The following is a 56,595-nucleotide window of genomic DNA, read 5'->3' on the forward strand; positions in this document are numbered from 1 at the left end:
AACTCTGCCGAGCGGCCGCAGCTATCTGACGCAAAAGCTCTCGGAAACCTGCCGTCTCGGTCGGTTCGGCGCAGCGGACGATACGGAAGTGTTCGTCGTGCCTCCGCAGCATTATTTCTTCCTCGGTGACAACCGCGACGACTCCGCCGATAGCCGCTTCTTCGACGGAAACGGCATCGGCTATGTTCCTTCGGAAAACCTCGTGGGCCGCGCCCGCGTGCTGTTCTTCTCCATCGGCGAGCCCGCTAGCTGGCTCGCCCCATGGCGCTGGCCCCTGGAGATCCGCTGGTCGCGGATCGGAACCGTGATTCATTAAGTTGCCCGTCAAGAAACCGCGCATCGAGGAGCTTGAAGCTTCCCTCGGCTATCAATTCAAGGAACGGAGCCTCCTGGCGGAGGCCCTTACCCATTCGAGCGCTCGCAGCGAGAAGGGCGGCAGAGACAACGAACGGATGGAATTTCTGGGCGACCGGGTGCTCGGCCTGTCCGTTGCCGCGTTGCTCTACGAGCGCTTTCCCAACGCGCGCGAGGTCGAGCTTGCGCGACATTTCAATTCGCTCGTCTGCAAGACGACCTGCGCCGAGGTCGCGGTAAGGCTTGAGCTTGGTCCGCATCTCGTGATGGCGCCAAGCGAGGCGCGGTCCGGTGGACGAAAAAAAGATGTGATCCTCGCCGACGCCGTGGAGGCGCTGCTGGGAGCAATTTCCGTCGATGGCGGTTTTGCTGCGGCGGAAGCCGTCGTGCATCGACACTGGGAGCCTTTCATCGTCTCGGGCGAGCCGCCCGCCCCCGATGCCAAGACGGCGCTTCAGGAATTCGCGCAGAGCCAGAAGCGCGGCTTGCCGGACTATCATGAGGTGGAGCGGTCCGGGGCCGATCACGCACCGAGCTTTACGGTCGAGGTCAGGGTGCGGGGATTGAAGCCGGAGCGCGGCACCGGCTCGTCGCTCAAGAAGGCACAGCAGGCGGCGGCGGAAGCGCTCCTGAAGCGCGAAGGCGTCGGCCAACCGGAACGGGAAAATGCCTGAGAACAAGAAGAACAGTGGCGACGCTCTCGAAGACGCGGAGCATGTCGAGCACGAAGCCGCCGAAACCACTGCCGGTGCAGAGCAAGCTCATCCGCAAGTACCCGTGTATGAGCGCAGGCGTCTGTCCGAAGAGGATGGCGGCCCTGTCTCCGCGTCGTCGGCGGAACGCGGAACGCAACACTCACCCGGCACGGGCAGCCGCTGCGGCTTCGCGGCCGTGATCGGCGCGCCCAACGCAGGGAAGTCCACCCTCGTCAATGCGCTTGTCGGTGCGAAAGTGTCCATCGTCACGCACAAGGCGCAGACGACGCGCACGCGCGTTCGCGGCATCGCGCTCGATGGCGAGGCTCAGATCGTGCTCGTCGACACGCCGGGCATCTTCGCACCGAAGCGTCGGCTCGACCGCGCCATGGTGGAAACCGCCTGGACCGAGGCGCGCGAGGCGGATGTTGCCGTGCTCGTGGTGGACGCGGCGCGCGGTTTCGACGACACGGTCGATCCTATCGTGAACGAAGCGGCAAATCTCAAGATCCCGCTCATTCTGGCGCTGAACAAGGTGGACAAGATCCACAAGGAGAAGCTTCTCGCGCTGGCGGGCGAGGCATCCGAGCGGCTCAAGCTCGAAAGTCTTTTCATGATTTCGGCGCTTTCGGGCGACGGCGTGGAGGACCTGCGAAGCTTTCTCGCCGCCCGCATGCCCTATGGTCCGTGGCTCTTCCCGGAAGACCAGATCGCGGATGCGCCGCTGCGTCAGTGGGCGGCCGAAATCACGCGTGAGAAGATGTTCATCCGGCTGCATGAGGAAATTCCGTATTCCTCCACCGTCGAGACCACGAGCTGGAAAACCGTTCGCAAGGGCGCCGTGCGCATCGAGCAGACGATTTTCGTGGAGCGGGAAAGTCAGCGCAAGATCGTGCTTGGCGCCAAGGGGCAGGCGATCAAGCACATCTCCATGGAGGCGCGCAAGGAGATCGAAGAGGGCATCGAGACGCCTGTGCATCTCTTTCTGTTCGTGAAGGTGCGCGAGAACTGGGCCGACGATCCCGAGCGCTATCGCGAGATGGGTCTCGATTTCCCGAAGAAATGACGCGGGGCGCGCGCCCGCGGGCTTTCGTTCGGGGAGCCGTTCCTGCGTTGCCTGTGCGTGGCCTGAAGGACGGTATCGGCGGAGCGCATGGCCAGAGATGGGTAGGCCGTGAGATGGTCTGACGACGGCATTTTCCTCGCGGGGCGCCCGCACGGTGAGACAAGCGTCATCGCCGACATATTCACGCGTGCCAACGGTCGCGCCAAGGGGCTTGTGAAGGGAGGGCGTTCGCGCCGCCTCCGCCCGCTCCTTCAAACCGGAAATACGCTCGGCGTCGAATGGCGCGCCCGTCTCGACGATCAACTCGGCGTCTACACGGTCGAACTCGCGCGCGCCACTGCCGCGAACGCGCTCGACGATCCTTCCGCGCTTGCGGGCATGACGGCGCTGGCGGCGCTGCTCCAAGTTCTGGCGGAGCGCGATCCACACCCCGCGCTTTATGACGCCGCGCAGGACTGCCTTGCGCAAGCATCCGACGCAAATTTTCCGGCCGCCTTCATCCGCTTCGAAATGAACTTTCTGAACGAACTGGGCTTTGGCCTCAACCTCGCGACATGCGCCGCGACCGGGCGCAAGGAAGACCTCGCCTACGTCTCGCCGAAATCCGGGCAGGCTGTATGCCGCGAAGCGGGCGAACCTTATGCCGATCGCCTGCTTCCATTGCCTGCCTTCCTCGCGAATGGAGCGAGCGCGAACGCTCCATCCGGCACGGAGATCGAAGCGGGACTGCAACTCACCGGTCATTTTCTCGCGGCGCACGTCTTCGCTGAAAGCGGCAGGCCAATGCCGAGGGCGCGGGAAGAGTTCGTCCGCGCGCTCAGGCGCAGGCCCTGACCGGATGCCTCGCATGTCCGGCCTGTGCGGGCAGGCATGACTCCCCTGCTGCCGCGCCCCTACTTTGGAAGCAGAACCTTAACCGATCCCCCGTGTTATAGTGGCTCTTGGCAGTGCAAAACCCTTTTGAATTGAATAAAGGCGCGCGATTCGCCATTTAGTGTTTTGCACGCGGTGCAACGCCGGCCTATTCGTGGGCATCGGATGTTGGCCGTACCGGGCGCCGCTCAAGAACCGGCGTATCCTCGCCACAGACTAAAAAAAGGCAGCCCGGTCAGCCGCATAGAAAGGTTTCTTGTGGACGTTCTCGGAACCATCCAGGAATTTATCCTCGCGCATAAGGATCTGGCCGGGCCGGTCCTCGCCGTCATCGCGTTCGGCGAATCCCTGATCCTCATCGGTCTTTTCTTTCCAGCGACCGCGATCATGCTATTTACGGGCGGCCTCATCCAGAAAGGCATGCTCGACCCGACCACGGTCATCTTGTGGTCCATCGCGGGCGCGTGCCTCGGCGATGCCGTAACCTATTGGCTCGGCCGCTGGATCGGCCCGAGCGTCGTGCATCGATGGCCGCTCAACCGCGAGAAGGAAGGCGTGGCCCGAGCGCGACTTTTCTTCCGCAAGTACGGGTTTCTTTCGATCTTCATCGGCCGTTTTCTCGGCCCGGTCCGATCCACGATTCCTCTGGTCGCGGGCATCATGCGGATGCGTCACCTCACCTTCCAGATCGCCAATGTTACGTCGGCCATCGCGTGGGTGCCGTTCATGTTGTTGCCGGGTTATTTCTTCGCCCGGGAAGTCGGAGACTTCACCGAGGTGAGTACAGGGGGCTGGGTCGTCATAGCCGTCATCGTGCTCGCCTTGACGGCGCTGTTCACGATCATCGCCGTCAAGGTGCAGGGGACAAGCGCCAAGGAGCGCCGCAGGCGCCGTCCGCGGCCGGAGGAAAACAGCGTCCCGGCCGAGTAAAGGGTCGTAGCGAAATCGGACGGCTTATGCTTCGGGTGCAAGCCTGATCGAATGGCAGCGCCAGCGGTCAAGCGTCCTCAATTCGACGAGCAGGCTTCAATCGAGGTGGGAATCGTCCGTGCGCTCGCCATGCCGGGGGCGATTTCCCGGATCTTCTGATAGTCGCGCATCGCCTCGGCGGTTTTGCATAGGCGCTCGTATGCCTTGGCACGATTGTAAAGTCCGACCGGGTTGCCGGGGCTGAGCCGGATGGCCGTCGAATAAGCTTCGACCGCCTTTTCGGGGCTTCTCGTCTTGTCGAAATAAACGCCGAGATTGTAGAAGGTGAGAGGATTTCCACCATCGAGCGCCGCCGCCCGGGTGAGATCCTCATAAGCGCGGTCGAACCGGGCGAGCGCGAGAAATGCCGCGCCCCGGTACGTAAGCGCCCTGGCATCGGCAGGGTCCGCGTCCACGGCCTGCGAACAGAGCGTGACGGCGTCCGTCAGGGCGGCTTTTCTCAGAGCGTTCTCGCACGCAACCGAGGCTCCGCCTGCATGGGCAACCGTTCCGGCGAACGCGAAGGCTGCGGCGAGCGTCAAGGGAAGAAGTCGCATGAGATGTGCTCTTTTCTACAACGTCGTAGCGTCAAAATCCGAAGCGGCGAGACGGTGATCCAAGGTTGTCGTTCACTCCTTCGCGTCAAACCTGACACAGGAAGATCCGAAACGCCGGGCTCCCGCGCGGAGAGCGAGGGGCTGGGCTCGGCAGAAATGCGAACAGGCTTCCAGTCAGCGCGTCGGGCGTGGCCCGACGTTTGCCTGCTCAATAACGGGATCGACTTGCCGCAGGCTTACCGCGCGCTTTTTACAGGCTGACCGCGTCTGCAAGCCGCCGTTTGGAGGCGCAAAACTATGTGTCGACGAGCGACTTCGCATTTGCTCCCTTGCCGAAAGGATGAGAAAAGCCGCCACGGTTTTCCGATCAACTTCGAAAGGGATGATCCATGGACGCGCATGACTTCCGCCGCTTCGGCCACCAGTTGATCGATTGGGTTGCGGATTACCGGGAAGGGCTCGCCAGCCGTCCCGTCATGAGCGAGGCACAGCCGGGACAGATCCGCGCGGCCTTTCCCGCGCATCCGCCGCAAAAGGGCGGTCGGCTCGACGAAGCCGTGACCGCGCTCGACCGCGACGTGCTCCCCGGCATCACGCATTGGAACCATCCGAGCTTTTTCGCCTACTTCCCGAGCAACACGAGTTACGCGTCGATCCTTGCGGATCTCGTGATCGCCGGGCTGGGCGCGCAAGGCATGAGCTGGCAGACGAGCCCCGCCGCGACCGAGGTGGAAGAAGTCGTCATGGACTGGCTTCGGCAGATGGTGGGGCTGACAGAATCCTTCACCGGCGTGATCCACGATACAGCCAGCACCGCAACGCTGACTGCCCTTCTCAGCGCCCGCGAGCGCTCGTCGGGCTTCAGCCAGAACAGCCGGGGCCTTCAGTCCGCGGAGGCGCCGCTCGTGGTTTATGCCTCCGACCAAAGCCACAGCAGCATCGAAAAGGCGGCGCTGCTCGCCGGTTTCGGGCGCGATCATCTGAGGCTCATCGAGACCGACGACGACCACGCTGTGCGGCTCGATCTTCTGGAAGCGGCCATCGCCGAGGATTTGCGCCGAGGCCTGCGTCCCTGCGCCGTCGTCGCCTGCATCGGAACCACGGGCACCACCGCCGTCGATCCGCTGGCGAAAATCGTCGAAATCGCCCAACGTTTCAGCCTGTGGCTTCACGTCGACGCGGCCATGGCGGGCACCGCGATGGTGCTGCCTGAGTGCCGCGACCACTGGGCAGGCATCGAGCGCGCCGATTCCCTCGTCTTCAATCCGCACAAGTGGATGGGCGTCGGCTTCGACTTCAGCGCTTATTACGTGCGCGATCCGGAACACCTGATCCGCGTCATGAGCACCAATCCGAGCTACCTCCAGACGAAGCAGGACGGCGCGGTGAAGAATTATCGCGACTGGCACATCCAGCTTGGCCGTCGCTTCCGCGCGCTGAAGCTCTGGTTCCATCTGATGGATGTGGGTGTTGAAGGCGTTCAGGAGCTGCTACGCCGCGACCTTGCCAATGCGCAATGGTTCAAGGACCGCGTCGACGCCGCCGCCGAATGGGAGCGCCTCGCGCCTGTGCCTTTTCAGACCGTGTGCATCCGTCACGTGCCCGCCGCGCTCAAGGATAATGAGGACGCGCTGAAGGCGCATAATCTGGAACTGGCCCGCAGGGTGAACGAAGGCGGCAAGGCTTACATCACGCCCGCTTTGCTGAAGCGGAGGCAAATCCTTCGCGTCAGCATCGGCGCAACCGCGACCGGGCGCGCCGAGGTGGAAGCGCTGTGGGGGCTCTTGAACGAGGCAGCCGCTGCCTCCGGCTAGATTCCCGTCGATCCGAAACAGACAAGCTGATCGACACCATAAATCGCCAGCGGCGTTCCGCGTCCATTTACGCCACGGCGTTTGGGTTCGGCAGCTCTTCCCGCATCCCGGATCAATTCAGGCCGAGTTTGACCGTCGCCTTGATCTGCGGCTTCATCTCTCGGACGATGGCGACGTTTTGCGCTGGCGGCTCCTTGGCGAGTTCCTCGCCGGCCTTGTCGAGATTTTCCTTGAGCTTCGCCTTTTGCTTCTCGTTCAGGAGCCCAAGCTTCTCAAGCTCCTTCATGGCGTTGTCCTTGTGCTTGTCGAGCGCATCGCGCGCCACGCCTCGCGACGGTCCGACCGTCAGATGCAGATAAGCCTGAGCTATGGCGCGGCCCGTATCGGCCCAATCGGACACGTCGGAGAAGCCATGCTTGCCGGCGATGGTTTTCGCCTCGGTCTTGAGTTTTGTCTTTTTGACCGCCTTGACGACCGCGCCGATGGGATTTTTCGAGGCGTCCTGATCCGCGCTCGCTTGAAGCCCCTCGGTGATCGCGATGGCGCGCATCTCGGTGAACGAATCGAGGAAGCGCGTCACGCTCTCGCGCGTGAGTTCCCCATCCTTCGCGGCCGCTGATCCGATGGTCGGACTGACAGCCGCAGCGAGCACCACTAGAATGAAACCGAACAATTTTCGCAGGTCGAACTTCCAAAAATCGTTCACGCGCAGATCCATATTCTTTTCCCCCCGGCGTAACGGCCGTGCCCGTGATCCCGCGAAATCTTGGTGAAATAACGGAGATGCCATCTTGGACTCCCACGATAACGCGAAGCTGATCCCACCGAAGATGACGGCGGACGAGGTTAACGCCTTTCTCGCGCAGGTCTTTCCACAGGTCTCCATCGGGCGTTCCTACCGGGTCGAGGAAACCCGCCACGGTTTCGCACGCATGCGCATGGTCTACGGCGACCACCTGTTGCGGCCCGGCGGCACGATTTCGGGGCCCGCGATGTTCACGCTCGCGGACGTGGCGATGTATGCGGCGGTTCTCGCCTCCATCGGTCCGGTGGCGCTTGCGGTGACGACGAGCCTGACGATCAACTTTCTCAGAAAGCCCGAGCCGCGCGACATGATCGGCGAGGCGCGCATGCTGAAACTCGGCACGCGGCTTGCGGTGGGCGAGATCGCGCTGCATTCGGATGGCGAAAGCCAGCTTGCGGCCCACGCAACGGCGACCTATTCGGTGCCTCCGCATTGAGGTATCATGACACCGTCTTATGTGGTATTATAATACCATTATCATAATCCATTGTTTTTGCGTCGCTATTTTTCGATGCATCCCGGGCGCGTGCCGTTGACAGGGCCCGTCTGGTCAACTATCTGTTGTCGCCAATCGGGCCATGCGGCCCCTTTTTTATTGGAGCCCGGCCCGGCCGGACATTCTCATGGCAACCTATTCCGCTAAACCATCTGAAATCGAGAAGAAGTGGATTCTGATCGATGCCGAGGGCCTCGTGGTCGGCCGCCTGGCGACGATCATCGCGAACCGCCTGCGCGGCAAGCACAAGCCCACCTTCACCCCGCATATGGATGACGGCGACAACATCATCGTCATCAACGCCGCGAAGGTCGTCTTCACCGGCAATAAGCTGCACGACAAGGTCTACTACCGCCACACCAACCATCCCGGCGGCATCAAGGAACGGCGCCCGTTTGAAGTGCTCGGCGGCAAATTTCCCGGTCGCGTGCTCGAAAAGGCCGTTGAGCGCATGGTTCCGCGCGGTCCGCTCGGTCGCAAGCAGATGACGAACCTGCGCATCTATCCGGGGGCGGAGCATCCGCATGCGGCGCAAAATCCTGAGACGCTCGATGTTCGGGCTCTGAATTCCAAGAACGTGGCGAGGGTTCGCTAATGTCTGAGACAGCAAAGACTTTTTCGGGTCTCGACAAGGGCGCCGCTGCGGCCGCTCCCGTCGCCGACGACCGTTCGCGTCCGGTTCACGTGCAGAAGCTTGACGCTCACGGCCGCGCCTATGCGACCGGCAAGCGCAAGAACGCAGTCGCTCGCGTCTGGGTGAAGCCCGGCGTCGGCAAGATCGTGGTCAACGACAAGGACCATGAGGCTTATTTCGCGCGCCCCGTGCTCCAGATGATCCTGAAGCAGCCGCTCGTGACCGCCAACCGCCTCAGCCAGTACGACATTTACGCGACCGTTGCCGGCGGCGGCCTTTCGGGACAGGCGGGCGCGGTGCGCCATGGTCTGTCCAAGGCGCTCACCTATTACGAGCCGGAGCTTCGCACGGTCCTCAAGAAGGAAGGCTTCCTCACCCGCGACAGCCGCGTGGTGGAACGCAAGAAGTACGGCAAGGCGAAGGCCCGCCGCAGCTTCCAGTTCTCGAAGCGCTAATGGCGAGGGCGCTTCGGGCGCTCTCGATTTCCAGTCGATCAACCCGCCTTCCGGTGTTAAACCGAAAGGCGGGTTTTTTTATTGCGATGTCGCCATCACCTCATCGGGCAATGGAGGTGGGCGCAGTCCGCAAAGAGGCTTGATATGCCAAATACCACGGGCAAAAAAATCAAAATCGGCGTGATCGGCGCGAGCGGCTACACGGGAGCGGATCTCATCCGTCTGGCCGCTTGCCATCCGGGCATCGAAATCGCGGCGCTCGCCGCGAATACGCACGCGGGCAAGCCGCTCTCCGACGTTTTCCCGCATCTCGGCTTCGTGGATGCGCCGCCGCTCGTCAAGGCGGAGGAAGTCGACTGGTCGAGCCTCGATGCGGTGTTCTGCGGCCTTCCGCACGGCACCGCGCAGGACATCATCGCCACGCTCCCCGAGCGCGTGAAGGTGATCGACATGTCTGCCGATTTCCGGCTGAAGGACACATCCACCTACGCCAAATGGTACGGTCGCGAGCATGCCGCGCCGCATCTTCTCGAAGGCGCAGCCTATGGCCTGACGGAGCACAATCGCGAGGCGATCCGGGCCGCGCGCCTCGTCGCCTGTCCGGGCTGCTATCCGACCGCAACGCTGCTCGCGCTGCTTCCGCTCGTCGCCGCGAAGCTTGTCGAGGCCGACGACATCATCGTCGACGCGAAGTCTGGCGTGTCCGGCGCGGGCCGCTCGCTGAAACAGAACATCCTGTTCTCGGAGGCGGGCGAGGGGCTGTCACCCTACGCGATCGCCGGCCATCGGCATGCGCCCGAAATCGAGCAGGAAATATCGAAGGCGGCGGGCGCGACCGTGTTCGTGAACTTCACGCCGCATCTCGTCCCGATGAGCCGCGGCGAACTCGTAACGGCCTATGTGAAGCTCAAGGGCGCGCACACGGCCGCCGATCTCGCCGCCGCCTTGGCCGAGCGCTACGCGGGCGAACCGTTCGTCAGGCTTGCGCCCAAGGGCACACTGCCTTCCACACAGTTCGTGCGTGGCTCAAATTTCTGTCTGATAGGCGTTTATGCCGACCGCATACCGGGCCGCGCCATCGTCGTTTCCACCATCGACAACCTCGTGAAGGGGTCTGCCGGGCAGGCGGTGCAGAATTTCAACCTCATGTTCGGCTTCGAGGAAACGGCGGGCATCGCCCAGCAACCCCTGTTCCCCTGATCGAGCCGAAACTTGCATGGGAAACACATCGGGGTAAAAAATCCGATGTCTACCGAAATGACATAAACTCGTGCCGGGCGGTGTGGTAAGAGCCCCTATCTCACGACCAATCGACATTCGTTCGGCATCAGAGGACAACCATGGTCCGAAACGTTCTCATCGCCGTCTTGGCCCTCGCGCTTGCGGGCCTTGCCTACCAATATCAGCTGGTTACCGCCTCTGTGGACCAGCAAGCGAAGCTTGTGATCGAAACGCGGGACAAGGCCGAGAAGGAATTGCAGGCCTTGCGCGACAAGCTCGCGGCGGAAGAACGCGCGCGTCAGGGATTCGAGAAGGACGCGAAGGCCGTGTCCGCGAAGCTCGCCGAGGAACAGACGGCGCGCGATGCCGCCGAGCATGCCGCGCAAGCCAAGCAGGCTGAACTTCAGAGCGCGCTCGATGCCGCGCAGCACGCAGCCAAAGCCGCGCAAGCGAGGCACGCCGAACTTCAGAGCGCGCTCGACGCCGCGCAGCAGGATGCGCGGCAGGCTCACGAGTCGCTCGACCGCGTTCAGCGCGAGAAGGAAAACGCAGAGCTGACCGCCAAACAGGCGCTGGAAACCCTCGCCCGCGAGAAGAAGCCGCCAAGGGGATGAAGTGTCTCGCCTTGAACCTTGCGCAGTCATAAGCGGCTCGCGGTGACCTGAAACAGCGCATCCGTTTCAGCGACAATGCGGCCTTTCCCCCTTCCCGATCCGGCTTCGCTGCAATGCAATGCGGCGGGTTCGACCCTTCGCAATCTCGTCCCGCCCTTTCTCGCGCGCTGGCCTGTCGCTGGGTCGCCATTGTGGTGCTTCTCACTAAAACCGGATGCCGAAGGGCAATCTCGCCCGGCGGCGGAGTGGTTTGCGGCGTGTCTCAACTGCCTTGCGAGCGCGCGGCTTTTCGACCGACCCCTCCGCATTGGGTTTCGGTATCGCCGCCTCGCGCACGGCGGGTGCAACCGCTGGAACGGGAGCGGGCGCTACCGTCACTGGCTTCTCGCTCGGCGGCGCCTTGCCGCTAACGGGAACCGGTGGGAGCGGCGGACCGTATACGACCGGCGTTTCCTTCGGCGGTAACGCGCCAACCACTGGAACGGGCGTCGCCGCCTGCTTCGCAGCCAGCGCCGCCGCTCTCCGCTGCGCCTCACGCGCGCGTGCCTCCGCACCCGTGAAATCGCACAGAGGGCTTCGCCGCTCCGTCATGTCGAGATGGAAGTGGTTGCCGTGCGCCTCGTTCGCCTCCGGCCCAAGCGTGGTGCCGAAGATGCGGCATGCGCCCGCGTGAATGTCGCGCAGGAAGGCCGCTCGCTCGTCGCCCGCAGCCCAATGCTCGTCGAGCGCGATTTTCTCGCCCCGCGCGGTAACGAATGAGCCGATGTCGAGCGCATTCGCATAGGCGTGCTGACTGATGCGCTGCGAAAAGCCGCCATTGCGCGAGCGGCAGTCGTAGCCCGACATCGCCCCGACGCGCACTACGACAGCGTTGAGATGTTCCTTCGCCTTCGGCTGCACGACCTCCGTGAACCAGCGCCGCATCGCTTCACCCAGTTTGCAGGTGATCGTCGGCGCGGGCGCGAACATGGCAGCGGGGCCGACCTTGTCTTCGAGCGCCTTAAGCCGGATCGGCGCGGGCGCGCCGCAAGCCCCTTCGCGCAGCGGGTTGAGGCGCTCATAGACGACGCCCAGCGCGGGGAGGCGCCAGTCGCAATCGCGCCGTGCCGCTTCGATTTCAGCTTGCGTCCAGACGGGCGGCGGGGGCGGCGGGCCATAAATTTCGGTCGCCGATGAGGGGGGGGAAACGGCAAGCGACGGCGACGGAGGAGCCTTCTGCATGTCGGCAGCCTTGGACGGATCGTCAGGCGTTGACGCCAGCGACGGCGGTGGCGAAGGACCGCGCTGCACTTCCGGCGCAGCGCCCTTCGGAGCAAGCGTCACCGTGGCTTCGGGCAGTTGCGGCGGTTCCGGGGGAGCCTGAACCTCCGAGGCTACGCCGGAAGCCGTCTCAGGCGCCACCGGAAAGGCGGGAAGCGGCAGCCGCTCGCGAACCTCACGCGGGTCGGATTTGCTCCCGGCGGCGGGCGTGTCCTTTCTCGCATCCTGTGGCTGCCGACGGTCCGACGGTTCCGCTCGGTTTTTCACCGGGGTGCGCGTGCGCCTGTGCCGATAGCTGCGATGTCTGCGGCGCACCTCCATGGCCAGCGAGGGCGGCGCCTTCACGGTTTCAAAAGCAACGACCGGTGCAGCCGACAAGGGCGGCGGCAACAGGAACCAGCTCGTCAACCCTGCAACGCCCGCCAGGAAAACGGCCCATCGATGGCACCGCACCGAAACATGCATGCGAGATTATCCAAATCGGTTGACGATGACTGGATAGCGACGAAACGATTGATGTAATCGGCTGCTTATATTCAGCTATTCGACACGCTTCCCCTTAGATCTGCTTCCAATGTCCCGGGATGCGCTTATGCAAGCGCTCCTTCGGTTTCGGCGCTTTCCCCCTCGCGCGGCAGCGGCCGGATGCGGTCTTCCAGATGTTTGAGCGGCGCGGGGCACGGCCCGCCATAAGCCCAGTCGAGCAGTTCCACGGTGTGCACGATGGGGAACGGTCCCGAGAGCTGGCTTATGCAGCCGACATTGCCGCTCGCCACGACATCGGGCTTCACGCTGGCGATAGCCTGAAGCTTGCGTTCCCTCAGTTGCTTCGCGAGGTCCGGCTGCAACATGTTGTACGTGCCCGCGGAGCCGCAGCAGATGTGCCCCTCCGGAATTTCGACGACGGTGAAGCCCGCGTTGCGCAGAAGCTGGCGTGGTTCCTCGATCACGCGCTGGCCGTGCTGCATCGAGCAGGAGGATTGATAGGCCACGCGGATGTCGCTCCAACCGACGGGCGCATCGATCTTCCGCGAGGCTGCAAATTCGGAAACATCCTTCGCCAGGCTCGACACATAACGCGCCTTTTCAGCGTAGGCCGGGTCATCGGCGAACAGATGCGCGTAGTCCTTCACGGTCGAACCACAGCCCGATGCGTTGATGACGATGGCATCGATCGGACCGCTCTCGCGGGCGTCTTGCCAAATGTCGATGTTGGCCTTGGCCATCGCCTTCGCCTCGGCTTCCTTGCCCATGTGCAACGTAAGGGAGCCACAACAGCCCTCATTTTCCGAAAGCACGACGTCGTAACCGATGTGGTTCAGAAAACGCACGGTCGAGTCGTTGATGTTCGGCTTCAGCACCCGTTGCACGCAGCCGCGCAACAGCAAGACGCGGCCACGGCGCGGCTTCTCCGTCTTCACCGTCGCGGCTTGCGTATACACGCCACTTTTGACCCGGCCGCGTGGCGCCAGATTGAGCATCGCCCCGATGGTCTTGAATCGCGAGCGGATCAGGAGCCGCCGGAAGGGAAGAGCGAGGAAAACGCCGCCGAGCGCCATGCGGAAACGCTTGGGGTAAGGCAGTATGGCACGCAGCAGTTTGCGGATCGCCTCATCCGCCGGAGCGCGTCTGGACGAGGTTTCTATGATCTGGCGCGCATAGTCGGACAGATGCCGATAGTCGACGCCGCTCGGACACGTCGTCATGCAAGAATAGCACGAAAGACATCGATCGAGATGCGGGCGCACCTGCTTCGGCGTGGCCTTGCCTTCGAGCATCGTCTTGATGAGATAGATGCGTCCGCGCGGGCTGTCGCGTTCATCGCCGAGCATCAGGTAGGTCGGGCAAGTCGCAATACAGAACCCGCAATGCACGCATTTGCGAAGGATCGCGTCGGCCTCCTTCATGCGAGGGTCGCGAAGCTGAGCGAGCGTGAAGTTCGTTTCCATGCGCTCAGACTCCCGCGTACATCCGCCCGGGGTTCAGAATGCCCTCGGGGTCGAACGATTTCTTCACAGCGCGCACGAGATTCATCTTTGCGACGGGCTGCGGGTGGAAAACCTCGATACCGGAGCGCACCGAGCGGGGCGCGCGCATGAGCATCGAATCCGCGTCGTATTCGGCGAGCACGCGGCGCACATCGGTTACGCTCGCGTCGGCGGAGGGCGGCAGTTCCAGCCACAGGAGGCCGCCCGACCATTCATAGGCGGCGCGGACGTCGAGGAAAGCGGAGAGCGCGCGCACAATGGGCGCGGCCCTGGAAGGGGCGACCGAAATCCGCCAGAGCGGCCGGTCGAACCTTGCGGAAAGAAAGGCCAGCGAGCGGATGTCGGCCCAGAAGAAGCGCGAACGCTCGTGGTCCAGTTCGTAGGACTCGCCAAACGGCGACAGCAGGCGCCTCAATTTGTCGATGCGGTGCGTCAGGCTCTGCGGGCTTCCCTCAAGCCTGAGCGCGGTGAGAGCCGTCTTCGCGGGCGCGATCTCTGGATCGGCAAGCCGCGCGACCAGCGCACCGTGAAGATGGACCGTGCCGGAAACCTCGTAGGGCGTTCCCATGGCGGCGCTCATCACGCCCACGGCCGCCTCGTCGGCCAGCCCGACGAAAAACACCGTCCGCGTCTCCGGCGCCCTTGGGAGCACCTTGAAGGTCAGTTCCGTGATAACCGCAAGCGTGCCCCACGAGCCGCACAGGCCGCGTGTGAGGTCCACCCCGGTTACGTTTTTCATGACGCGTCCGCCCGAGTTGATCGTCTCGCCCTCTCCGTTTATGGCGCGGAGCCCCAGCAGGTAGTCACGCGCAGCGCCTCTGAGAACGCGGCGAGGCCCCGAAATGTTCATCGCCGCCACCGCCCCGAGGCTCGCGGCCATGGAGTCCGTGCCGTAGATGCGGGAAAGATCGGCCGGCTCGAAGGCAAGTTCCTGGTTTTTCCGCGCGAGCGTCGCTTCGAGTTCGTGGAGCGGCGTGCCGGCGCGGGCGCGCACGACCAGTTCCGACGGTTCGTAGAAGGTTATGCCTCCGAGCTTGGCGGTAGAGACTATGGCGGCGCAATTGGCCGGGCGCCCGGCCTCGCGCTTCGAGCGGAAGCCGCACACTTCGATCGGCGTGCCCGAGGCGCGCGCGGCCTTCACGAAATCGGCGAGTTCCGCCTCGGTTGTCGGCATGGTGACGTCAGACATGTGCGCGGGCCTCGGCGGCGAAGCGCTCCTGAAGATCGAGAGGGAAGACCTTGCCGTAATTCAGGAGCCATTGGGGATCGAAGGCCGCCTTGACACGCATCTGCTGGAGAAGGTCGGCTTCGGAATACTGATAACGCATCAACTCCCGCTTTTCGATGCCCACGCCGTGTTCGCCGGTAAGGCACCCGCCCGCATCCACGCAGAGCTTCAGAATGTCGGAACCGCACTGCTCGGCAATCACTTTTTCGTGTTCGTCATTGGCGTTGTACATGATCATCGGATGGAGATTGCCGTCGCCGGCATGGAAAATGTTCGCGACTCTGAGGCCGTGCCGGTTGCCGACAGCCTCCACCTCCTTGAGCACTTCGGCGAGCTTGCCGAGGGGGATGACGCCGTCCATACACAGGTAGTCCGCGACGCGCCCGACGGCTCCGAAAGCGGCCTTGCGCCCCTTCCAGATGGCTGCGGATTGCGCATCGCTCTGGCTGACGCGCAGCGTCTTCGGATTGAACCGGCTCGCGATCTCGCCGATACGGCCGATCTGATCCTCGATCTCAAGCGGCGCACCTTCGACTTCCACGATCAGCATGGCCTCCACGTCGAGCGGGTAGCCTGCTTTCGCGAACTCCTCGCAGATGCGAATGGCCGGCTTGTCCATGAATTCGAGCGCCACCGGAATCAGACCATCGGCGATGATGGCGGCGACGCAACCGCCTGCGGCTTCCGCGGAATCGAAGCCTATCAGTACGGGGCGCGCGCCTTCCGGCTGCGAAAGGATGCGGACGGTTGCCTCGGTCACGATACCGAACTGGCCTTCGGAGCCGGTTGCGAGGCCCAGAAAATCATAGCCCTGCCCGTCGAGGAAGTCGCCGCCGAGTTCGACCACCTCGCCGTCCATCAGGACCATCTTCAGCTTGAGGATATTGTTGGTCGTGACGCCATATTTCAGGCAGTGAGCGCCACCGGAATTCATGGCGATATTGCCGCCGATCGTGCATGCAAGCTGGCTCGACGGATCTGGCGCATAAAAGAAACGCGCATGCGCCACCGCGTTAGAGATCGCCAGGTTCGTGATGCCCGCCTCAACCGTTGCCGTGCGGTCGGGGATGTTCACGTCGAGCACCCGGTTCATCCGGGACAAACCGATCACAATTGCGTCACCCGTTGGTATCGCACCGCCGGAAAGCGACGTGCCCGCCCCGCGCGCTACCAATTTGACGCAGTTCTTGGCGCAAAACTTTGCGATAGAAACCACTTCGCTCGTCGATGTCGGCAAGACGACCGCGAGCGGTGCTGTTCTGTAGGCTGTCAGCGCATCCGTTTCAAAGGCGCGAAGTCCGGCTTCGTCGCTTATCAGTGTCCCGCTGCCCACGGCGGCTGACAGTCCCGACAGGATCGACTGCCGTCGGCTCAAGGTGCGAAGATCTTCCTTTGGCATGCTGACTGACATGGAATAAAACCCTTTGCGGACAAACCCGCCGGTTGATGAGGGCAGAACCTGACTTCTGTCCCCAACAATGCCGGATTATCTACGCAATTGAACATTATCTTTTGTTACATGGCACTGAAGGGCTTGACAGGAGCCCAAGCTGGCCAATTATAGCGATGCTATGTGTGTAACAAATAGACAAGATTGTATACAAAGTGACAGAGGAGGGGTTTTGTGACTTCGATTGCAGACCTCGAGATTTTTGCTCGAGTCGTCACCGCCGGAAGCATGTCAGCCGCTGGCCGCGAACTCGATCTCTCTCCCGCTGTAGTGAGTAAGCGTATCAGCCATCTTGAAACGCGCCTTGGAACGAGACTTTTCCATCGTACCACGCGGCAGCTTCAATTGACCGAAACGGGACGCGGTTTTTACGAGCGCGTCGTTCAAATCCTCGCGACGGTTCAGGAAGCAGAAGAGTTCATCTCCTCCGGCCACCAGCGTGCGGGCGGCTCGCTCAAGATCACCGCGCCAACCGGATTCAGCAGGCTGCACATCGCACCCTATCTCGGTCAGTTCCTGAAGCAATATCCCGACCTCAGCATCGAGATTATCGCGACGGACCATATGCTCGATATCGTGCGCGAAGGCATCGACGTTGCCATCCGCATTTCCGAACTGGACGATTCGAGCCTGGTCGCGAAAAAGCTGGCGCCCTGTCGGAGGCTGTTCGTGGCCACGCCCGAATATCTCAGGGAGTACGGCACCCCGAAAACGCTCGCCGATCTCGCGAAGCACAAGATCCTCGTCGAAAACAACGTGACGTGGCGTATTCAAGGCCCGGAAGGAGACGTTTCGCTCAAGCTTTCCGGCGAGATCAAGACGAATTCGAGCGAGATCGTGCATCAGGCGCTCGTGACGAATTGTGGCATCGCGCTTCGGGCGACTTGGCAAATCCGCGACGAGCTGCTTTCGAAAAAGCTTGTCCACGTGCTGCCGCAGTATCGCGAAGCGCCCGGTGTTGCCGTTTATGCCGTCTACCCCGACAAACAGTACATCCCGACACGCCTTCGCGTTTTCGTGGATTTCCTCGCCTCCATCTACGGGCCGGCGCCGTATTGGGACGAAGGGCTCGAACTGGGGGGGCGTCCCGCAAGGAAAACGAGCGCCGTGAACGTGCAAGCGGCCGCTGAAGCTTGATTGCGCGGATGAAAGGCGCAACGCTTCAGAGCGCTCCGAGGCAGGCTGATCGACAACACTAATCCAAAGCTATGCCGCGTCCGATTGACGGCATGACGCTGTAGATCGCATCTGCGATCCGACCTGCTGATTTGGTTTTCGTCACGCGAACCCTGTGCCGACTTCGCTCGAAAACGCAACAGAAGCGATCACGGGGGAATTGGTATGGAACCAAGCGGACCGAGCGTTGACCGAAGCCACCGCACCCTTCGCGTGGGGCTGCTTGTGACTTGCCTTGTCGACATTTTCCGCCCATCCGCTGCTTTCGCCACCGTAAAACTTCTCGAAGAGGCGGGATGCGAGGTCGTCGTTCCCATGACCCAGACCTGTTGCGGCCAGCCTGCCTATAATTCGGGTGATCGCGAGACGGCGAAGGAGATCGCGAAACAGGTCATCGCCTCCTTTGAGATCTTCCCTCATGTCGTGGTGCCTTCAGGCTCTTGCGCGTCCATGATCGCGAAACACTATCCGGGCCTGTTCGACGCTGAAATCGAGCCTTCATGGCGCGCGCGCGCGGAGGGGCTGGCAGCCCGCACCAGCGAACTCACGGTCTTTCTTGCGGACATTCTCGGCGTGGACTATTCCGGCCGCTCCTACCCGCGTCGCGTGACTTACCACGATTCCTGCTCGTCGGTTCGGGAGCTTGGCGTTGCTTCGCAGCCGCGCGCGCTTCTGAAAAGCCTCGACGGCCTCACGCTGGCGGAAATGAGCGACCGCGACGTGTGCTGCGGGTTTGGCGGAGCCTTCGCGCTCAAATATCCCGAAATTTCCAATGCCATCGTCTCGCAAAAGGCGGAGCGAGTGACAGAAACGGGCGCCGAAGTGCTCACGGGGGCGGATCTCGGCTGCCTCGTGAACATCGCGGGGAAACTCGCGCGCGAGGGCCGCACCGTGGAAGTGCGCCACATCGCGGAGGTGCTGGCGGGCGACGCGTCCGAGCCGGGGCTCTGCTAGGATGCGTAGAAGCGGCGTGCGCCTTCGGTTTTCTCAGGCAGGCCAACTCTTGAGAAATTCCGATACGTCGAGCGCGGCGGGCGGGTTCGGTCGCGCTTTCACCGTGCCGATGTAGATGTATGCAACGATCTCTTCATTAGCCTTCACGCCCAGCGCTTCCCTGATGAGCGGATCTGAGGCGGCGTCTCCTGTCTTCCACACCGCGCCGAAGCCGAGCGCCTCGCTCGCGAGGATGATGTTCTGTGCCGCTGCCGCCGCCGAATATTTCTGGTCGCTGGCCGGCACGTTCGCGTCTTCGACGATTTTTGCCAGCACAACGAGAATCAGCGGCGCGCGTAGCGGCTTCTTCTTCTCGCGGGCAATCACCTCCGGCGAAGCGCTGGGGAGTTTTTTCCGATACGCGGCCGCGAAAATGTCGCCGAGTTTCCCCAGCGCCTCGCCGCGAATGGAAATGAACCGCCAGGGCCGCAGCCGCTTGTGATCGGGAGCGCGGAGCGCTGCCGCGATGATCTTGTTTTCTGTTTCCTGATCGGGCGCGGGTTCTTCGAGAATGGCCGGACTCACCCTGGTTACCAGCGCCTCATATGCGTCCATCGCTATTCTCTCCATCTTCCAAACCGCGGCTTTCGTTCGAGCGTGATCAATCCCGAAACAGGGAGTCACCCTTTCAGGACCACTAGCATCCGGGCCTTTCGCAAAAAAAGCGCCAAGCGTCTGACGCTGCCAACGCGCCTCATCATCATTTCGTGAGCGCACGGGCGCTGACAAGCGGCGCCGCATTCACATATCAGCACTTAAGCCGCTCGAACCGGGCCGCCCGCGCGCGAAAGCCGGATACCTCATGACACTGCATCTGACAGAAGCCGCCACGCCAACCGCGCCCGCGATGGTCGATTCCTTCGCGCGGCACATCACCTACCTTCGCGTATCGGTCACCGACCGCTGCGATTTGCGCTGCGTCTATTGCATGCCGGATCGCATGCAATTCGCGCCGAAAGCCGATCTGCTCACGCTGGAGGAGCTGGACCGTCTGTGCTCGGCCTTCGTCGCGAAAGGCGTGCGCAAGATCCGCCTCACCGGTGGCGAGCCCTTGATGCGGCGCGGCTTCGTGGGGCTCGTGCGCGCCCTCTCGCGCCATCTCGCTACGGGGGCTCTCGACGAGGTGACGCTGACGAGCAATGGCACGCGGATGGCAGAATTCGCCACGCCGTTGAGGGATGCGGGCGTGCGCCGCGTCAACATTTCGCTCGATACGCGCGACGCGGACAAGTTCCGCGTCGTGACGCGACGGGGCGACCTGGCTGCCGTGCTCGCAGGCATCCGCGCCGCGCGTCTGGCCGGGCTGCACGTCAAGATCAACATGGTTGCGCTCAAAGGCATTAACGACAGCGAAATCGCGGAGATGCTAGTCTGGTGCCATGCGGAAGGAATGGACCTGACCTTGATCGAGACCATGCCTCTCGGCGCCATCGAAGGCGGGCGGTACGAAAGCTATCTGCCGCTTTCGGATGCGCGCGCGCGGCTTTCCGCGAGGTTCACCCTCGACCCGCTACCAGACCGAACCGGCGGTCCCGCGCGTTATGTGCGCGTTCGCGAAACGGGCGGCAGGCTTGGTTTCATCACGCCGCTATCGCACTCCTTCTGCGAAAGCTGCAACCGCGTCCGCGTGACCGCCACCGGCAAGCTCTATCTCTGTCTCGGCCAAGAGAAGTCCGCAGACCTCCGCGAACCGCTTCGTTCGGAAGCCTCGGACGAAAGGCTGTCTGAGGCCATCGACGCCGCGCTCGCGCTCAAGCCGCGCGGCCACGACTTCATCATCGACAAGGCCGATGAGACGCGGATCGCGCGATCCATGAGCGTGACCGGGGGGTGACGCGCGATGCGGGTATTCGTGTGCCTTTTGTGTGTTTTGTGGAGCGCGACCGTTCCGGCGGCGGGGAAAGATCTTATCGCAGCGCGCCCCGAGAGCGAGAAGGCGAACGTCGTCGCCGATAAGGGGCAGGCCGAAACGCAGCAACCGAAGGCTTTGGCCGCCCCCGCGCCGACCGAAACCGAAAACATCTTCCTCGACAGGCTCATGCGGGCGGAATCCGGCGGGCGGCAGTTCGCGAAGAACCCGCTTTCTTCGGCGCTCGGTCCGTATCAGTTCATCGAGTCCACGTTCCTCGACGTGGTGAAACGCAATTTGCCGGACCTCGCGGCGGGCAAAACCGATTTCGAGATTCTCGCGCTTCGCACCGATTACGCCATTTCGCGGACGGTGGCGTTGCTTTTCACGCGCGAGAACGCCGCCGCGCTTGCAGAAAAGAACCAGCCGCCGACCCCCGCCAATCTTCGCCTCGCCTTTTTCGCCGGAGCCGCCACCGCGATAAGGGTACTCGAAGCCGAGCCCGAAGAGCGCGTCTCCGGCATCTTCGGCGATGCCGCCATGCGGGCCAATCCTTTCCTTTCCGGCATGACGGCCCGCCAGCTCATCGAGCGATCGGCGCGCGAAGCCGAGAGCGGCGGCGCCGTAACCGTCGCTCTGTCGTCAGCAAAGTCGCCGACTGCCCCGCAAAAGCCGCGCGTCGACGTGCGATGCAATCTGCAACTCGCCAGCTGCCGCAAATGGCTTGCGCTGGCCGAGGCACGGCTGAACGCTCGGGCACGGCCTCAAAGGACGGCAGCCAGACAATTTCAGAAGCAGCCCTGACAGCGGGAGGCGCATGGAACCGTTCCTTGCGCGCGTTTGGGTGTGCGGGATGGCGCCTTTAACCTCTGGTACAAGGTGCCTGACGGTCGACTCGCCAGCCTTGGGCTGATAATGCTTGCGATCGTCCCATGGCGACCCGCTAACAAATGACTGCATTGAAATGACAAGTTCCCTGAGCGTGAAAGCGTCTGGCATCCTTCCATCGCAAGCCATTGCGAAGCTCGTCGCCGAGGGCGCGATTGCGGCCTCCGCGCCCATCGGTGAGGGACAGATCCAGCCGGCGAGCCTCGATCTTCGGCTTGGCCGCCGCGCGTTTCGCGTCCGCGCCAGCTTCATTCCGGGGCCGGGCACGAAGACGGAAGATCAGATCGAGCGCTTCAAGCTGCACACCATCGACCTTGGCCCCGGCGCGGTGCTTGAAGTGGGCTGCGTCTATGTGGCGGAGATCGACGAGACGCTCGTTCTGCCGCCGTCCATCTCGGGTATCGCCAACCCGAAAAGCTCGACCGGCCGCCTCGACGTGTTCACACGCGTCATCGCGGACCACGGCCCCGGCTTCGATCAGACCGGCGCGGGCTACAAGGGGCGCCTTTGGCTCGAAATCTGCCCGCAGACCTTCCCAATCCTCGTGCGCACGGGATCGCGCCTCTCGCAGATACGGTTCCGCGATGCAAGCGGCGGCGGCGTGGCGGCTCCGGCCGAGGCGGGAGGCCAGCCGCGCGAGGTGTCGCTATCCGTCGAGCTTGGCGGCGAACCGGGCGCGCTCATCGGCTATCGCGCCAAGCGCCACACCGGCGTCATCGATGTCGACCGCGCGGGCGCTTACGACATCGACGAGTTCTGGGAGCCGATCGCTGTCACCCATCATCGCCGCCTGATCCTCGATCCCGACGAGTTTTACATCCTCGCCTCGAAGGAGGCCGTGCGCGTGCCCGCCACCCACGCCGCCGAGATGGAACCGTTCAATGCGCTGATGGGTGAATTCCGCGTCCACTATGCGGGCTTTTTCGATCCGGGCTTCGGCATGGCGGAGGCTGGCGGCAATGGCAGCCGCGCGGTGCTGGAGGTTCGCAGCCACAAGGTTCCGTTCATCCTCGAAGACGGACAGATGATCGGGCGGCTAAGCTACGAGCCGCTTTCCGAACCGCCCGCGCGCCTATATGGGCATGACATCGGCTCACATTATCAGGCGCAGGCGCTGAAGCTGTCGAAGCATTTTCGCGCAGGCTGAAGTGCTGCGGGGGCTGCCGGGTCATCGTATCAATAGGCGATGCTGACACGAACGCTGCCGTAGACCGCGTCCTTGTTTTCCGCGATGCCGCCGCCCGGGTTCCACATATATTGCAGATCCGGCTGGACCGCGAAGCCTGGAGCGATCTGAAACTTGTAGAAGACTTCCGCCACGGCCTCGAAACTGCGCACACGATAGGACGGGTCTGCATAATCCGCGATATAACGATCCGCGTCGCGGGCGTCGCCCGAGATATGGGCATATGTCTGCGCCGCGCCGAAGGTGTCTTCCGACCGGCCTGGAACAAAACCTCGGAAGAAGACGCCGCCGTCGATGTAGAAATTCACGATGTTGCGGTCGGACGGCGCACCCGCGACGCGCGCAAAGACGAAAACACCGTTCTCCGGATCGCTGGCCAGCCGATAAATCTGCTGATCGGCCAGCGCGTAGAAGCCGTAATTTCCCCAAAACCCCCTCGGCGACACATTGATATCGGCATCGATGAGCGTTCCCGAGTAGACATCCCGGAAATTGTCGAAGTGCTGCCACGCGCCGAATTTCAACACGCCGGGAAGGCTGAAAAGGGCGGCTGACGCTTCCCCCTTCTCCTTATCCTTCTCTTTCCCCTTCTTGTCGCCGTCTTTTCCGCCGTCCTTCGTTCGCTGATTGTACTTGTACTGTATTTCCTCGACGACAAAGGGAGGGTCTTGCAGGCGGAAGTCGGTCCCGTTGCGGTTACAGCGCTGCCCGTCCACGCAGCCGGCGGGATTGCCATTATAGATTGCGCCGAGAAAGGTCAGCTTGTCCGTCATATCGAATTTCACGCGCGCGCCGGGCGTGGCTAAAGGATACGAGTTGCCGCCATTCGGCAGGTCGGTCGCCCAGATGGCGGGCCAGCCGAATGAGGAGTTGATGAACTTGCCGGCGGTTTCGGAGGTCATGAACTCGCTGTCGACTGCGAGTTGCCCCGCGCGCACCGCAACGCGCTCCCCGAACTTCTGTTCGACCCAAAGCTCAAAAAGGCGGGTGGATGGCAGCGCCTCGATGGAGCTGATGTAATCGAGAGGATAGCCAAGATATTTTTCCAGCCCGGCACCATGGATCTGATAGCCGTTGACGTGGAAGGTGAGCCCTTTCGCACCCCACAGCTTTTCAAGATCCGCGTCGACAAGGATTTCGAGGCGGCCGAGATAGGTCGTGTTGTCTTCCCTGCCGCCGGAGCTGCTCCAGCCCTCACCGATGTAATTGATGCCGTAAGTGACGCCCTTTTTCGCAAGGGCCGCGCGAAAGTCCTTGTCCGGTCCTCCGTTGAGGCTGGTTGCAACCGATTGTTCCGGCAGCCCGTCTTTCTCGTCCGCAAGCGCGAAATCGAAGCCACCTGGAAATAGCAGCACCGCAGCGGCGAAAAGGGCACCGATCGGCACCTTGAGGCGCACATCCTCGCAGAGGCCTGAAGCCGTGTCGCGCAATTCATCCCCGCTTCATGGAGTTTCGGCTCTCTCTTCCAACACCACTTTCGACTATTCCTGATTGTGGATACCTACGTTTGCGGCCCATGCGTGTATCTGCTAGCTGAGTCGAGCGGACGCGGTCAACCGCAGAGCGGCAATAAAACCACAGATTACTTGAAACAATTTTTATCGCTGCTGGCGGAGCTACTTTTGAAATGTTCTAGGAACCGTGCCAAATTCAGAAGGCGCGCCACGATGTACTTGATAGTGTGCCAGAGATACGAAAAGTGGGCACCGCTTGGCTTTTGACTGGGCCTTCGAGGCACATCAGCCAGCCTTTCAGGCGATGGCTCCATCAGAGACGGAGCCATCGTTTATGCCGAGATTTAGGAAGCGGACCGAAGCGCCTTGGCGGCGGCGACCATGTTTTCGAGCGCCGGGCGCACTTCCTCCCAGCGGCGCGTTTTCAGGCCGCAGTCCGGGTTGACCCAGAGCTGGCGGTCGGACAGCCGCTCGCGTGCGAGCTTGAGGAGCGCCGTCATTTCAAGCACGCTTGGCACGCGCGGCGAATGGATATCGTAAACGCCGGGCCCGATCTCGTTCGGATATTTGAAGCTTCTGAATGCATCCAGCAGTTCCATTTTCGAGCGCGAGGTCTCGATGGAGATCACGTCCGCATCCATGGCCGCGATGGCGTCGATGATGTCGTTGAACTCGGAGTAGCACATATGCGTGTGGATCTGCGTTTCGTTGGCGACGCCCGAAGACGCGAGACGGAACGCATTGATCGCCCAGTCGAGATAGGTCTTCCAGTCCGCGCGGCGCAGCGGCAACCCCTCGCGAAGCGCTGCCTCGTCGATCTGGATCATCGGCGCGCCTGCCTTTTCGAGGTCGGCCACCTCGTCGCGGATCGCGAGTGCGATCTGCCGGCAGGCGACGCTTCTCGCCACATCGTCGCGCACGAAGGACCAGTTGAGGATCGTGACCGGCCCGGTGAGCATCCCCTTCATCGGGCGGTCGGTCTGCGACTGCGCGAAGTGCCACCAGCCGACCGTCATCGGCTCGGGGCGCGATACATCGCCATAGAGGATCGGCGGGCGCACGCAGCGCGAGCCGTAGGACTGCACCCAGCCGTTCTTCGTGAACGCGAAGCCGGAGAGCTTCTCGCCGAAATACTGCACCATGTCGTTGCGCTCGAACTCGCCATGCACGAGCACGTCGAGGCCCACCTCTTCCTGCCAGCGGATCGTGCGCGCGGTTTCCTCGCGAAGGAACGAGTCGTATTCGGCTTCAGTCAGAGCGCCCTTGGCGTGGGCGGCTCGTGCCTTGCGGACATCTGCCGTCTGCGGGAAGGAGCCGATGGTTGTCGTCGGGAACAGCGGGAGGCCGAAGCGGCGGCGTTGAACGGCGGCACGCTCGGCATAGGGCGCGCGACGGAGCGCCATCTGCGGCGTCACGGCTGCGAGCCGCTGCCTTACGGCTGCGTCATGCACCTTGGGCGATGCGCGCCGCGCGGCAAGCGCTGCGGACGCGGTTTCGAGCGCGGGCGCGACTGCCGCACGGCCTTCCGAGAGCGCGCGGCCGAGCGCGGAAAGCTCTCCCATCTTCTGCACGCCGAAGGCAAGCCAGCTTTTCACGTCGGCGTCGAGATCGCGTTCAAGCTCCAGATCGACCGGTGCATGCAGGAGCGAGCAGGACGGCGCAAGCTGTATGTGATCGGTGCCGCGCTTCGCGACCACGGGTTCCAGCCGGTCGAGGATCGCGGCCAGGTCCGCGCGCCAGACGTTGCGGCCGTCGATCACGCCGAGCGACAACACGAGGCCGCGCGGCGCTTTCGCCAGCACATCGTCGAGTTGCTGCGGAGCGCGTGACAGATCGAGATGCAGCCCCGCCACGGGGAGCGAAAGCGCGGTATCGAGATTATCGCCGAGCGCGCCGAAATAGGTGGCCAGCATGATCTTGAGGCTCGGCAGCGCATCGGCAAAGCGGCGATAGGTCGTCTTCAGCGCGTCGCGCTCGGCGGCGTCGAGATCGAGCACGAGGCACGGCTCATCGATCTGCACCCATTCCGCGCCGTTGGCGGCGAGGCGGCGGAGCACGTCGAGATAGACGGGGAGCAGGGCGTCGAGCAGCGTGAGCGGGTCGAGCGCGGGATCCTTGCTTTTGCCAAGCTTGAGAAACGTCACCGGCCCAAGCAGAACGGGCCGCGTTTCATAGCCGAGATGCTGCGCCTCGCGATATTCGTCAACGGCCTTCAGCGAGGCCAGCGTGAAGCGTTGCCCCGCTGTGAACTCCGGCACCATGTAATGGTAATTCGTGTCGAACCACTTCGTCATCTCCTGCGCGGGCGCGCCGTGGTTCGCGTGCGGGCAACCGCAGGCGCCTTCGCCGTCCGCTCCCTGCGATCCCCGCGCCATGGCGAAATAGGTGCCGAGGGTGACGCCGCCGGTTTTCCATCCGTAGATTTCAGGAATGGCCCCGACCATCACGCTCGTGTCGAGCACCTGATCGTAGAAGGAGAAGTCGTTCGACGGAATGACCGTCACGCCCGCTGCCTTCTGTCGCGCCCAATTGTCGGCGCGAAGCCGGGCCGCTGTCTCGCGAAGTTCCTTCTCCCCGATCCTGTGCGCCCAGTAGGCTTCGAGCGCGGTTTTAAGCTCACGGCGCGGTCCGATGCGCGGCGTGCCGAGCGTTGCGATTTTTATGCTGGAAGACACGTTCTAACCCCATTGCGTTGGGGCAAGGCTGTGATGGGACGCGCGCGAACGCCGCCAGTCGGCGGGCCGCAACCGCTCCACCGGGACACCCCGCCCGAGGACTTCGATTTCGTCGCGGCAGGTCTCCTGGCTTGCGGGTCGTCGCTTCGGCCCGTCTTCCCGAAGCGATTGCCTCAGTGACATGGGTGGGCCGAAACTCGCCGCTTACAGTTGCGGGGGCAGCGCCGGACTTGCACCGGCTTCCCTCTTGGCCACGGGCTATGCGCTCGCAGACCGCGACGGAAAATGAGTGTGATCGAGATCGGCACCGTCGTCAATCTCGATATAACGACATCTTTATATGCCGATGTCGATCTATGTTTGCGGCAGCACCGTCCGCACGATGGAGGCGTCGAGCGCCTCGTAGCGGGCGAGGCCGATGGTGTCGTAAAGCTCGGCGCGAGTCTGCATTTCGGGGAGCATCGCCTCCGTGCTGCCGTCGCGCGCGAGCGTGGCGTAAAGCTTCGCCTGCGCCTTGTTCGCGACCCGAAGCGACGAGACGGGCCAGATGACCATCGCGTAACCCCACGCCTCGAACTGTGCTGCCGTGAAGTGCGGCGTGCGGCCGAACTCGGTCATGTTCGCGAGCAGCGGCACGCCGGGCAGACGCCGCGCGAATTCCTGGAACATGGCCGCGCTCGTCAGCGCCTCGGGGAAGATCGCGTCCGCGCCCGCCTCGACGTAAAGCCGGGCACGCGCCACGGCCGCGTCGATCCCCTCGCTCGCGGCGGCATCGGTGCGCGCCACGATGACGAGATGGCGGCGCGCCTTTGCGGCGGCGGCCACCTTCGCGGCCATGTCGCGGGCGTCCGCCAGCTTCTTGTCGTTCAGGTGCCCACATTTCTTCGGCAGAAGCTGATCCTCGATATGCACAGCGCCCGCGCCCGCATCCTCGAAGGTGCGAACCATATGCATGACGTTCAGCGCCTCGCCATAGCCCGTGTCGCCATCGACGAGCAGCGGCAGGCCGCTCGCCCGCGCGATCTGGCGGATGAAGAACGCGACCTCATCCACCGTGATGATGCCGAGATCGGGCAGCCCCATGGACGCGGTCATCGCCGCGCCCGAGAGATAGAGCGCATCGAAGCCCGCAGCCTTCGCTTGCAGCGCCGCCATGCCGTTATGCGCGCCGGGGAGTTTCAGGATGCCCCGACGCTCCAGAAGCTCGCGGAAGCGGAAGCCCGCCGTCTGGTCGGGCAGGTCGAAACCGTTGAGATAAGGCATGTCCGCTCCCTACGCCGCACGCGCGGGAGACGGCGCAGGCGTGCGCCCGCGATCTTCCAGCGGCACGAACGCTACGTTTTCCGGGCCGACATAATTCGCGGACGGGCGGATAATCTTGTTGTCCTGCCGCTGCTCGATGATATGCGCCGCCCAGCCGCTCGTGCGCGAGATGACGAACAGCGGCGTGAACATCGCGGTCGGAACGCCCATCTGGTGATAGGACACGGCGCTGAACCAGTCGAGGTTCGGGAACATCTTCTTCGTCTCCGCCATCACGCTTTCGATGCGCGCGGCGATCTCGAACATCTTCGTCGCGCCGACCTCGTGCGACAGGCGGCGGGCGACTTCCTTGATGACCTTGTTGCGGGGGTCGGCGACCGTATAGACGGGATGGCCGAAGCCGATAACGACCTCTTTAGCCTCGACGCGGCGGCGGATATCGGCTTCCGCCTCATCGGCTGAATTGTAACGCTTCTGGATCTCGAAGGCCGCCTCGTTCGCGCCGCCATGCTTCGGCCCGCGCAGCGCACCGATCGCGCCCGTCACCGCGGAATACAGATCCGATCCCGTGCTCGCGATGGAGCGTGCGGTGAAGGTGGACGCGTTGAACTCATGCTCGGCGTAGAGAATCAGCGAGGTGTGCATCGCGCGGACGTGGCTTTCGCGCGGGCGTTCGCCATGCAGCAGGTGCAGGAAGTGCCCGCCGATGGAATCGTCGTCGGTGTGCACCTCGATGCGGCGGCCATTATGCGCGAAGTGATGCCAGTAGAGCAGCATGGAACCCAGCGAAGCCAGGAGCCGGTCGGCCACATCGCGCGCAGCTGGATGGTTGTGGTCGACCGGCTCCGGCAGCACGCAGCCGAGCGCGGACACGCCCGATCTGAGTACGTCCATGGGATGGGAGGCGGCCGGCAGCGCTTCGAGCGCGACGCGGACCGCCGAAGGAAGGCCGCGCAGCGCCTTCAGCTTCGTCTTGTAAGCGTGAAGCTCCGTCGGCGTCGGCAGCGCCCCGTGAATGAGGAGATGCGCGATCTCCTCGAATTCGCAGGTTTCGGCCACGTCGAGAATGTCGTAGCCGCGATAATGGAGGTCGTTGCCGGTGCGGCCCACCGTGCACAGCGCGGTGTTGCCCGCGATGATGCCGGAAAGCGCGACCGACTTCTTCGGCTTCGGCCCGGCGGCCTTCGTTGCGTCCTGTAGCATGGTTGTCCTCCCTAAGCGCCGACGACGGCTGAGCGGCCCGTCTCGCGCGATGTGCCGTTCCATTCGAAAAGGCCGGTCGCCCGCTCGGCGCCAAGCGCGACGGGATCGACGGTGAAATTCAGCCCCAGAAGCTCTTCGCCGCGCAGCCGTTCGAGCCGGTCCACCGTTTCGAGAAAGCGCTGTTGCTCGGCGGGGGAGACGATTCCTTCCGAAAGCGTGAGGAACTTCTCGATGTATTGCGGGCGGGCGAAGGGGCGCGCGCCGAGCGGGTTGGCGTCGGCGATGGCAAGCTCGTCCTCGATCACGTGGCCGTCACGCAGGGTGACGACGACGCGGCCGCCGAACGCCTTTTCCTTCGGGTCGCGGCTATGATAGCGGCGCGTCCACTCCGCATCTTCGACGGTCGAAATCTTGTGCCACAGCGCAACGGTTTCGGGCCGCTTCGCGCGCTCCGGCGCATAGGAATGCACGTGGTGCCAGCCGCCGTCTTCCAGCGCGACCGCGAAGATGTACATGATGGAATGGTCGAGCGTTTCGCGGCTCGCGTTCGGGTCCATCTTCTGCGGGTCGTTCGCACCCGTGCCGATCACGTAATGGGTGTGATGGCTCGTGTGGATAACGATGTTTTCGATGGCCGCGAGATTGCCGATCTTTTCGCGCATCCGCCGCGCGAGGTCGATCAGCGCCTGGCTCTGATATTCCGCCGAGTATTCCTTGGTGTAGGTGTCGAGAATGGCGCGCTTCGGCTCGCCTTTCTCAGGCAACGGCACGGTGTATTCCGCCTTCGGGCCGGAAAGCAGCCATGCGATGAAACCGTCCTCGCCTTCCCATGCGGGCGACGGTGCGCCTTCGCCGCGCATGGCTCGATCCACCGCCTCGACCGCCATCTTGCCGGCGAAAGCGGGCGCGTAAGCCTTCCAGCTCGAAATCTCGCCCTTGCGCGACTGCCGCGTCGTCGTCGTCACATGCAGCGCCTGCTGCACGGCCTGCCAGATCGTCTCCACCGGAAGCCCCAGCGCCGCGCCGATGCCTGCCGCAGCCGACGGTCCGAGATGGGCGATATGGTCGATCTTGTGCTCATGCAGGCAAATGCCTTTTACGAGATTGACCTGAATTTCGTAGCCCGCCGCGAGGCCGCGCACGAGCGCTTCGCCGGAAAGCCCGCAATGCTGGGCGACGGCAAGGATCGGCGGGATGTTGTCGCCCGGATGCGAATAGTCGGCGGCGAGGAACGTATCGTGGAAGTCGAGTTCACGCACGGCGACGCCATTGGCCCACGCCGCCCATTCGGGCGAGAAGCGGCGATGCGAGGCGATGCCGAACACGCTCGCGCCGGGCTTGAAGGGATGCGAGAGCGCCTGATTGCGGGCGTTGGCCACCGGGCGGCGTGCGAGCGAAGCGGCGGCAACGGCGGCATTGTCGATGATGCGGTTGCCGATCATCTCGACCACGGCAGGTTCGACCGCGACCGGGTCGGCGGCGACTTCGGCGATCTTCCAGGCGAGTTGTTCGGCGCGGGGCAAAGGCTCGGCGGATTTGTATGTGCGAACGGTATGCGACTTCACGGGGCAGGTTCCTCTCTTGGCAGCGGCGGCTAGAAAATTGTCTTTGAAATCAGGGGCGAAACGCTGTGGGGCGGCCTGCTTCGTCGACGGCCACCATCTCGAACGAGCCGCGCACGGCGAGGCGGCGCTCGCCCGAAAGCAGCTTTTCGGCCATCATCGAGACTTCGACGGTCATCGAAGCGCGGCCTACGCGCACGACGCGGGCGGAAAGTTCGACGAGTTCTCCCACCTTGACGGGCACGTGGAATTCCACCTTGTCGGATGTCGCCATCACCACGGCGCGGCGCGCGCGCCGCGTGGCCGCGACAAAGGCGGCCTTGCCCATGAGGTTCAGAGCATTGCCGCCGAACAGCGTGCCGTAATGGTTCGCCTGTTCGGGGAAGACCATCTCCACGAAGATGGTCGCCGCCTCTGTGGCGGCGTCGTCAATCAGGGTTTGCATTCGGGCGCCCGCTTTCATTTCGGGCTTCACAATATCCGCAAGAGAAAGAACGCGGTAAGGACTGAAAATGTGGATGTTTGCGAAGGGCGAGCCGCAAATCTGCGAAAGTTGCGAACGTCGTCTCCTGTGACATGCCGCAGCCCGGCAAGCTCTTTTTCCTTTCGTCCCCGCTGTTCACATCTTTCCGTGCGCACACCGAATCACTCGTTGCGAGGCGGCGCGACTCAGCACCCTAAATATGGGGGTCACGGTCCCCCGATAGCGCAAGATTCGGGAGCCAAGAGGGAAGCCGGTGCAAGTCCGGCGCTGCCCCCGCAACTGTAAGCGGCGAGCCGCCGTCGATCGCGTCACTGGTGCGAAAGCGCCGGGAAGGCCAGACGGAAGCATTGACCCGCGAGCCAGGAGACCTGCCGCGACATCGGAATATCGTCCTCGGGCGGGGTGCCCGCAGGCCGTGCCGCGACCGGTGAAGCCGGTTTCGTTCGCGCGTCTGTCGGCCCCGCCCCCATGATCCAACGGGGGTTCACTTGTCTTCCAGTCCTGACTCCACGGCGGTAATTTCCGCCGCCCGCCTGCCGCTCAGCATCGTGAAGCGCTCGGGCGCGCTCGCGCCGTTCGACGCGGCGAAGATCCGCTCCGCTGTCGAGCGTGCGGGCCGCGCCACCGGCGATTTCGACGCCACCGAGGCGCATCTTCTCGCCATTCAGGCGGTGAAGGTGATCGCTCATCGCTTCGCGGACCGGTCGCCGCACATCGAGGAAATTCAGGACATCGTCGAACAGGTGCTGATCTCCGCGAACCACTTCGCGACGGCCCGCGCCTACATCGTCTATCGCGAACAGCGCGCACGGCTTCGCGCCGACCGCCACGCCGCCATCGACGTCGAAAGCTCGATCAACGAATATCTGGAGCGCGCGGACTGGCGCGTGAACGCAAACGCCAATCAGGGCTATTCGCTTGGCGGCCTGATCCTGAACGTCTCCGGCAAGGTGGTGGCCAATTACTGGCTCAGCCACGTCTACCCGCCGGAAGTGGGCCGCGCGCATCGCGACGGCGACATCCACATCCACGATCTCGACATGCTGGCGGGCTATTGCGCGGGCTGGTCGTTGCGGACGCTGTTGCAGGAAGGGCTGAACGGCGTGCCGGGCAAGGTCGAGGCCGCGCCGCCGAAGCACCTGTCGAGCGCGGTCGGACAGATCGTGAACTTCCTTGGCACGCTTCAGAACGAATGGGCGGGCGCGCAGGCGTTCTCATCGTTCGATACCTACATGGCGCCTTTCATCCGCAAGGACAGATTGCCTTACGGCGAGGTGCGCCAGTGCATTCAGGAACTGATCTATAACCTCAACGTGCCGTCACGCTGGGGCACGCAGACGCCTTTCACGAACCTGACCTTCGACTGGACCTGCCCGGAAGACCTCCGCGAGCAGGTTCCGATGATCGGCGGCAAGGAGGTGGACTTCACCTATGGCGATCTCCAGTCCGAAATGGACATGATCAACCGCGCTTACATGGAGGTCATGACGGCGGGCGACGCGAAAGGCCGGGTGTTCACCTTCCCGATCCCGACCTACAACATCACACCGGATTTCCCGTGGGAGAGCGAAAACGCGACGCGCCTCTTCGAGATGACCGCGAAATACGGCCTGCCCTATTTCCAGAATTTCGTGAACTCGGAACTGAAGCCCAACATGGTGCGGTCCATGTGCTGCCGCCTCCAGCTCGACCTGACGGAGCTTCTGAAGCGCGGCAACGGGTTGTTCGGCTCGGCGGAGCAGACGGGCTCGGTCGGCGTGGTCACCGTGAACTGCGCGCGGCTCGGCTTCCTGCACAAGGGCGACGAGGCGGCCTTGTTCGCGCGGCTCGATGAGTTGCTCGACATCGGCCGCAACAGCCTCGAAATCAAGCGCAAGATCATCCAGCGCCACATGGATGCGGGGCTGTTCCCGTATACGAAGCGCTATCTCGGCACGCTCCGCAATCATTTCTCGACGCTCGGCGTGAACGGCCTCAACGAGATGATCCGCAATTTCACCGACGACGCCGAAGATATCTCGACGCCGTGGGGCCACGCCTTCGCGCTGCGTTTCCTCGATCACGTTCGGGCGAAGATGGTGGCGTTTCAGGAAGAAACCGGCCACCTCTATAACCTCGAAGCGACGCCCGCGGAGGGCACGACCTACCGCTTTGCGCGCGAGGACAAGAAGCGTTTCGCAGGTATCCTTCAGGCGGGCACGGACGAGACGCCCTATTACACCAACTCCAGCCAGTTGCCGGTCGGGTTCACCGACGATCCGTTCGAGGCGTTGGCCCGGCAGGAGCCGCTTCAGCAGAAATACACGGGCGGCACGGTGCTGCATCTCTACATGGGCGAGCGCATCTCTTCGGTGGAAGCCTGCAAGAAGCTCGTGCGCCGCGCGCTCGAAAACTTCCGCATCCCCTACATCACCGTGACCCCGACATTCTCGATCTGTCCAACGCACGGCTACATCGCAGGCGAGCACAAGTTCTGCCCCATCTGCGACGAGGAGCGGCTTGCGGCGAAGCGCGCACGCCTCGCTGCGCGCAAGGCGGCGGCCTGATTTCCATCAAACGAGGGAGAAGAGACATGAACGCACATTGGACCCCCACCGCCGACGACGTGACCCTGACCGACGAGGAGCGCCAGCCCTGCGAAGTCTGGACGCGCGTGATGGGCTATCACCGGCCCGTCTCGTCGTTCAATCAGGGCAAGGTCGGCGAATTCAACGAGCGGCAGTATTTCCGCGAATGCAAGGCCGAGCGCGCCGACGCCGACAAGAGCGCGATGACCAAAACGCTTTCAGGAAAAGTGTTTGCGGTTTTCCGCCCGGAAAGCGCGCAAGATGCAAGATAGCATCGAGATTGGCGGGCTTGCCCGCCTTTCCTCCGTGGATTGGCCGGGGCAGCTTGCGGCGACCGTTTTCTGTCAGGGCTGCCCCTGGGCCTGCCGCTATTGCCACAACGCCTCGCTGATGCGGGCGGGCAGTGGCGCGGGGCCGTCATGGGCCGAAGTGCGCGCGTTGCTCGAAACGCGGCGCGGACTGCTCGATGCCGTGGTGTTTTCCGGCGGCGAGCCGACCTTGCAGACACATCTGCCGGAGGCGATGGCGGAGGTGCGCGCCATGGGCTTCAAGGTCGGCCTCCATAGCGCGGGGCCTTATCCGGCGCGGCTCGCGGCCGTTTTGCCGCTTGTCGACTGGGTCGGCTTCGACGTGAAAGCGCCGTTTGCGAAGTATGAGCGTGTCACGGGCATCCCCGGCAGCGGCGAGCGCGCGGCGGAAAGCTTGCGGCTGCTGGTGGCGAGCGGCGCCGCGTTCGAGACGCGGACCACGGTTCACCCCGCGCTGCTTGATGAAGCGGCGGTCGCGCGGATCGCCGCCGAACTGGCCGCGCTCGGCATCGCGAACAATCGCATCCAGCCATTTCGGGCGCATGGATGTACAGACGCCGCGCTTGCTGCCTAGAGCCGGATCCGATCAGGTTCACTCAACCTGATCGGTAAATCCGTCTCTACGCGATAAAGAGAACAAGCGCGGCGTCCATCGCGTGCCGACGGCCTTGCGCCGCCTGCCCGTGGCTCGACGGCACGCGATTAAGGGTAGGCGAGAAGCGAGCGCGCGCGGCGAAGGGCACTCCTATCGAAACAGGTCCGCCGCTTTTCCGATCCGGCGCGAACCGTCGCCGAACTCGCAGGAGCCAAACTCAGGCCAGTCGGGATCGCTGCCGCGAGGGCTGGCGGAGAGTGCGAAGCCTTCGGGCCGGTCCGGCCATCGCGGCGTCTCGCTCGTCGATACGGGGGGCGTATCCGATGCCTTGACGATGAGTCGCATTTGCGAAATTCCTTGCGGTCTGTGTTGGATCACACAATATTCGCCGAAAAAATTTCGAGATAGGGTTGAATTTGCGGGGTTTTGCGAAGGACGCCCTCCCGTTTTGCAAATATTGCGAATGGAATAGGAGCATGAAGAAGGTCTTCGTCGGTGTGAAGCTGAAGCGGCTGCGAGAGGAACGCGGGCTGACCCAGATTGCCTTCGCGGAAGCGATTGGTCTGTCGCCGAGCTATCTGAACCAACTTGAAAAGAACCAGCGCCCGTTGACCGTGCCTGTTCTGCTTCGCATCAATGCGGCCTTTGGCATCGACATGCAGTTGCTGTCAGACGGAGACGAGGCGCGTCTCGTCTCCGATCTGAGGGAGGTTTTCTCCGATCCAGCCAGCGGTGAGAGCGTCAGCCTTGCCGAAATACGGGAAATCGCCGCTTCGATGCCAGCGGCGGGGCGTGCGATCCTGGCGTTGCATCGTCGCCTCCGCCACGCGACGGAGCGCGCCGAGGCCATGGCTCACGAACTCGGCCTCGGCGCGGCGGGCGTGGCCACCGTGGCTCCAATGCCGTTCGAGCAGGTGCGCGACTTCTTTTACCGCCATCACAACTACTTCGCGGAACTGGACGAAGCGGCAGAGCGGCTTTTCGCCGATGCTGGCCTCGCCGAAGGCGACACGATCGACGGGATTGCGCGCTGGCTTGAGACGCGGCACGGAGTTCGGGTGAGTTTCGTCAAGCAGGATCGCGCCGGAACCTCGACCGCCAATCGCACCTACCATCTCAAAGAGCGCGTGCTTCACATTGCGGCGCGGCTCGATCAGGGCCAGCGCGCTTTCCAGATGGCGACACAGCTTGCCTTTCTCGAAATGGAGGAGCCGCTGAACCGGCTCGCCAAGGAAGCAGCGGCTGCCTCGCCAGCCACGCACGCGCTTGCGCGCATCGGCCTCGCCAACTATTTCGCGGGTGCGCTTGTCATGCCCTATGGCGCGTTCCTCGCGGCGGCCGAGGCGGCACGCTACGACATCGACCTTTTGGCGCAGCGCTTCGGCGTGGGCTTCGAGACGATCAGTCACCGGCTCAGCACACTGCAGCGTCCGCGCTCGGCTGGCGTGCCGTTCTTCTTTATTCGTGTCGACCGAGCCGGCAACATCTCGAAGCGGCAATCGGCGACCGATTTCCATTTCTCGCGCGTTGGCGGCGCGTGCCCGCTCTGGAACGTCTATGAAGCCTTTGCCCAGCCGGGCCGCACCCTGACGCAGGTGGCGCAAATGCCGGACGGGCGCACCTACCTCTGGATTGCACGCTCGACCAGCCAGACCGTTGGCGGGTTCGGGGATCCGGGCAAGACTTTCGCCATCGGGCTCGGTTGCGACATCCGCCATGCGTCGCGGCTCGTCTATTCCAAGGGGCTCGACCTCGACGATCCCGCAGCGGCCACGCCCATCGGCGCGGGCTGCAAGGTGTGCGAGCGCCCGGCGTGTCCTCAGCGCGCCTTCCCGATGATTGGCCGCCCGCTCATGGTCGACGAAAATCGGAGCACGGTTCTGCCCTACGCTGGCGCGCCTGCATAAGGCGAAGTCGCCGTGGTCGACGCGAAGCTCGAACGCAATGAGCACCTTCCGCTATCGGTTCAACCGGCGGTTTCCGTCGAACCGTTTGATAGTCCGCAATCGACCCGACACGGTTTCCTCGATCCTATCGGGAATGACGGAGGCGAGTGCTCGGCAGGTCGCGCCTCACTCGGTTTCTTCGCGAACGAGGGGCAATTCCGGCGCGATCGCTCCGCTACTGTTGGTTCGGCTTCTGCCGGGACTGTGCCACTGGCGCCTTCTTTGGGGGAGCCTTCTGCGTAACCTTCGTAACAAAGGGTTTTGCCTTGGGCCCTGCCGCGCAATCCGCCGTGCCGAAGACCTGCACCATGCGGAAAACCACGCGGTCGCCCAGCCGCCATGCCGCGACGCCTACGCCTATGTTCTTGCCCTTGCCGAGCAGGTTGGCATTGTGGCCCGGCGATTTCTTCCAGTCGTCCATCGCCTTTTTCGACGCCTCGGCTTCCGTCATCGGATTCGGCCTGCGCCAGCCGCCCCACATGTTTTCAGCAACGAAGCAATAGTTGTAGCCCGTCGCGCGAACGCGGATGGCGGGCGACTTGCCGTCAGCGGTGTGGCCGACGCCCTCTGTCTGCGCGAGATAGCGGGCATAAGCGGTCGCGGCGGCCTCAAGCTGCGGGTGGTTTGAAACCGGCGGCAGGCCCTTCGCGGCACGCCACGCATTGGTTTCGGCGATCACGACGCGGCTCACGAATGCCCTGTCGAGCGGGTAATCCTGTGCGCGGGCCGCTGACAAGCCGCTCACAGTCATCGCTGCGAGAGCGACGAGAAATAGTCTCGACGACATGGATGTTCGCTCGCTTCCCCGTTTTGCGGCTTTCATCGCTCCCGGCCGTTGAGAAGCCGGGCAATGCGCCTGCAGGCAATGCCGCTGCGCGCCACATCTCTAGCGCGAGTCGCATGTCGTGCAAACGCGGAGGCGCCCGAAAGCTGTTCAAGCGAGATTGCGGCATCACGATGAACAACGAAGAAGGCGCCCTCTGGATCAGCCCGCGTCAACTGCGGGCCGCAGACAAGCCGACCGAACCTGAAACGAGCACGTCGGGCGGCGGCCGATTTACGGCACGCCGCTGTGATCGGCCACCCGAAGCGTCGGGCGTGGCGCAGGCGCGCCGCGCGGCTCCACCCTATTCGTCGCCGACCTCGGCTTCCATGCGCTTTTTCTCCTCGGCTGCGCGCTGGCGCTCAACGAGACGCACCGAGATGATGGAAAGCTCATAGAGAAGCAGCGTCGGGATGGCGAGACCAACCTGGCTCATCACATCCGGCGGCGTCAGCACGGCGGCGACCGCGAAGATCGCAACGACCGCATAACGCCATTGCTTGCGCAGCCACCCTGAAGTGACGAGCCCGGCGCGCGCGAGAAGGGTAAGGATCACCGGGAGCTGGAAGCACAGGCCGAAGGCGAGAATGAGCGATGTAATCAGATGCAGATATTCGCTCACGCGGGCCGTGAGCTGGATGTGAACCTGCTGGTCGGATCCCGTCTGCTGCATGGACAGGAAGAACGTCATCGCGAGTGGCATCACGATGAAGAAAACGAGCGCCCCGCCAAGCAAAAAGAGGATCGGCGTCGCAATGAGATAGGGCAGGAACGCCCGGCGTTCGTTTTTGTAGAGACCCGGAGCCACGAACATATAGAGCTGCGAGGCGATCACCGGGAAGGCAAGTACGATGGCGCCGAAGAAGGCAACGCGCACCTGCGTGAAGAAGAACTCCTGCGGCGCGGTATAGATCATGTCGATCTGCGTCTCGCCGCCGACCGCGAGGCGGTACGGGATGAGCAGGAAATTATAGATATGTTGCGCGAACGCATAACAGAAGAAGAAGAGGATGACGACCGCGACGACGCAATAGATCAGCCGACGCCTAAGCTCGATCAGATGATCGAGAAGCGGCGCCTTCGACTGGTCGAGTTCGTCCTGTTCGGGTTGGGCCACGGCCATATGGAAACGCTCACGCGGCTGGAGCTATGCGGTCTTTGGCGGGATCGCTCGCGGCGGCTTGCGGCTCCAAAGGCTTTGCGGGGATGGCTTGACTTGAGGGCGCGGCCAAATCGGCGCTTTTTCTTTCGGCATCGACAGCCGTCTTTACAGTTTCGGCAACGGGAACGGTCACGTTCACGGCGTTGTCGATCCGGGGCGGAGTCGGCGGAACTGCGGCCGTTTCGGTCTGCGAGGGCGGGGCAACGGCTGCGGTGACGACGGATGTTGCGGGCGGAGCGGCCGAGACGTCACTTGCGCTTGTCGCCTTCGCTGCGTCGGAAGCGAGCGGCACAACCGCCTGCGCCTGTTCCGGCGTTGGCGCGGATTTCGAATAGTCGTGGTCGATGGCGCGCCTGATGCTGTCCTTCAACTGCCCGGCGGGATTGAGATCGCGGAAATCCTGAAGATTCTTCTGAAGATCCTGATATCCGCCTTCGCGCATGGAGTCGTCGAACTGGCGGCGGAAGTCGTCCGCGTGGTTGCGTATCTTCCGCACGAAGCGGCCGAGCGTATGCAGCATTCCCGGCAGTTCCTTCGGGCCGATGAAAATCAGCGCGACGACCGCTATCACGAGAAGCTCAGACCACGCGATATCGAACATTCTGCCCCTTTGCCCTCAAAGCGCAAACAAATCGATTGCTCAAGCCTTCGTTTCGGAGCCTACCGGAGCCTTCACCTCAGCGCGCGGAGCCTCATGCTCGATGGGCTTCGGGGCGGCTGGCGCCGTGGGGGCTGCCGTACTCTGCGCGGCGGCCGGAGGCGTTGCAGTCTCGTCTTCGGACATGCCCTTCTTGAAGCTCTTGATGCCTTTTGCGACGTCGCCCATCAGCTCCGAGATCTTGCCTCTGCCGAACAGAAGCACGACGAGCAACAGAACAATGAGGAGCTGCGGCAGACTCCACGTCGCTCCGAACATGAGATCCTGATGCATCTGGATTTACTCCTTCGTCTCGCCGACTTCCGGCGGCACGCGCGATGTTGGGGAAATTCCCCCTGAACGTGGCCGCATGAGCGCGGCATGTCAAGCGCGCTCATCCTATCAATGCGTAGCAGAAAAAGCGAACACGTACCGCCGCCCGCACGACCAAGTCCTTCGTGGAGCAGGAAGCGGTGGGTCTTGAAAAGGCGTTCTCTGCGTGAAAGAGAACGCGAACAGCAAATCTCTTTTCGACGCTCTATGCGGAATGGGCTGCGGGGGCGAAGTCTTAAAACCGCAGCGCGCGAAACGGACGCCTCACCCAACGCGACACTCTCAGCCCGCCGATGCGACGAGCACGGGATGCTGCTTGTCGGCTTCCGGCTCTTCCTCGATGGGAGCATCGTCCTCGGTGTGCACGCCCGATGGCTCATCCTCCAACGGCTCTTCATCGTCGCGAAGGGCCATGCTGTCGTCCGGTTCCGGCACAGAGAAGCCGGGCGGAAGATTGCTGTCGAGGAGGCCGGCGCCCTTGAGTTCGGCGAGCCCCGGCAGATCGCGGATGGAATCGAAGCCGAAATGATCGAGAAAAGCTTCGGTCGTGCCATAGGTAACCGGGCGGCCCGGTGCGCGACGGCGTCCGCGCAGACGCACCCAGCCGATTTCAAGCAGCACGTCGAGCGAGCCCTTGGATGTCGAGACGCCGCGAATTTCCTCGATCTCGGCGCGGGTTACCGGCTGGTGATAGGCGATGATGGCAAGCGTTTCGAGCGCGGCCTTGGATAGCTTGCGTTGCTCGATGGAATAATGCTCAAGCAGGAACGAGAGGTCTTCCGCGGTACGGAACGCCCATTTGCCCGCCACACGCACGAGATTCACGCCGCGACCGGCATAGAGCTGCTGAAGCTCTTCCAGAAGCTGGCGCACGTCGTCTTTCGCGCCGAGATGCTTTGCAAGCGAGGTTTCGTCCAGGGGTTCGGCGGCGGCGAAAAGGAGCGCTTCGAGGATGCGCAGCTTCTCCCGGCGGTCAGCCGAGGGGAGGCGTGTCACATTGGAAGGCAGCGGCAAAATCGGCACGCGACCGTTGTCAATCCCGCCATTATTTCCCTTGCCGTCTCTTCCTGCCATGGAAACCTTCCATTATCCCCAGCTTCTCAGACAGCTCGTGAAGCGAATTGAAATTCCGGATCCCGGCTGCTTCGAGTTTGCACTCGAATGTCGAAATTCGGAAACTTCACTATAATCAGAGAGTTGTCGTGGTCCTTGTGGGTCCGAAATTTGCCCGCGAGGGTGCTGCAAGGGATGCAAACGTCTGAATCCAGCGTCTAGTTCGCCTGATTTGGGGGAAACGCGCAAGTGTCGCATTTCGCTCCCTTGAGCGGCGGCGTCGCGCGGCTGCGATCACAATTATTAACTTCGGTCAATTCGAGGGAGGGCGGTAAGTTTCTCTTAGATGGAAGGCGCTATGACTGAAAGAAAGTCGAAGATAATGCCTTGCATCCCAGCAATAAACCCGCCAACGGCACGCATCATGATCCGCTTCAATGCCTGGCCCATCGTCAGTCTCTTCCTCGCCGGCATCGTCCTTTCGGGCTGTCTTTTTCTTTTCGCGCTCCATGCTGGAGGTATCGACGGCATCGGCTTGACGACAGCGATGGCCAGACAGCACGCGCAGATCGAGACCGGCATAAGCGAAGGCGGGAGTGCGCCCGTTGCAGCCCTCAGCGAAAATGTGCGCGGGGACTTCCAGACTTTTACGTCAGGTGCCCGCGAGGCGCCGCGCCCGGTTTTGCTCGCGCTTCCCGGTGAACCGGCACTCGAAGCTGTAAGCGCCGAATAAAGGCGGCGAAGGGCTCATCGCACTCTCACCGGCAAACGGCACCCCATGACCGCCGTCACTCGCGGTCGAGATCTGCTATTGACCGCGTGCGCCCATGCACCTATGGTCCTCAAGCGCGCGCGGACGTTTTCCGCACGGCGCTTTTTGTCCTAAAGTGAGCCCATAGCTCAGCCGGTAGAGCATCTGACTTTTAATCAGAGGGTCGATGGTTCGAATCCATCTGGGCTCACCAACAAAATCAAATACATAGGTTCTGCGAACGGAACCTGCGCGAATGAAACGGCGAATGAAACGATCAGATTCGCCCTCAAAGAACGGCCGATCAAGCCGCCTCGCGCTTGCCTTCCGACAACGGAAAAGATGCGTTCGCGCTCATTCGAGCGAGGCCGACGATGACGCGCGGCTTGTTCGTCATGCGCTGCATCGCGATCATCTTGGCGATCAGCGTCGCGATCCTCTCAGCCGTCATGGTCTATCATGGCGGCGCAGCACGCGCAGGCGTCTCCCCGCTCGCCTCGATCGTCGTCGGCGGAGTCGGCGTGGCGATGGTTCTTTACTCCCTGACCGCGCTTTTTATGTCGCGTCAGGCGCGCAGGGAGGGACGCCGCGCCCTTAGCAGGGCGCTACTCTGCGGCCTCATCCTCTCCGAAGGCTACATCCTGTTCTATGAGGCTGCGTGGTGGAAGGCCAAGGTTATCATAGCTCAGGAACAATCCCGGTTTCAGAAGGCCGCCGCGCAGGCGATCGCCAAGGGCGAGATTGAGGTGATCGAAAACGCGCAGCGTGTGCTCGAAACACTGAAAAGCACGCGCGACAAGAGTGAAGTGCTGGCGGAGATCGATAAAGAGCTGGCGCGCAGCGTGAACCTTGGCAAAGGGATGCGCGAACCTCTCGCCAAGACAACGGCGGAATGCACGAGGACCGACGTGCCCGCGTATTCGCTATGCTCCACCGTTCTCTCTCTTCGCATGGAACTCGCCACAATTGAGAAGATCGAAAAGGCGAAATTTGTGATCGGCACCCGCGTCGCTGCGCCGGAGATGCCGATCCCTGCGAACGCGGGCGAGGCGCTAATAGCCGAAATGACGGGCGTAGACGAGAAGACCGTGGAGCATCTGTCCCTGATGATCGGACTGCTCGCTCTGGCGGCATTGCGAACCCTTTCCTTTGCGATCGCCTTCCACGGGCCTGAGAACGAGGCTATGAGCCCCTCTCACGCATCGTGCATCGTCTCTGGGGCACCCATCATGGCGTCCCTGCCTGTCGTCAATCCCGACGCGCTCCGGCTCGACACCGGGGAGACGAGCGAGTGGGGAAGCGGGACGAACGCAGAAGCATCGCCGTCCATGGGGAGCGTGAGCGGGGATGCTACCGTCACGCGGGACAGAAACGGTCCGCTCGTCGCTGTCACCGTGGAGAGTCCGAGCAGTGATCGCCCCTCAAAGGAGGCAACGCCAGCGGCACAAGGCGCGTGCGTAGCTGGCGTCTCGTCAGGGACGCAGGGAATTTCCCGCCGCGCGGTTCCAGCCGCCAAGGACGCGCCTGAGGGCGACTCTATCGCCGCCTTTTACCGGGAGAGGTGCACTCCCTCCCTCGGCTCTCGCGCATCAGCGCACTGCCTCTATGCGGCGTATAGGGTTTGGTGCAAGGCGCGCCAAATCGCGCCGGCATCAATGACTATGTTTGGCAGAAGTCTCCCCGCGTACGCGCGGCGGCTCAAAACGGGCGGTAGGATTGTGTATCTCGACATTGCGGTCCCCGATGCTCCGCTCCCCGCGTCTCCTGCCACCACGCCGACCGCACGGCCTATCGTGCCCATGCCTGCGCATCAGGGCGCTACAGACGCCCGCTACCGCACGGTATCGGCAAGCGCCGACGTTTTGACCGGGGCCATGGCAGGTGCAGGATGAGGGCCTACGCCGGGCCATAACAGGGGCCAGGCATGGGGCCAGTGAATCGATGGCGAGAATGCCCGTAAATATGGGGTTTCGGTCGGAATTCCTCCTGTAAACGGCCAATAACCGGGCCGGTCGCGGGGCCAACGTTTGGGCAGCGGCAGGGCCTGAAAGGGCCGAAGGACCTGAGAGCGCGGAAGTATGCGCTCAACAATTTTTCCACAGCCTCCCAAGGATTCCTCTTGAAAATCAGACGCCGCGAGCGGACCTTTTCATCAGCCTGCAATAAAAAGCCCCGCCTTTGAGAGGCGGGGCAAAACACGAGTGTCAGTCTGTACTGCGTCAAACCGGCCGATCTGCGAAATCGACCTCCCAAATTTCACCGAGAACAGGGTTGGCGTGACATGATGCTCTGCAAATCTAGGCATTTGATGCTCGATGCGCAAGTTCTGTTTCTCGGCTTTTCACCGAGAAACGAACCGAAATGCATGCGTCTGAAGCCGCGCCGATCGCGGCTGAGTCAGCCTACCCCACATTCGCGCAACACGCGCCCGATCTGAGGCGACTCGGCTGGGCCGTCCTGCCCGCCAAGGGCAAAAGCCCCCTCAAAGGCGGCTTCCCGACGATGCGGGCGGCTCCTGGAGCCTCGACCGTCGACGCTTGGGCGCGTGAAACGCCCGACGCAGATATCGTTTTCGTGGCCGGCCTGTGCTCGACAAGGCGAGGACGCAAGAGCATCGTTGTCGTCGATGCCGATGACGAGGACGCATGCGGCCAAGCCGTCGAGATTTTCGGCGAAACACCCGGCGTCGCGAAGACGCGGCGCGGTCGGCACTTCTTTTACGACGGACACGGTGTCGATCTGGGCGCCGTGTCTTCGCTGCGCGCACAGCGCTTTAATATCGATATGAAGCACGGCCGGAGCGGTGCTGCGATCGTCGCCGCCGCTCCCAGCCCGCACGAGAAGCAGCGGGATTTCCGCTACGCATGGGAGGGGTGCGATGCGAGCGTTCTCGGCGAACTGCCGCCGTTCCCGGTGGACAGGCTCAATCGCCTGCTTGAGCGCACGCAGGATGATCAGAGGAAGACGCGCCGCAGCGCTTTCAGGCAGGGATCACGTGGTCTCGGATTGAACGATTATCTGGTCAAAAATGCCTGGGCGTTCGATCCCGATCGCCCGCTCGACAATGCGCTTGAGCTTGCCCGTCAATTTAATGATGACCTGATTGAACGCGGCATGGAACCACTTGACGAGGCGGAACTGGTGACGCGAACTCAGGCAGTGGTACGTGATTTCGAGGCTGGCAAGATCGAGCGCCGGCACGGTCGACGCGCTTCGTGCACATCGGATGCAGCTGAAATTCGCTATTTCGCCACCCTCGACCATGGCGTCGATGCTCTCGCGCTCCTCCTCCTTCTTCGTTCCGAGCACGGGGCGCGATGTGCGCAAGGCGAGACGTTTCGCCTCTTGATCAAATCTATGGTGGACGCCCGCGTGATGGGAAGCTGGGCGGCTCGAAAATACCGCGAAGCGCGAGATCTCCTTCTTGCGGAGGAATTCATCCGAGAGGTGAAACTTGCAACAAAGGGCGCGCCAGCAGAGTACTCACTCGCCGAACGATCGTTCGTTCCGAGCCTGAAACGTTCAAACTGAACAGGGGGTGGAGCAAAATGCTCCACAATATGACTCTCATACTGCCCGCCCCCCTAGCAGAGGGGGAAATGAGGCGGTGACCCCAAAACGAATTTCGAAGCGCAACCGAAAGATAACGAGCAACTCGCGCGCAACTTTTGGTGGATGGATAATGCGTGAGCGACAATTCAGCTCTTACGCTTGCAAGAAAGGTTTCGGCCTCGTGGATTTTTGACGTCTTCCGGCATGAAAGCGTTGCCATCGCCGTCTTCGAAAAGTTCCTTCGGCGGTGTATTCGTGCATATCTCCGGCCAATATTCGAGCCAAATCCGTTCAATCCTTCCCTTCGGTGCGAGGATTGCAGGATCGCCATTTGAGCGAGCTGCCCTTAAAACATCCCGCCACTCGTATCTGACCGAGAAGGTGTTGATGAAAGAGACCGCACTCTCCTTCAGAGACATCTTGATAATCAGATGCTGTCCCGGCGGAGTGAAGCCGCGCTCAAGGGTGAGATTGCCGATCCGTAGCGCAACGTCGGCTGTGGTCAGAATCTGCGCGTCGACGCTATCGCCTGCCCTTCCAGTGTAATCGACGATAATCTGATGCTGATAGCGCCCTGCTTCCGAGTGCTCGATTGCGACCCCGTTTGTCGTATCTTCGGGATCACGGAGAAGCTCCGATATCGCAAGTGTCAAATCTTTCGCTTTGTCCTTTCGGTGATCGCTCACTTCTCCGAGCTTTCCCTTCAGGCTGGCAAACGCTTTTACGGTCACGATCGTCATCTCCCTGACAGTGATTTCAGGATGATTATCGCATCGTGTCCCAATGAGCGGGACGATTGCCAAAGCTCTATCGGGCGATAGACCTGCATCTTCCGCGACCCGAGCTATGTACAGGATGAGATTTCGAACATCCGGTGAGCCCGGTATAGCCTTGGCCGTGAGCGCCGAAACTTCGGCGCAGGTGCTCGAGTCGTTGAAGCGAGCTTCGGCCGTCGAAATGGAGAAGATGAGCGGGATACACGCGAGCAGCGGACGGGAACAGATACGCATGAACAACCCCTTGTGAATATCAGCATCACCAACCGATCAAGCGTAGCACAATTGTATTGTTAAGTCTGCGGTTGGTCGGAGTGCTAAAGCTCGAAACGCAAAAAGGGGCAGCCACCTTGCAGCCGCCCCTTCTCCCTCACTCCGGTCCGCTGGGAGACGGCAGCGCCGGGTATCGATGGGCCGCCCCGCCCCGCGAGTTCCCGCCAGCGTGGCAGGACGGCCCGCGCTGCGCATCCCGCGCGCGCATCTCGTCAGCGAACGGCGATCTTACCCGCTGCTGCATCACGGATCAGTGCCGCGCGCTTCTCGGCATCGGCCGACGCAATCTCAGTCTGCCACTCACGTCTCGACATGGTCCGCGCCGGTTTCGGCGCTCCCGGAGCGGCTGCCCGTGGCGGCTGGAAGATCCCAACAAGTTCGGGATCGCCCTTCAAATCGTGGATCAGCTCTGCGACCGTCATCGGCCCGTGCATCCCCCAGCGGGGCGCACCATCGGCACCGATGACGCGGATCACGTCGCGTCCATCTTCCTCGACGACGGCTACGCAGCCTTCCAGATGGGGCCGTAGAAGGCGTGTGTTCGCGCCGCCCGACGCATGCACGGCATCGCCGATCTCGCGGTCAATCATGAGGCGATGGGCCTGAGTTCGATATCTGTCGGCCGCATCTGCGGCCTTCCGCGCCTCGGCCTCTGCCGATCGCCGGGCGGCTCGTTCCCGGTGGAGCGCCGCCCATATGGCGGCTGTACCGCCATCTTCGCCGCCGTCGGCGGTGCTCACGTCTCGCTCATCGGCGGACGCCTCGACGTCATCACTCATTCGGTTCCCCCGCATCTCGTGCATGCCGCCCTGTCACAGATTGAAGCATGCGCGCGGCCATCACGGCCCTAAACCGAAAGATGTTACCTGATTCCTCGTAGTACTATCACGTATTGTTGCAAATAATTTTGCGTAGTATCGCCCGTCGATGCATGCATCGGGTGCCTTGCGGCCGGTCACAAAACGACGCCGCGAAAATATTTTTATTATTTAAAATCAATGGCTTACTCGCGCGTTTCGGCGGTCAATGTCCGATTTTGACACCGCCTTTCAAGGTGGCGTTTTGATTCATGTTATTCTGTATCAATGTTGATTAATTGGTGAAAATATGAACAAGACATCTTTTGCGTTGTGGCGTCGCTCAGTTGGTTACTCCCTTGATCAAGCCGCGCGCGCGCTTGGTCTTGCCCGCAGCACGGTGTGTCATTTACAACGCGGGTACGACGGCGATAGCCGCCCCGTGGTCCCGCGCGAGGACACACGGTTACTAATGCAGGCAATCGTCGATGGTGTCGAACTTCGTCCGTACCCTCTGGCACCCGCCGAGCTTGCCGTCATCCGCGAAGCCCGCGCCCGCCGCATCCGCGCTGGGCAGCGCAGGGACGAGGCCGCATGATGACCCCGCGACAGGAATTCCCGCGCGCGTGGGCGTCTTGGGTAGGCATGCGCCAGCGCTGCCGCGATCCCCGACACGTTGCCTATCATCGTTACGGCGGCCGTGGCATCAAGGTTGATGCTCGATGGGCAACGTTCGCGACGTTCCTCGCAGATATGGGTGAGCGCCCGATCGGCTTCACACTCGACCGCATAGATCCAGACGGCCCCTATTCCCCCGCAAACTGCCGGTGGGCGACCCCGCGCGAACAGGCGGCATCGCGTTCTCCAAACCGCCCCGCGCTCGCGCGTGCAGGGCGAAAGTCTGCCGCTTTGAGGCGGCTTCGCCGCGCCGCCGCGCATCCGTCAAATCCATTTCGTGACGAGGCTCAGCAGATGACCGATGAAAATACTATTATCGATCCGATGACCTGCATCAAGCGCCCCGCGCCGTCTGACGACGCCGTTGAGGAGGTCGCGTTCGCCATAGCGGAAGGCGCATGCGCGCTCGGCTTCGATGCGGGAATCCAGGCGTTCGCCGCATCATTCGCGGTATTCCTCGCGGCACACGACATTCGGGCCGGTTCACCCGCCGCTGAGCGGGCTATCGATATTGTGACGCGCGGGGCAATCGCCCTCATGCGCGGTTCCGAGGGCACAGCACCGGCTACGCGAGCGATCCAATGAGCGGCGCTTACGATGTTTCGGTCCATCTTCGGCTTGTCGACGCCCTCACGGGGCCGATGCACAACGCTCTTTTGTCCATGCAACGGTTCCAGCATACCGTGCACGGACTCGAGAGTAATTTCGCGGGCCTGCGTTCAGCCATCGCCGGAACCGTAGCGACGATGGCGGGCATGGCAACGTTCAAAGGACTTCTCGCCTTTGAGCAAGCCGCCGAAGGCTTGGCGCATGCTGAGAATGCGCTCGCCGCCGCGCTTCCCCTCGCGCATCGCGGGATGGATATGCAGATCGCGCGCACGACTGCCTACGCCGAGGCAGGGCGCAATCTTCAAACTTCTTTGTCAGGAAACATTGAGGCCCTGCACGACCTTTACGGCGTAGTCCAGGATATGGGCCATGCCGCTGATCTTCTTCCAGTTTTCAACAAGCTCCGCACGGCTCTCAGCTTCACGTCGGACGAAACCAAAGGGTTCGCCGGGGATTCGAGGCAGCTCGCTAACGTGGCGCGTGCCTTCGAAATGGCGGGCCGGACGACACCCGAGGCAATCGAAGCGATTTCCCATTCGTATATCAAATCCATTATAGCGCTTCGCGGCCGCGTGACGGGCGGAGATTTTCTACAGGCGGTTTCCGGTGCTGGCGCTGCGCGGTACGGCTGGACGGACGGTTTTATGACGGAAGTCCTCCCCGGCCTCGCAAATATTATGAAGGGGAGGACAAATGCGGGCATTGGCCTCTACCATCTGTCCAACAACCTCTGGGGCGGAGTTTCGTCCAGCTACGCACAGGCAAAACTACAAGAACGTTGGGGCCTGCACGATGAGAAGGACGAGGTACGAGACCCCAAAACGGGAAAATTCCAAGGTTTTCGCGTCGGCTCCGTCTGGGGTGCGGATGTTCTGGCAAAGAATCCGTTGGATTGGGCAAATGCTTATATCGAGCGGCTCAGGGGTATGGGCGTCGACACTGGCAGCATGGACGTTATGCGCGGCGTAGTCGCTGAGGTCGCACGCGGAAACAAGGCTTTACAGGCGATCCTCGACGAGTTGATTCTGCCCGCCACGAATCGTCAAATGAACAAGGAAAGGGCGAACATCCGCGGCGTCGAAGATCCCAACCTGCTATCGACGGATGATCCGAAAGTCTGGTGGCAGGCGCTCGAACAGCAATGGAAATCGTTCAAAGAGGCGATTGGCAATGCTTACGTGTCCGACTTCGTCCATAATTTCCTGAAACCTCTGACTTTTGCTATCCGAGATTTGCAGCAATGGGCAATCGCCAACCCTGAAACCGTGCGAAATCTTGCGCGAGCCTTTGCGGCACTCGGCGCCGCGCTCGTCTTCATCGGTAGCACGGCCATTATCGCCGGAATCGCGTCGATGCTGGCGGGCTTCGGTGGTATCGCCTTCGCGATCTCTGGCGCCGCATCGGCGATCATCGGCCTCACGGTCGCCATCGCTCTAAATTGGTCCCGCTTGCGGGAATGGGCGGCGGGGATGTCAGGGCTCGCCAAGGCCGGTAGCCTCATCCTCCTCATGAGCGCGATCGCCAACATGCGCACGCTCATCGCCGGTGTTTCAGCCTTGCTCATGGCGAACCCATGGCTCGCTCTTGCGACCGGCCTCGCCGTGGTCGCGGTCACTGTTTACCGGCACTGGGACGACATCGTCGCTCGCACGACCAGGGCTGTCGATGAAATTTCCGAGGCCCTGAAACCTCTGCGGGAGAGGTTCTTGGAGGCGATGAAGCCGATCGATGCAGCTATGCAGCGGGCAGGCGATTGGCTCGGGCGCCAACTCGGAGGGGAGGAAACTCGTTTTTCGCCGGAGGAAATCCGCGCGTGGAATCCAGGGTACATCCCGCCGGACGATCATCCGTTTTCCGAAATGATCAAGCAGATGCGCGAGCGTCGGCGGATTGAAAAGGAGGCAGCAGCTCGGCTTCGATCGACGGCCGTGCCGTCGTCTTCGGTACAGGCTCCCGAACCGCAGCGGCGGTCACCGTCTACCGCGCCTTCGTCGCCTCCGGTGCAATCAAAGCCCCGCGCAACTTCGATTCCGGAGCGAGTGCTGGGCGCCGCGCAGATCGTCAACCACAACGAGAAAACTGTTAACGCGCCGATTTCCATCTCGCAGACGTTCAACATCACTCAAACGCCGGCGACGACGAGCGCGATCGCGGGGGCAGTGCGGGCATCCGGGCAAGACCTCGGCGCGCAGCTTCGCGGTTCTCTCTCCGATACGCCTCAATGAGACGCAATGGCACGCAAGACGAAGAAGAGTGACGGGCCTCGTCGATCGGCTCGCGGCCTCAGCGCGAGAGCGGCGGCGTTCGTGCGGGAATACCTGATTGACCTGAACGGCACGGCGGCTGCCGTTCGGGCCGGGTACGCTGAGAGATCGGCGCGCTCGACTGCCACCGCGCTTTTGAAAACGCCCGCTGTAGCGGCTGCCATCGAGGCGGCTCAGCAAGAGCGCGCTCGGCGCGCTGACGTGTCAGCTGATCGAGTGATCGAGGAATTGGGGCGGCTTGCCTTCGCCAATATACGGGATTTCATCCGAGTGGATGCGAAAGGTCAGCCCGAGATAAACCTCGCCGCGATCGCGGATAATCGCGACCTGTTTGCATCGGTGGCTAGCTTCGACGTGATCGACATCGAATCGGGCCGGCGCGTCGGGCGCACAACGAAAATCCGGTTTCACGATAAACAGGCCGCGCTGACCACGCTTCTGAAACACCTCGGCGGCCTACCGACTCAGGTTAATCATAGTGGCCGCGTTGCGGTCTATGACCCTACGTCAGATGCAGACCGCTTTCGCTCTGAACTCGCGGCGCGGCTTGACCGGATCGCAGCATCGCTCCCGCGCGACGATGGGGCAGCCGATTCATGACAATTCCTAACATGGAAAACGGCTCGACGCCGCTCGACGAGGGTGAACACTTGCTCTGGTTCTCCAGCGAAGCAGGACACATCGAGACGCATGTTGGCCCGAACCGCTCAAGCGAATCTTCTCAGAAGGCTATTCACAGCCTATCCGCCGCGTGCCGTGCCCTTCAATACGAGCCGAATGAAAGCGAACATCCGCGTGAAAAGGTAGTCGATTTGATCCGTGGAAATCAGAGCTTCCTGCGTCACTTCGAAATGTCGTATCCGAAATCTGTTGCCAATTTCCGTCAGTTCGGCCGCATCGTGCGCGAGCGCTTGTCGGAACGCCGATCCGGGGGCGGCAACACGATTCAATAATGCGTCCGCTTGAAGGCGCTTATTGGAGCCCGGCTCAAGGGTTTTCACACGTTCAAACGCATCCCAAAGCTTTTCCAGCGCATCCTGACGGTCTTCCCGCTTAGGTAGAACAATTTTTCGCCGAGCGGTCTCAAGGAGCCGATCAGTTTCGGCATCGCCAGTTTGGAAGAGCGCCCGGCCGATAGCGTCGGCCAATGGCGCCGGGAGAACACGTCGAACTTCACCAATAGAGGAGAGTTCGAAAGCCAGCGCGTTGCGCCTGAACAGCACATTCACATCAGCGACGAAGCGCGTGAGGCCGTCTGCTTGATTCCAGCTCAGGTGGTGATGTCGGAAATATGAATGATACGCTCCCTGAATCGGCTCGCCCACAGCTTTTGCGCAAAACTCAAGAAGGTCGAGAATTACCGGGGTTTCTGGAACCTTGGTCACCGATAGGGGCCACTCAACCCATGGAACCTCGGCCGCCAATACTCTCTGGAATGACTCCTCATCGCACCCACACGGACCGTTTCCATCAGGGCATTGTTCGGGAAACCGATGCCCAAATGACCCATCGCCAATGCGAGTTTGAATCAAGCTGTAAAGCCCTCCCCATACCCGCTCATTGATCATGTCAACCGACGGGGAAGGCATCCCGTATTCGCGATCTGTGTAATAGGTGGTCACCTAGCCGTGCATCCCTTCTACGTATGTCCCTTAATTGACAGCCCACTCTATTCCCAACAAACGTGCTGGTCGCGCCGTTCTTCCCATCGCTTGGGATGGGGACGGCTATGCTTTTGACATGAAAAAGTTTTAGAGGTAATTAATAAGTTACGTCAACACTTGGTTGACAATCGTAAATTCGAAAAAATGCTAAAACCCTTGGCACCGGCGCAGTCGATCAAAAAAGGTGGATATCTATGAATGAGAAGCAAAAAAGTCCGCTGACCATCACGGCGATTCGTATTGTGGAGAGGTGCGTCGCTGGCGCTTTGGCCGTTGTCGGGGCGAGCACGATAAGCTCGGAAGCTGATGCGAAAACGGTCGTGCCGACTTCCGAACCAACCCCCATTATCGGTTCAAAACTGATCGCTGAGGCGCCTTCCGCCGAAGGGGCAATCTTGTTGAACCTCGTTCATCGTGATCCTGCGACGGGTGAGCTGGTCGCAGACCACTACTCCCATGCGTCGCATTCGTCCCATGCCTCTCATCACTCGCATTACTCGTCGCGTTGATGAACGGGAGTTTTCCCAAGGGTACGGCGGTCGAGTTCGACGAGCGGGGCTGCGTTTCAACCATAGTTCTCGATCCCCGCTTATACTCCGAGGGTGTGGCTCTCAAAGCTGCGTACTGGTTGACCGACAGATGCCATGTACATCTTCGACGCAATGCCGAAGGGCATCTGCTTGCAGACATACGCCTCAAGGATGGCGGCGCAGGTCTGGAGTTGACAGCGGCCTGCGGTGACTACTGCAACGCACTCGTTGACTTTGCCCTTCGGGAGCGGGTGGCCGCGGATACGCAAGCAATCCAGGAGGCGTTATTGCAGCGGGCTTTCCTTCAAGCGCTGCCGAGGGCGACAGGTGGCTAATACGCATTTCTTTGGGCCTGACACCTTCGCCTCCCCAGAGCAGTATCTGCCGATGCCGTTTCGCTTTGAACGGCTTGACGGCAACAGAGTTCTGCTGACCAACTCATCGGGCGAGTACGCTATCCTTTCCCGACCAATTTTCGATGACTTCGTTTCCGGCCGATTGCCCGCCGGATCTGGGGAGTGCCTCGAATTGAAGTCTCGATCGTTTCTTATGCACGGTGCTGATCCGGCAACGCTCCGCGCGGTTGCGTCGCAATGGCGAACAAAGAAAGCTTTTCTCGAAAGCGGTCCGAAACTTCACATCTTTGTCCCGACCCTTAGGTGCAATCAGGGCTGCGGATACTGTCAGGTTTCGCGGGCGGAAGCGAAGACGGCAGGCGTTGATATGCCCTTCGAGAAAGCCCGTTCCGCCATCGATCTGATGCTTTCTGCGCCGGCATCTTCAATGACTATGGAATTCCAGGGTGGGGAACCATTGCTCGCCTTCGATCTTGTGCGCCGAATGGTCGAAACGGCTGCCGAGCGGTCGAGCCTTGCAGGGAAGACCCTCAGCTACGTGATTTGTACGAACCTCACCTTGCTAACAGAGCAGCACATCGATTTCTTCCGGAAATTCAATGTCTGCATCTCCACGTCACTAGACGGCCCTTCCGATCTCCACGACCGCAACCGCCCCTTTTCAGGTGCCTCTTCCCACGCTGTCGTCGTTGAAAATATACGTCGATGCCATGACGACTTAGGACCGGGAAGCGTGTCGGCGCTTATGACCGCCACGCGCAACAGCCTCGGGCGAGCAGAGGAAATCATCGACGAGTATGTCAGACACGGATTGACGTCAATTTTCCTCCGTGAGTTGAACCCTTACGGCTTTGCGAGCAAATCGGGCAAGGCCATCGGATACAGCACAGATGATTTTGTCGCTTTTTACAAGCAATCACTTCGGTACGTACTAGACCTGAATCGCAGTGGTGTGAGGATGATCGAGGCGTACGCTGCAATTCTCCTTCGAAAAATACTGACACCGTTCGGTGTTGGTTTTGTGGATCTACAGTCGCCCACGGGAGAAGGATTTGGAGTCGTTCTTTATAACTACGACGGCGACGTTTATGCTTCCGACGAAGCCCGAATGCTAGCTGAAATGGGTGACAAGACATTTCGCCTCGGCTCTGTTTCTGATTCATGGATATCCATCATGACCGGGCCGACGATGCAGTCACTTGCCGCAGCAGGGGTGGCGGAATCCCTTCCGGGATGCTCTGACTGCGCCTTCGTACCCTATTGTGGCGCCGATCCAATCCGTCACTATCGAACGCAAGGCGACATTGTGGGACATCGACCGACCAGCACTTTTTGTCATAAACAGAAAGAGATTTTCAGAACCTTGTTCGATCTGCTTGATGCCGCCGACGAGGAGACGATGAGCATCCTGTTGGGATGGCTCAATCTCAGACGCTCCTGCGTATCGAGTCCATCATGACCGTGCCGATGGTGGCTCAAGGTCGGTTCACCACTCAGTTTCCTTTGGTAATTGGGCGCGTCTCTGACGTGCCGGGGGTCAGCGCGCCAAGCGAAACTGTGCTGGTTTGTCGGCACGGGCTTCTGTCCGGGGTGGATACCGCAAGCTTCGCGGCCGTCCTTGTTGAAGGCAGTGATCCGAAAGGACCCCGCCTCGGGGGCTACTCCGATTTATCACATCTGAACGCCGGTGACATCGTACTGGTCGATGGGCGCAACGGTCGAACCCGTACTCTTTATCGCAAGGCGTCTTCTCACAATGCCCTTTTTGTCACAGAGCGTTGTAACAGCAATTGCCTCATGTGTTCGCAGCCACCTCGCGACGTGGATATGCTAGCCAACTGCCTGCGTGTCATCGAGCTGCTTGAAACTGCACCTCCCGTTCGCCTGGGGATCACCGGCGGAGAGCCGACGTTGTTGGCTGACGGCTTCCTAAATATCGTTGACCGGCTGGCGAAGGCATTGCCAGACACTACGATCACGGCATTAAGTAATGGGCGAACCTTTTCGGATGCTGCGTTCGTGGAAAAACTTCGCGCGATTGGACATCCCCGACTTCGCTTTAGCATTCCATTCCATTCCGACGTCCCAGACGTTCACGATTACATTTCTCAGGCACCAGGCGCGTTCCGAGAGACGCTGGCTGGGCTTTACAATCTTGAGGCTGCCGGTATCGAGGTAGAGCTTCGCGTGGTCATGCACGCCCAGAGTGTGCCGCGCCTTCCACAGCTTTCTGAATTCATCTGGCGGAAACTCCCCTTCGTGGCTCAAGTGGCGTTCATGGGGCTTGAGCAGATGGGGTACGTCAAAAAAAACTGGCACCTGTTATGGGTCGATCCAATCGACTACTCTGAAACCCTTCGCGTCGCTGCAAAGCATCTTGTCGATCGCGGTATCACAGTATCGATTTACAATCTTCCCCTCTGCATCGTGCAACCTGAACTCAGACCGTTGGCACGTCAGAGCATTTCGGATCACAAACACACCTTTGTGGAGGAATGCGCAGGCTGCAAAAGTCGGAACGATTGTGCCGGTTTTTTCATCTCCGACATAGCCCGACCAAGCAGAGCGATTTCGGCGATCATATGACAGGCTTTGCACGGTGGCAGCACGCCCTCTCGCAGTCCGTTTCGAGTGTCCGATAGGCTTCGAAGCCGCGTCTTTCCGAACTTGCGATAATGACGCTTTACGCAAGTCGGGTTAACCCGCGACGCGTCCCTGAAAAGCTGCCTTCAGGCAGCTAGCTTCAATCCGAAATAGACGACGCGGCCCGACTGCGTAGATTTGATAGCTCCAAGCTTCTTTGCTCGCGCGCTCAACGTCTGCCAAAAGCCGAGTGCTTTTACAGGCATTAGGTCACGCGCGGCGCACTCGGCTTCATAGGCTGCATAAACGTCTTTTGCCCTCAGCTCTCGTCCTTTAGCAGCCTTCAGGCCCTTTTCGATGAACATCGTTGGCGCGAGGATCGGCTTTTCAGAGATCTTGATATCCTTAACCTGTGCAATGTACGTCGGATTCGAAACTTGAGAATGATTTGCGTAGGTGTTCCACGTCGGATGATATTCTTCCGATTCAATGCCGAAGCATTGCCAATTATCGCGTTTGCCACGCGCGAACAACTCGGCATAGGGCCAAGCCGAGCATGCCTCAATTACAGGATACAACTCATCTGGCTTCCTTGAGTGCTCCCGCTTTTGGGTGGCTAAGTAGTTGACCTGCCTGCGACCTGGTTCAAGTGTGCGTGCGTGCTTGCCGCGCACACCAAACAAAACGAGTTCTGTCACATTTCGGAAATAAAAGCCGACGCCGCGGCCATCAGAGCCGCCGTCCTTGCGTATCTTGTGCCAGACAATGTTGCTCTTGTAGGTGAACCCCCACGCTTGCATGACCGCAAGCCCGTCCGGCAGAAGCGCATTCGGTACCCAAAGATAAAGGTGTGCGGTTTCGTTGGCGATGTCGCTGACGGGCAACGCCATAATTTCTTTCAACGACATTGTCTCGTAGCGGTTGAGACGACGATGTTCCGGCGCCACCTTGCCGGTGCTGTTCTGAAACCGCCATGGCGGATCAGCCAAGATTGTTGTGAACTTCCTTCCCTCAGCCCAGTGGACCAGATCGTCACTCGCTGTCACTCTCGTCCCCTTCTGTAACGGTCTGCTCGATTATGGGAGCGGTGCCATTTTTTGGTTTATTTTACCAGGTGATTTTAAGG

At 61.8% G+C, this 56,595-nt stretch carries 54 protein-coding genes, 1 tRNA gene and 2 riboswitches (1 of these 57 only partly in view); of the genes, 32 read left to right on the plus strand and 23 right to left on the minus strand.

The window, feature by feature from the left end; genetic code table 11:
• The 5 genes from lepB to EK416_RS16945 form a co-directional block, all read left to right on the plus strand.
• Positions 1–316, plus strand: partial view of a signal peptidase I gene (lepB, locus tag EK416_RS16925; RefSeq protein WP_181952147.1) — the 3' end only. Its footprint begins 476 nt before the window's first position; only the last 316 of its 792 coding nucleotides appear in the window; its start codon lies beyond the left edge, outside the window; its stop codon occupies positions 314–316.
• Between the two features lies 1 nt (position 317).
• A complete protein-coding gene (gene rnc / locus EK416_RS16930) occupies positions 318–1,028 on the plus strand; it encodes a ribonuclease III (RefSeq protein WP_127079573.1) in 711 nt (236 codons plus the stop codon).
• Positions 1,021–2,115 carry a GTPase Era gene (gene era / locus EK416_RS16935; protein WP_127079575.1) on the plus strand — a complete coding sequence of 365 codons (1,095 nt, stop codon included), beginning with the start codon at positions 1,021–1,023 and terminating at the stop codon, positions 2,113–2,115. Before rnc ends, era begins: the two co-directional genes overlap by 8 nt.
• Positions 2,116–2,223: 108 nt before the next feature.
• Positions 2,224–2,949 carry a DNA repair protein RecO gene (gene recO / locus EK416_RS16940; RefSeq protein WP_127079577.1) on the plus strand — a complete coding sequence of 242 codons (726 nt, stop codon included), beginning with the start codon at positions 2,224–2,226 and terminating at the stop codon, positions 2,947–2,949.
• Positions 2,950–3,246: 297 nt separating this feature from the next.
• Entirely contained in the window at positions 3,247–3,918 is a 672-nt protein-coding gene (locus EK416_RS16945; protein ID WP_127079579.1) for a DedA family protein, read from the plus strand.
• Between the two features lie 77 nt (positions 3,919–3,995).
• On the opposite strand, the gene EK416_RS16950 is transcribed toward EK416_RS16945, so the two are convergent.
• Positions 3,996–4,514 (minus strand): tetratricopeptide repeat protein, encoded by a 519-nt coding sequence (locus EK416_RS16950; RefSeq protein WP_127079581.1) that lies wholly within the window; start codon positions 4,512–4,514, stop codon positions 3,996–3,998.
• Positions 4,515–4,903: 389 nt separating this feature from the next.
• On the opposite strand from EK416_RS16950, the gene EK416_RS16955 reads away from it, so the two are divergent.
• Positions 4,904–6,328 carry a pyridoxal phosphate-dependent decarboxylase family protein gene (locus tag EK416_RS16955; RefSeq protein WP_127079583.1) on the plus strand — a complete coding sequence of 475 codons (1,425 nt, stop codon included), beginning with the start codon at positions 4,904–4,906 and terminating at the stop codon, positions 6,326–6,328.
• Positions 6,329–6,440: 112 nt separating this feature from the next.
• On the opposite strand, the gene EK416_RS16960 is transcribed toward EK416_RS16955, so the two are convergent.
• Positions 6,441–7,046: a hypothetical protein gene (locus EK416_RS16960; protein ID WP_127079585.1), complete on the minus strand. Its 606-nt coding sequence runs from the start codon at positions 7,044–7,046 to the stop codon at positions 6,441–6,443.
• 112 nt (positions 7,047–7,158) lie between these two features.
• Between EK416_RS16960 and EK416_RS16965 the strand changes: the two genes are divergently transcribed.
• The 5 genes from EK416_RS16965 to EK416_RS16985 all read left to right on the plus strand — a co-directional run bounded on the left by EK416_RS16965 (position 7,159) and on the right by EK416_RS16985 (position 10,553).
• A complete protein-coding gene (locus EK416_RS16965; RefSeq protein ID WP_164730109.1) occupies positions 7,159–7,569 on the plus strand; it encodes a PaaI family thioesterase in 411 nt (136 codons plus the stop codon).
• Positions 7,570–7,756: 187 nt separating this feature from the next.
• Entirely contained in the window at positions 7,757–8,224 is a 468-nt protein-coding gene (gene rplM / locus EK416_RS16970) for a 50S ribosomal protein L13 (RefSeq protein ID WP_127079589.1), read from the plus strand.
• Complete coding sequence (rpsI, locus tag EK416_RS16975; protein WP_127079591.1) at positions 8,224–8,718, plus strand: 30S ribosomal protein S9; 495 nt, start codon at positions 8,224–8,226, stop codon at positions 8,716–8,718. Before rplM ends, rpsI begins: the two co-directional genes overlap by 1 nt.
• Positions 8,719–8,862: 144 nt before the next feature.
• Positions 8,863–9,918: an N-acetyl-gamma-glutamyl-phosphate reductase gene (gene argC / locus EK416_RS16980; protein ID WP_127079593.1), complete on the plus strand. Its 1,056-nt coding sequence runs from the start codon at positions 8,863–8,865 to the stop codon at positions 9,916–9,918.
• A 140-nt stretch (positions 9,919–10,058) separates the two neighbouring features.
• Positions 10,059–10,553, plus strand: coding sequence for a hypothetical protein (locus EK416_RS16985; RefSeq protein ID WP_127079595.1), 495 nt, complete (start codon positions 10,059–10,061; stop codon positions 10,551–10,553).
• 204 nt (positions 10,554–10,757) lie between these two features.
• On the opposite strand, the gene EK416_RS16990 is transcribed toward EK416_RS16985, so the two are convergent.
• The 4 genes from EK416_RS16990 to EK416_RS17005 form a co-directional block, all read right to left on the minus strand.
• On the minus strand, positions 10,758–12,278 hold the full coding sequence (locus tag EK416_RS16990; RefSeq protein ID WP_127079597.1) for an extensin family protein: 1,521 nt from the start codon (positions 12,276–12,278) through the stop codon (positions 10,758–10,760).
• 125 nt (positions 12,279–12,403) lie between these two features.
• Positions 12,404–13,762 (minus strand): glycolate oxidase subunit GlcF, encoded by a 1,359-nt coding sequence (gene glcF, locus EK416_RS16995; RefSeq protein ID WP_127079599.1) that lies wholly within the window; start codon positions 13,760–13,762, stop codon positions 12,404–12,406.
• 4 nt (positions 13,763–13,766) lie between these two features.
• On the minus strand, positions 13,767–14,990 hold the full coding sequence (locus EK416_RS17000) for an FAD-binding protein (protein WP_127079601.1): 1,224 nt from the start codon (positions 14,988–14,990) through the stop codon (positions 13,767–13,769).
• Positions 14,983–16,440: an FAD-linked oxidase C-terminal domain-containing protein gene (locus EK416_RS17005; RefSeq protein WP_127079603.1), complete on the minus strand. Its 1,458-nt coding sequence runs from the start codon at positions 16,438–16,440 to the stop codon at positions 14,983–14,985. The genes EK416_RS17000 and EK416_RS17005 overlap by 8 nt, the downstream gene beginning before the upstream one ends.
• A 267-nt stretch (positions 16,441–16,707) precedes the next feature.
• Here EK416_RS17005 and EK416_RS17010 point away from each other — a divergent pair, with 267 nt between their 5' ends.
• Positions 16,708–17,616: a LysR family transcriptional regulator gene (locus tag EK416_RS17010; RefSeq protein ID WP_245434089.1), complete on the plus strand. Its 909-nt coding sequence runs from the start codon at positions 16,708–16,710 to the stop codon at positions 17,614–17,616.
• A 204-nt stretch (positions 17,617–17,820) separates the two neighbouring features.
• Positions 17,821–18,609 carry a (Fe-S)-binding protein gene (locus tag EK416_RS17015; protein ID WP_127079607.1) on the plus strand — a complete coding sequence of 263 codons (789 nt, stop codon included), beginning with the start codon at positions 17,821–17,823 and terminating at the stop codon, positions 18,607–18,609.
• A gap of 33 nt (positions 18,610–18,642) precedes the next feature.
• Here the strand turns inward: EK416_RS17015 and EK416_RS17020 are convergent, their stop codons facing one another.
• Complete coding sequence (locus EK416_RS17020; protein WP_164730079.1) at positions 18,643–19,203, minus strand: nitroreductase family protein; 561 nt, start codon at positions 19,201–19,203, stop codon at positions 18,643–18,645.
• 247 nt (positions 19,204–19,450) lie between these two features.
• On the opposite strand from EK416_RS17020, the gene moaA reads away from it, so the two are divergent.
• The 3 genes from moaA to EK416_RS17035 all read left to right on the plus strand — a co-directional run bounded on the left by moaA (position 19,451) and on the right by EK416_RS17035 (position 22,532).
• Positions 19,451–20,482: a GTP 3',8-cyclase MoaA gene (gene moaA, locus EK416_RS17025; protein WP_127079611.1), complete on the plus strand. Its 1,032-nt coding sequence runs from the start codon at positions 19,451–19,453 to the stop codon at positions 20,480–20,482.
• Between the two features lie 6 nt (positions 20,483–20,488).
• Complete coding sequence (locus tag EK416_RS17030) at positions 20,489–21,301, plus strand: hypothetical protein (RefSeq protein ID WP_127079613.1); 813 nt, start codon at positions 20,489–20,491, stop codon at positions 21,299–21,301.
• Positions 21,302–21,461: 160 nt separating this feature from the next.
• Positions 21,462–22,532 (plus strand): 2'-deoxycytidine 5'-triphosphate deaminase, encoded by a 1,071-nt coding sequence (locus EK416_RS17035; protein WP_127079615.1) that lies wholly within the window; start codon positions 21,462–21,464, stop codon positions 22,530–22,532.
• A gap of 29 nt (positions 22,533–22,561) precedes the next feature.
• Here the strand turns inward: EK416_RS17035 and EK416_RS17040 are convergent, their stop codons facing one another.
• The 6 genes from EK416_RS17040 to EK416_RS17065 form a co-directional block, all read right to left on the minus strand.
• Positions 22,562–24,001, minus strand: coding sequence for a carbohydrate porin (locus EK416_RS17040; RefSeq protein ID WP_127079617.1), 1,440 nt, complete (start codon positions 23,999–24,001; stop codon positions 22,562–22,564).
• Between the two features lie 368 nt (positions 24,002–24,369).
• A complete protein-coding gene (gene metE / locus EK416_RS17045; RefSeq protein ID WP_127079619.1) occupies positions 24,370–26,700 on the minus strand; it encodes a 5-methyltetrahydropteroyltriglutamate--homocysteine S-methyltransferase in 2,331 nt (776 codons plus the stop codon).
• A gap of 99 nt (positions 26,701–26,799) precedes the next feature.
• Positions 26,800–26,993, minus strand: a riboswitch (cobalamin riboswitch).
• 61 nt (positions 26,994–27,054) lie between these two features.
• Complete coding sequence (gene prpB, locus EK416_RS17050; protein WP_127079621.1) at positions 27,055–27,963, minus strand: methylisocitrate lyase; 909 nt, start codon at positions 27,961–27,963, stop codon at positions 27,055–27,057.
• Positions 27,964–27,972: 9 nt separating this feature from the next.
• Positions 27,973–29,166, minus strand: a complete 1,194-nt coding sequence (gene prpC, locus EK416_RS17055; RefSeq protein WP_127079623.1) for a bifunctional 2-methylcitrate synthase/citrate synthase — start codon at positions 29,164–29,166, stop codon at positions 27,973–27,975.
• Positions 29,167–29,177: 11 nt separating this feature from the next.
• Positions 29,178–30,731, minus strand: a complete 1,554-nt coding sequence (locus EK416_RS17060) for an MmgE/PrpD family protein (protein ID WP_127079625.1) — start codon at positions 30,729–30,731, stop codon at positions 29,178–29,180.
• A 49-nt stretch (positions 30,732–30,780) separates the two neighbouring features.
• Complete coding sequence (locus EK416_RS17065; RefSeq protein ID WP_127079627.1) at positions 30,781–31,173, minus strand: acyl-CoA thioesterase; 393 nt, start codon at positions 31,171–31,173, stop codon at positions 30,781–30,783.
• 231 nt (positions 31,174–31,404) lie between these two features.
• A riboswitch (cobalamin riboswitch) is annotated at positions 31,405–31,602 on the plus strand.
• 98 nt (positions 31,603–31,700) lie between these two features.
• On the opposite strand from EK416_RS17065, the gene EK416_RS17070 reads away from it, so the two are divergent.
• Genes EK416_RS17070 through EK416_RS17080 form a run of 3 tightly spaced genes read left to right on the plus strand, consistent with a single transcriptional unit; the run spans position 31,701 to position 34,661 of the window.
• Complete coding sequence (locus tag EK416_RS17070; protein WP_181952148.1) at positions 31,701–33,758, plus strand: ribonucleoside triphosphate reductase; 2,058 nt, start codon at positions 31,701–31,703, stop codon at positions 33,756–33,758.
• Positions 33,759–33,784: 26 nt separating this feature from the next.
• Positions 33,785–34,051: an anaerobic ribonucleoside-triphosphate reductase gene (gene nrdD / locus EK416_RS17075; protein ID WP_245434090.1), complete on the plus strand. Its 267-nt coding sequence runs from the start codon at positions 33,785–33,787 to the stop codon at positions 34,049–34,051.
• Positions 34,041–34,661, plus strand: coding sequence for an anaerobic ribonucleoside-triphosphate reductase activating protein (locus EK416_RS17080; protein ID WP_127079629.1), 621 nt, complete (start codon positions 34,041–34,043; stop codon positions 34,659–34,661). Before nrdD ends, EK416_RS17080 begins: the two co-directional genes overlap by 11 nt.
• Before the next feature lie 171 nt (positions 34,662–34,832).
• Here EK416_RS17080 and EK416_RS17085 read toward each other — a convergent pair whose 3' ends face one another.
• Positions 34,833–35,027, minus strand: a complete 195-nt coding sequence (locus EK416_RS17085) for a hypothetical protein (RefSeq protein WP_127079631.1) — start codon at positions 35,025–35,027, stop codon at positions 34,833–34,835.
• Between the two features lie 131 nt (positions 35,028–35,158).
• Here EK416_RS17085 and EK416_RS17090 point away from each other — a divergent pair, with 131 nt between their 5' ends.
• Positions 35,159–36,589, plus strand: a complete 1,431-nt coding sequence (locus EK416_RS17090; RefSeq protein ID WP_127079633.1) for a short-chain fatty acyl-CoA regulator family protein — start codon at positions 35,159–35,161, stop codon at positions 36,587–36,589.
• 214 nt (positions 36,590–36,803) lie between these two features.
• On the opposite strand, the gene EK416_RS17095 is transcribed toward EK416_RS17090, so the two are convergent.
• The 5 genes from EK416_RS17095 to scpB form a co-directional block, all read right to left on the minus strand.
• Complete coding sequence (locus EK416_RS17095) at positions 36,804–37,415, minus strand: CAP domain-containing protein (RefSeq protein WP_164730080.1); 612 nt, start codon at positions 37,413–37,415, stop codon at positions 36,804–36,806.
• A gap of 340 nt (positions 37,416–37,755) precedes the next feature.
• Positions 37,756–38,574, minus strand: a complete 819-nt coding sequence (tatC, locus tag EK416_RS17100) for a twin-arginine translocase subunit TatC (RefSeq protein ID WP_127079637.1) — start codon at positions 38,572–38,574, stop codon at positions 37,756–37,758.
• Positions 38,575–38,584: 10 nt separating this feature from the next.
• Entirely contained in the window at positions 38,585–39,214 is a 630-nt protein-coding gene (gene tatB / locus EK416_RS17105) for a Sec-independent protein translocase protein TatB (RefSeq protein WP_127079639.1), read from the minus strand.
• A gap of 39 nt (positions 39,215–39,253) precedes the next feature.
• Positions 39,254–39,544: a twin-arginine translocase TatA/TatE family subunit gene (locus EK416_RS17110; RefSeq protein WP_425376123.1), complete on the minus strand. Its 291-nt coding sequence runs from the start codon at positions 39,542–39,544 to the stop codon at positions 39,254–39,256.
• A 321-nt stretch (positions 39,545–39,865) separates the two neighbouring features.
• A complete protein-coding gene (scpB, locus tag EK416_RS17115; protein WP_127079641.1) occupies positions 39,866–40,657 on the minus strand; it encodes an SMC-Scp complex subunit ScpB in 792 nt (263 codons plus the stop codon).
• Positions 40,658–41,060: 403 nt separating this feature from the next.
• Between scpB and EK416_RS17120 the strand changes: the two genes are divergently transcribed.
• From EK416_RS17120 to EK416_RS17135, 4 genes are all read left to right on the plus strand, one after another.
• Positions 41,061–41,369, plus strand: coding sequence for a hypothetical protein (locus tag EK416_RS17120; protein ID WP_127079643.1), 309 nt, complete (start codon positions 41,061–41,063; stop codon positions 41,367–41,369).
• Between the two features lie 156 nt (positions 41,370–41,525).
• Positions 41,526–41,601: transfer RNA gene (locus EK416_RS17125), tRNA-Lys, on the plus strand.
• A 160-nt stretch (positions 41,602–41,761) separates the two neighbouring features.
• The gene (locus EK416_RS17130) at positions 41,762–43,279 is read left to right on the plus strand and encodes a primase-like DNA-binding domain-containing protein (RefSeq protein ID WP_127079645.1); all 1,518 of its coding nucleotides are present in this window, start codon (positions 41,762–41,764) and stop codon (positions 43,277–43,279) included.
• A 469-nt stretch (positions 43,280–43,748) separates the two neighbouring features.
• Complete coding sequence (locus EK416_RS17135; protein WP_127079647.1) at positions 43,749–44,918, plus strand: bifunctional DNA primase/polymerase; 1,170 nt, start codon at positions 43,749–43,751, stop codon at positions 44,916–44,918.
• 167 nt (positions 44,919–45,085) lie between these two features.
• On the opposite strand, the gene EK416_RS17140 is transcribed toward EK416_RS17135, so the two are convergent.
• A complete protein-coding gene (locus tag EK416_RS17140; protein WP_127079649.1) occupies positions 45,086–45,949 on the minus strand; it encodes a hypothetical protein in 864 nt (287 codons plus the stop codon).
• Between the two features lie 251 nt (positions 45,950–46,200).
• Positions 46,201–46,767 carry a hypothetical protein gene (locus tag EK416_RS17145; RefSeq protein WP_127079651.1) on the minus strand — a complete coding sequence of 189 codons (567 nt, stop codon included), beginning with the start codon at positions 46,765–46,767 and terminating at the stop codon, positions 46,201–46,203.
• Positions 46,768–47,257: 490 nt separating this feature from the next.
• Here EK416_RS17145 and EK416_RS18145 point away from each other — a divergent pair, with 490 nt between their 5' ends.
• From EK416_RS18145 to EK416_RS17160, 4 genes are all read left to right on the plus strand, one after another.
• On the plus strand, positions 47,258–47,383 hold the full coding sequence (locus tag EK416_RS18145; protein WP_281023892.1) for a hypothetical protein: 126 nt from the start codon (positions 47,258–47,260) through the stop codon (positions 47,381–47,383).
• 374 nt (positions 47,384–47,757) lie between these two features.
• Positions 47,758–48,048, plus strand: a complete 291-nt coding sequence (locus EK416_RS17150; RefSeq protein ID WP_127079653.1) for a hypothetical protein — start codon at positions 47,758–47,760, stop codon at positions 48,046–48,048.
• Positions 48,045–50,297: a phage tail tape measure protein gene (locus tag EK416_RS17155; protein WP_127079655.1), complete on the plus strand. Its 2,253-nt coding sequence runs from the start codon at positions 48,045–48,047 to the stop codon at positions 50,295–50,297. The genes EK416_RS17150 and EK416_RS17155 overlap by 4 nt, the downstream gene beginning before the upstream one ends.
• A gap of 6 nt (positions 50,298–50,303) precedes the next feature.
• Entirely contained in the window at positions 50,304–50,936 is a 633-nt protein-coding gene (locus EK416_RS17160) for a terminase small subunit (RefSeq protein ID WP_127079657.1), read from the plus strand.
• Between the two features lie 140 nt (positions 50,937–51,076).
• On the opposite strand, the gene EK416_RS17165 is transcribed toward EK416_RS17160, so the two are convergent.
• The gene (locus EK416_RS17165) at positions 51,077–51,958 is read right to left on the minus strand and encodes a hypothetical protein (protein ID WP_127079659.1); all 882 of its coding nucleotides are present in this window, start codon (positions 51,956–51,958) and stop codon (positions 51,077–51,079) included.
• Between the two features lie 236 nt (positions 51,959–52,194).
• On the opposite strand from EK416_RS17165, the gene EK416_RS17170 reads away from it, so the two are divergent.
• The 4 genes from EK416_RS17170 to hxsC are packed head-to-tail and all read left to right on the plus strand — an operon-like array spanning position 52,195 to position 55,472.
• The gene (locus tag EK416_RS17170; protein ID WP_127079661.1) at positions 52,195–52,509 is read left to right on the plus strand and encodes a hypothetical protein; all 315 of its coding nucleotides are present in this window, start codon (positions 52,195–52,197) and stop codon (positions 52,507–52,509) included.
• A complete protein-coding gene (gene hxsD / locus EK416_RS18265) occupies positions 52,509–52,865 on the plus strand; it encodes a His-Xaa-Ser system protein HxsD (protein ID WP_127079663.1) in 357 nt (118 codons plus the stop codon). The genes EK416_RS17170 and hxsD overlap by 1 nt, the downstream gene beginning before the upstream one ends.
• A complete protein-coding gene (hxsB, locus tag EK416_RS17180) occupies positions 52,858–54,345 on the plus strand; it encodes a His-Xaa-Ser system radical SAM maturase HxsB (RefSeq protein ID WP_127079666.1) in 1,488 nt (495 codons plus the stop codon). Before hxsD ends, hxsB begins: the two co-directional genes overlap by 8 nt.
• Complete coding sequence (gene hxsC, locus EK416_RS17185) at positions 54,342–55,472, plus strand: His-Xaa-Ser system radical SAM maturase HxsC (protein ID WP_164730082.1); 1,131 nt, start codon at positions 54,342–54,344, stop codon at positions 55,470–55,472. Before hxsB ends, hxsC begins: the two co-directional genes overlap by 4 nt.
• Positions 55,473–55,615: 143 nt before the next feature.
• On the opposite strand, the gene EK416_RS17190 is transcribed toward hxsC, so the two are convergent.
• Positions 55,616–56,515, minus strand: coding sequence for an MT-A70 family methyltransferase (locus EK416_RS17190; protein WP_127079669.1), 900 nt, complete (start codon positions 56,513–56,515; stop codon positions 55,616–55,618).
• Between the last annotated feature and the right edge of the window lie 80 nt (positions 56,516–56,595).

This window comes from Rhodomicrobium lacus (genome assembly GCF_003992725.1).
Taxonomy (GTDB): Bacteria; Pseudomonadota; Alphaproteobacteria; order Rhizobiales; family Rhodomicrobiaceae; genus Rhodomicrobium; species Rhodomicrobium lacus.

Bases quoted from the DNA above. Each gene is read 5' to 3' on its own strand.
- era (WP_127079575.1), top strand. From the start codon at position 1,021: ATGCCTGAGAACAAGAAGAACAGTGGCGACGCTCTCGAAGACGCGGAG.
- EK416_RS16950 (WP_127079581.1), bottom strand. From the start codon at position 4,514: ATGCGACTTCTTCCCTTGACGCTCGCCGCAGCCTTCGCGTTCGCCGGA.
- EK416_RS16955 (WP_127079583.1), top strand. From the start codon at position 4,904: ATGGACGCGCATGACTTCCGCCGCTTCGGCCACCAGTTGATCGATTGG.
- EK416_RS16960 (WP_127079585.1), bottom strand. From the start codon at position 7,046: ATGGATCTGCGCGTGAACGATTTTTGGAAGTTCGACCTGCGAAAATTG.
- EK416_RS16965 (WP_164730109.1), top strand. From the start codon at position 7,159: ATGACGGCGGACGAGGTTAACGCCTTTCTCGCGCAGGTCTTTCCACAG.
- rplM (WP_127079589.1), top strand. From the start codon at position 7,757: ATGGCAACCTATTCCGCTAAACCATCTGAAATCGAGAAGAAGTGGATT.
- rpsI (WP_127079591.1), top strand. From the start codon at position 8,224: ATGTCTGAGACAGCAAAGACTTTTTCGGGTCTCGACAAGGGCGCCGCT.
- argC (WP_127079593.1), top strand. From the start codon at position 8,863: ATGCCAAATACCACGGGCAAAAAAATCAAAATCGGCGTGATCGGCGCG.
- EK416_RS16985 (WP_127079595.1), top strand. From the start codon at position 10,059: ATGGTCCGAAACGTTCTCATCGCCGTCTTGGCCCTCGCGCTTGCGGGC.
- EK416_RS16990 (WP_127079597.1), bottom strand. From the start codon at position 12,278: ATGCATGTTTCGGTGCGGTGCCATCGATGGGCCGTTTTCCTGGCGGGC.
- glcF (WP_127079599.1), bottom strand. From the start codon at position 13,762: ATGGAAACGAACTTCACGCTCGCTCAGCTTCGCGACCCTCGCATGAAG.
- EK416_RS17000 (WP_127079601.1), bottom strand. From the start codon at position 14,990: ATGTCTGACGTCACCATGCCGACAACCGAGGCGGAACTCGCCGATTTC.
- EK416_RS17005 (WP_127079603.1), bottom strand. From the start codon at position 16,440: ATGTCAGTCAGCATGCCAAAGGAAGATCTTCGCACCTTGAGCCGACGG.
- EK416_RS17010 (WP_245434089.1), top strand. From the start codon at position 16,708: ATGTCAGCCGCTGGCCGCGAACTCGATCTCTCTCCCGCTGTAGTGAGT.
- EK416_RS17015 (WP_127079607.1), top strand. From the start codon at position 17,821: ATGGAACCAAGCGGACCGAGCGTTGACCGAAGCCACCGCACCCTTCGC.
- EK416_RS17020 (WP_164730079.1), bottom strand. From the start codon at position 19,203: ATGGACGCATATGAGGCGCTGGTAACCAGGGTGAGTCCGGCCATTCTC.
- moaA (WP_127079611.1), top strand. From the start codon at position 19,451: ATGACACTGCATCTGACAGAAGCCGCCACGCCAACCGCGCCCGCGATG.
- EK416_RS17030 (WP_127079613.1), top strand. From the start codon at position 20,489: ATGCGGGTATTCGTGTGCCTTTTGTGTGTTTTGTGGAGCGCGACCGTT.
- EK416_RS17035 (WP_127079615.1), top strand. From the start codon at position 21,462: ATGACAAGTTCCCTGAGCGTGAAAGCGTCTGGCATCCTTCCATCGCAA.
- prpB (WP_127079621.1), bottom strand. From the start codon at position 27,963: ATGCCTTATCTCAACGGTTTCGACCTGCCCGACCAGACGGCGGGCTTC.
- prpC (WP_127079623.1), bottom strand. From the start codon at position 29,166: ATGCTACAGGACGCAACGAAGGCCGCCGGGCCGAAGCCGAAGAAGTCG.
- EK416_RS17065 (WP_127079627.1), bottom strand. From the start codon at position 31,173: ATGCAAACCCTGATTGACGACGCCGCCACAGAGGCGGCGACCATCTTC.
- nrdD (WP_245434090.1), top strand. From the start codon at position 33,785: ATGAACGCACATTGGACCCCCACCGCCGACGACGTGACCCTGACCGAC.
- EK416_RS17080 (WP_127079629.1), top strand. From the start codon at position 34,041: ATGCAAGATAGCATCGAGATTGGCGGGCTTGCCCGCCTTTCCTCCGTG.
- EK416_RS17085 (WP_127079631.1), bottom strand. From the start codon at position 35,027: ATGCGACTCATCGTCAAGGCATCGGATACGCCCCCCGTATCGACGAGC.
- EK416_RS17090 (WP_127079633.1), top strand. From the start codon at position 35,159: ATGAAGAAGGTCTTCGTCGGTGTGAAGCTGAAGCGGCTGCGAGAGGAA.
- EK416_RS17095 (WP_164730080.1), bottom strand. From the start codon at position 37,415: ATGTCGTCGAGACTATTTCTCGTCGCTCTCGCAGCGATGACTGTGAGC.
- tatC (WP_127079637.1), bottom strand. From the start codon at position 38,574: ATGGCCGTGGCCCAACCCGAACAGGACGAACTCGACCAGTCGAAGGCG.
- tatB (WP_127079639.1), bottom strand. From the start codon at position 39,214: ATGTTCGATATCGCGTGGTCTGAGCTTCTCGTGATAGCGGTCGTCGCG.
- EK416_RS17110 (WP_425376123.1), bottom strand. From the start codon at position 39,544: ATGCATCAGGATCTCATGTTCGGAGCGACGTGGAGTCTGCCGCAGCTC.
- scpB (WP_127079641.1), bottom strand. From the start codon at position 40,657: ATGGCAGGAAGAGACGGCAAGGGAAATAATGGCGGGATTGACAACGGT.
- EK416_RS17120 (WP_127079643.1), top strand. From the start codon at position 41,061: ATGATCCGCTTCAATGCCTGGCCCATCGTCAGTCTCTTCCTCGCCGGC.
- EK416_RS17130 (WP_127079645.1), top strand. From the start codon at position 41,762: ATGACGCGCGGCTTGTTCGTCATGCGCTGCATCGCGATCATCTTGGCG.
- EK416_RS17135 (WP_127079647.1), top strand. From the start codon at position 43,749: ATGCATGCGTCTGAAGCCGCGCCGATCGCGGCTGAGTCAGCCTACCCC.
- EK416_RS17140 (WP_127079649.1), bottom strand. From the start codon at position 45,949: ATGCGTATCTGTTCCCGTCCGCTGCTCGCGTGTATCCCGCTCATCTTC.
- EK416_RS17145 (WP_127079651.1), bottom strand. From the start codon at position 46,767: ATGAGTGATGACGTCGAGGCGTCCGCCGATGAGCGAGACGTGAGCACC.
- EK416_RS18145 (WP_281023892.1), top strand. From the start codon at position 47,258: ATGCAGGCAATCGTCGATGGTGTCGAACTTCGTCCGTACCCTCTGGCA.
- EK416_RS17150 (WP_127079653.1), top strand. From the start codon at position 47,758: ATGACCGATGAAAATACTATTATCGATCCGATGACCTGCATCAAGCGC.
- EK416_RS17155 (WP_127079655.1), top strand. From the start codon at position 48,045: ATGAGCGGCGCTTACGATGTTTCGGTCCATCTTCGGCTTGTCGACGCC.
- EK416_RS17160 (WP_127079657.1), top strand. From the start codon at position 50,304: ATGGCACGCAAGACGAAGAAGAGTGACGGGCCTCGTCGATCGGCTCGC.
- EK416_RS17170 (WP_127079661.1), top strand. From the start codon at position 52,195: ATGAATGAGAAGCAAAAAAGTCCGCTGACCATCACGGCGATTCGTATT.
- hxsD (WP_127079663.1), top strand. From the start codon at position 52,509: ATGAACGGGAGTTTTCCCAAGGGTACGGCGGTCGAGTTCGACGAGCGG.
- hxsC (WP_164730082.1), top strand. From the start codon at position 54,342: ATGACCGTGCCGATGGTGGCTCAAGGTCGGTTCACCACTCAGTTTCCT.